The sequence below is a fragment of the Providencia sp. PROV130 genome, assembly GCF_028482225.1.
In the GTDB taxonomy this organism is placed as follows: Bacteria; Pseudomonadota; Gammaproteobacteria; order Enterobacterales; family Enterobacteriaceae; genus Providencia; species Providencia rettgeri.
Genome location: NZ_JAMPQC010000003.1, coordinates 460,687 through 518,357 on the forward strand (window position 1 = coordinate 460,687; position 57,671 = coordinate 518,357).

Annotated in this window: 51 protein-coding genes and 3 tRNA genes (2 of these 54 only partly in view); 26 read left to right on the top strand and 28 right to left on the bottom strand. The window is 39.7% G+C overall.

Annotated features, from left to right (window positions below; translation table 11 throughout):
- The 6 genes from arnD to PSF28_RS03390 all read left to right on the top strand — a co-directional run.
- On the top strand, positions 1-762 hold the 3' portion of the coding sequence (gene arnD, locus PSF28_RS03365) for a 4-deoxy-4-formamido-L-arabinose-phosphoundecaprenol deformylase (protein WP_210839231.1). 132 nt of this gene lie to the left of the window's left edge; only the last 762 of its 894 coding nucleotides appear in the window; its start codon lies off the left edge, out of view; the stop codon is at positions 760-762.
- Positions 763-769: 7 nt separating this feature from the next.
- A complete protein-coding gene (gene arnT / locus PSF28_RS03370; protein ID WP_210839229.1) occupies positions 770-2,428 on the top strand; it encodes a lipid IV(A) 4-amino-4-deoxy-L-arabinosyltransferase in 1,659 nt (552 codons plus the stop codon).
- Positions 2,425-2,772, top strand: a complete 348-nt coding sequence (gene arnE / locus PSF28_RS03375) for a 4-amino-4-deoxy-L-arabinose-phosphoundecaprenol flippase subunit ArnE (protein ID WP_004910381.1) — start codon at positions 2,425-2,427, stop codon at positions 2,770-2,772. The genes arnT and arnE overlap by 4 nt, the downstream gene beginning before the upstream one ends.
- Positions 2,769-3,176: a 4-amino-4-deoxy-L-arabinose-phosphoundecaprenol flippase subunit ArnF gene (gene arnF / locus PSF28_RS03380; RefSeq protein ID WP_210839227.1), complete on the top strand. Its 408-nt coding sequence runs from the start codon at positions 2,769-2,771 to the stop codon at positions 3,174-3,176. Before arnE ends, arnF begins: the two co-directional genes overlap by 4 nt.
- Positions 3,177-3,258: 82 nt before the next feature.
- Positions 3,259-3,747 (top strand): C40 family peptidase, encoded by a 489-nt coding sequence (locus PSF28_RS03385; protein WP_210839225.1) that lies wholly within the window; start codon positions 3,259-3,261, stop codon positions 3,745-3,747.
- Positions 3,748-3,810: 63 nt separating this feature from the next.
- Positions 3,811-4,827 carry a lipoate--protein ligase A gene (locus tag PSF28_RS03390; RefSeq protein WP_210839223.1) on the top strand — a complete coding sequence of 339 codons (1,017 nt, stop codon included), beginning with the start codon at positions 3,811-3,813 and terminating at the stop codon, positions 4,825-4,827.
- A 236-nt stretch (positions 4,828-5,063) separates the two neighbouring features.
- Here PSF28_RS03390 and PSF28_RS03395 read toward each other — a convergent pair whose 3' ends face one another.
- The 5 genes from PSF28_RS03395 to ppsR all read right to left on the bottom strand — a co-directional run bounded on the left by PSF28_RS03395 (position 5,064) and on the right by ppsR (position 11,778).
- Positions 5,064-5,435 (bottom strand): helix-turn-helix domain-containing protein, encoded by a 372-nt coding sequence (locus PSF28_RS03395; RefSeq protein ID WP_004910390.1) that lies wholly within the window; start codon positions 5,433-5,435, stop codon positions 5,064-5,066.
- 630 nt (positions 5,436-6,065) lie between these two features.
- Positions 6,066-7,094 (bottom strand): hemin-degrading factor, encoded by a 1,029-nt coding sequence (locus PSF28_RS03400; RefSeq protein ID WP_272684637.1) that lies wholly within the window; start codon positions 7,092-7,094, stop codon positions 6,066-6,068.
- Positions 7,095-7,199: 105 nt separating this feature from the next.
- Complete coding sequence (locus tag PSF28_RS03405; protein WP_210840150.1) at positions 7,200-9,374, bottom strand: TonB-dependent receptor domain-containing protein; 2,175 nt, start codon at positions 9,372-9,374, stop codon at positions 7,200-7,202.
- Between the two features lie 367 nt (positions 9,375-9,741).
- On the bottom strand, positions 9,742-10,791 hold the full coding sequence (locus PSF28_RS03410; protein ID WP_272684638.1) for a 3-deoxy-7-phosphoheptulonate synthase: 1,050 nt from the start codon (positions 10,789-10,791) through the stop codon (positions 9,742-9,744).
- Between the two features lie 123 nt (positions 10,792-10,914).
- On the bottom strand, positions 10,915-11,778 hold the full coding sequence (gene ppsR / locus PSF28_RS03415) for a posphoenolpyruvate synthetase regulatory kinase/phosphorylase PpsR (RefSeq protein ID WP_272665055.1): 864 nt from the start codon (positions 11,776-11,778) through the stop codon (positions 10,915-10,917).
- 262 nt (positions 11,779-12,040) lie between these two features.
- Between ppsR and ppsA the strand changes: the two genes are divergently transcribed.
- Positions 12,041-14,419, top strand: a complete 2,379-nt coding sequence (gene ppsA, locus PSF28_RS03420; RefSeq protein ID WP_210840152.1) for a phosphoenolpyruvate synthase — start codon at positions 12,041-12,043, stop codon at positions 14,417-14,419.
- Positions 14,420-15,132: 713 nt separating this feature from the next.
- On the opposite strand, the gene ydiK is transcribed toward ppsA, so the two are convergent.
- A complete protein-coding gene (gene ydiK / locus PSF28_RS03425; protein WP_210838279.1) occupies positions 15,133-16,248 on the bottom strand; it encodes an AI-2E family transporter YdiK in 1,116 nt (371 codons plus the stop codon).
- 256 nt (positions 16,249-16,504) lie between these two features.
- On the opposite strand from ydiK, the gene ydiJ reads away from it, so the two are divergent.
- From ydiJ to PSF28_RS03470, 9 genes are all read left to right on the top strand, one after another.
- Positions 16,505-19,558 (top strand): D-2-hydroxyglutarate dehydrogenase YdiJ, encoded by a 3,054-nt coding sequence (ydiJ, locus tag PSF28_RS03430; protein ID WP_272684639.1) that lies wholly within the window; start codon positions 16,505-16,507, stop codon positions 19,556-19,558.
- Complete coding sequence (menI, locus tag PSF28_RS03435) at positions 19,558-19,974, top strand: 1,4-dihydroxy-2-naphthoyl-CoA hydrolase (RefSeq protein ID WP_272684640.1); 417 nt, start codon at positions 19,558-19,560, stop codon at positions 19,972-19,974. Before ydiJ ends, menI begins: the two co-directional genes overlap by 1 nt.
- Positions 19,975-20,385: 411 nt before the next feature.
- The gene (sufA, locus tag PSF28_RS03440) at positions 20,386-20,754 is read left to right on the top strand and encodes a Fe-S cluster assembly scaffold SufA (protein WP_004910405.1); all 369 of its coding nucleotides are present in this window, start codon (positions 20,386-20,388) and stop codon (positions 20,752-20,754) included.
- A 16-nt stretch (positions 20,755-20,770) separates the two neighbouring features.
- Positions 20,771-22,270 carry a Fe-S cluster assembly protein SufB gene (gene sufB, locus PSF28_RS03445; RefSeq protein WP_004910407.1) on the top strand — a complete coding sequence of 500 codons (1,500 nt, stop codon included), beginning with the start codon at positions 20,771-20,773 and terminating at the stop codon, positions 22,268-22,270.
- Between the two features lie 45 nt (positions 22,271-22,315).
- Positions 22,316-23,062 (top strand): Fe-S cluster assembly ATPase SufC, encoded by a 747-nt coding sequence (sufC, locus tag PSF28_RS03450; protein ID WP_004263776.1) that lies wholly within the window; start codon positions 22,316-22,318, stop codon positions 23,060-23,062.
- Complete coding sequence (gene sufD / locus PSF28_RS03455; protein WP_272684641.1) at positions 23,037-24,344, top strand: Fe-S cluster assembly protein SufD; 1,308 nt, start codon at positions 23,037-23,039, stop codon at positions 24,342-24,344. The genes sufC and sufD overlap by 26 nt, the downstream gene beginning before the upstream one ends.
- A 5-nt stretch (positions 24,345-24,349) precedes the next feature.
- Positions 24,350-25,588, top strand: a complete 1,239-nt coding sequence (sufS, locus tag PSF28_RS03460) for a cysteine desulfurase SufS (protein WP_272684642.1) — start codon at positions 24,350-24,352, stop codon at positions 25,586-25,588.
- A 33-nt stretch (positions 25,589-25,621) separates the two neighbouring features.
- On the top strand, positions 25,622-26,038 hold the full coding sequence (gene sufE, locus PSF28_RS03465) for a cysteine desulfuration protein SufE (protein ID WP_210838289.1): 417 nt from the start codon (positions 25,622-25,624) through the stop codon (positions 26,036-26,038).
- Between the two features lie 391 nt (positions 26,039-26,429).
- Positions 26,430-27,494, top strand: coding sequence for a L,D-transpeptidase family protein (locus PSF28_RS03470; RefSeq protein ID WP_272684643.1), 1,065 nt, complete (start codon positions 26,430-26,432; stop codon positions 27,492-27,494).
- Between the two features lie 97 nt (positions 27,495-27,591).
- On the opposite strand, the gene PSF28_RS03475 is transcribed toward PSF28_RS03470, so the two are convergent.
- From PSF28_RS03475 to PSF28_RS03500, 6 genes are all read right to left on the bottom strand, one after another.
- Entirely contained in the window at positions 27,592-27,828 is a 237-nt protein-coding gene (locus PSF28_RS03475; protein WP_004263789.1) for a major outer membrane lipoprotein, read from the bottom strand.
- A gap of 416 nt (positions 27,829-28,244) precedes the next feature.
- On the bottom strand, positions 28,245-29,657 hold the full coding sequence (gene pykF, locus PSF28_RS03480) for a pyruvate kinase PykF (RefSeq protein ID WP_210838291.1): 1,413 nt from the start codon (positions 29,655-29,657) through the stop codon (positions 28,245-28,247).
- A 418-nt stretch (positions 29,658-30,075) separates the two neighbouring features.
- Positions 30,076-30,152: transfer RNA gene (locus PSF28_RS03485), tRNA-Val, on the bottom strand.
- A gap of 31 nt (positions 30,153-30,183) precedes the next feature.
- Positions 30,184-30,260 (bottom strand) — tRNA-Val (locus PSF28_RS03490).
- A gap of 30 nt (positions 30,261-30,290) precedes the next feature.
- Positions 30,291-30,367 (bottom strand) — tRNA-Val (locus PSF28_RS03495).
- 158 nt (positions 30,368-30,525) lie between these two features.
- Positions 30,526-31,899, bottom strand: a complete 1,374-nt coding sequence (locus PSF28_RS03500; protein ID WP_210838293.1) for an MATE family efflux transporter — start codon at positions 31,897-31,899, stop codon at positions 30,526-30,528.
- 276 nt (positions 31,900-32,175) lie between these two features.
- Here PSF28_RS03500 and PSF28_RS03505 point away from each other — a divergent pair, with 276 nt between their 5' ends.
- The gene (locus PSF28_RS03505; RefSeq protein ID WP_210838295.1) at positions 32,176-32,841 is read left to right on the top strand and encodes a riboflavin synthase subunit alpha; all 666 of its coding nucleotides are present in this window, start codon (positions 32,176-32,178) and stop codon (positions 32,839-32,841) included.
- A 213-nt stretch (positions 32,842-33,054) separates the two neighbouring features.
- Here PSF28_RS03505 and PSF28_RS03510 read toward each other — a convergent pair whose 3' ends face one another.
- The 3 genes from PSF28_RS03510 to punC form a co-directional block, all read right to left on the bottom strand.
- Positions 33,055-33,327 (bottom strand): putative quinol monooxygenase, encoded by a 273-nt coding sequence (locus PSF28_RS03510; protein WP_004263806.1) that lies wholly within the window; start codon positions 33,325-33,327, stop codon positions 33,055-33,057.
- A 24-nt stretch (positions 33,328-33,351) separates the two neighbouring features.
- Positions 33,352-34,110, bottom strand: a complete 759-nt coding sequence (locus PSF28_RS03515) for a helix-turn-helix transcriptional regulator (RefSeq protein ID WP_247605386.1) — start codon at positions 34,108-34,110, stop codon at positions 33,352-33,354.
- Positions 34,111-34,420: 310 nt separating this feature from the next.
- The gene (gene punC / locus PSF28_RS03520; RefSeq protein ID WP_210838297.1) at positions 34,421-35,647 is read right to left on the bottom strand and encodes a purine nucleoside transporter PunC; all 1,227 of its coding nucleotides are present in this window, start codon (positions 35,645-35,647) and stop codon (positions 34,421-34,423) included.
- 122 nt (positions 35,648-35,769) lie between these two features.
- Between punC and punR the strand changes: the two genes are divergently transcribed.
- Positions 35,770-36,675 (top strand): DNA-binding transcriptional activator PunR, encoded by a 906-nt coding sequence (punR, locus tag PSF28_RS03525; RefSeq protein ID WP_210838299.1) that lies wholly within the window; start codon positions 35,770-35,772, stop codon positions 36,673-36,675.
- 9 nt (positions 36,676-36,684) lie between these two features.
- Here the strand turns inward: punR and purR are convergent, their stop codons facing one another.
- Both purR and sodB read right to left on the bottom strand, forming a co-directional pair.
- The gene (gene purR / locus PSF28_RS03530) at positions 36,685-37,710 is read right to left on the bottom strand and encodes an HTH-type transcriptional repressor PurR (RefSeq protein ID WP_004910435.1); all 1,026 of its coding nucleotides are present in this window, start codon (positions 37,708-37,710) and stop codon (positions 36,685-36,687) included.
- Between the two features lie 440 nt (positions 37,711-38,150).
- Positions 38,151-38,729, bottom strand: a complete 579-nt coding sequence (gene sodB / locus PSF28_RS03535; RefSeq protein ID WP_210838301.1) for a superoxide dismutase [Fe] — start codon at positions 38,727-38,729, stop codon at positions 38,151-38,153.
- Between the two features lie 479 nt (positions 38,730-39,208).
- Here sodB and PSF28_RS03540 point away from each other — a divergent pair, with 479 nt between their 5' ends.
- Positions 39,209-39,556 (top strand): Grx4 family monothiol glutaredoxin, encoded by a 348-nt coding sequence (locus PSF28_RS03540; protein WP_210840424.1) that lies wholly within the window; start codon positions 39,209-39,211, stop codon positions 39,554-39,556.
- Between the two features lie 99 nt (positions 39,557-39,655).
- Here the strand turns inward: PSF28_RS03540 and rnt are convergent, their stop codons facing one another.
- Positions 39,656-40,300: a ribonuclease T gene (rnt, locus tag PSF28_RS03545; RefSeq protein WP_004910441.1), complete on the bottom strand. Its 645-nt coding sequence runs from the start codon at positions 40,298-40,300 to the stop codon at positions 39,656-39,658.
- Between the two features lie 127 nt (positions 40,301-40,427).
- Positions 40,428-40,835 (bottom strand): lactoylglutathione lyase, encoded by a 408-nt coding sequence (gene gloA, locus PSF28_RS03550; RefSeq protein WP_210840423.1) that lies wholly within the window; start codon positions 40,833-40,835, stop codon positions 40,428-40,430.
- Between the two features lie 167 nt (positions 40,836-41,002).
- Here gloA and PSF28_RS03555 point away from each other — a divergent pair, with 167 nt between their 5' ends.
- Both PSF28_RS03555 and slyA read left to right on the top strand, forming a co-directional pair.
- The gene (locus PSF28_RS03555) at positions 41,003-41,242 is read left to right on the top strand and encodes a DUF1289 domain-containing protein (RefSeq protein ID WP_272684644.1); all 240 of its coding nucleotides are present in this window, start codon (positions 41,003-41,005) and stop codon (positions 41,240-41,242) included.
- Between the two features lie 534 nt (positions 41,243-41,776).
- The gene (gene slyA / locus PSF28_RS03560) at positions 41,777-42,211 is read left to right on the top strand and encodes a transcriptional regulator SlyA (RefSeq protein ID WP_210840421.1); all 435 of its coding nucleotides are present in this window, start codon (positions 41,777-41,779) and stop codon (positions 42,209-42,211) included.
- A 454-nt stretch (positions 42,212-42,665) separates the two neighbouring features.
- On the opposite strand, the gene PSF28_RS03565 is transcribed toward slyA, so the two are convergent.
- Positions 42,666-43,133, bottom strand: coding sequence for a glycine zipper 2TM domain-containing protein (locus PSF28_RS03565; protein ID WP_004910448.1), 468 nt, complete (start codon positions 43,131-43,133; stop codon positions 42,666-42,668).
- A 534-nt stretch (positions 43,134-43,667) separates the two neighbouring features.
- On the opposite strand from PSF28_RS03565, the gene anmK reads away from it, so the two are divergent.
- The 4 genes from anmK (at position 43,668) to pdxY (ending at position 47,996) form a co-directional block, all read left to right on the top strand.
- Positions 43,668-44,789: an anhydro-N-acetylmuramic acid kinase gene (gene anmK / locus PSF28_RS03570; protein ID WP_210839664.1), complete on the top strand. Its 1,122-nt coding sequence runs from the start codon at positions 43,668-43,670 to the stop codon at positions 44,787-44,789.
- A gap of 20 nt (positions 44,790-44,809) precedes the next feature.
- Positions 44,810-45,463 carry a pyridoxamine 5'-phosphate oxidase gene (pdxH, locus tag PSF28_RS03575; protein ID WP_004910451.1) on the top strand — a complete coding sequence of 218 codons (654 nt, stop codon included), beginning with the start codon at positions 44,810-44,812 and terminating at the stop codon, positions 45,461-45,463.
- 161 nt (positions 45,464-45,624) lie between these two features.
- Positions 45,625-46,899, top strand: coding sequence for a tyrosine--tRNA ligase (gene tyrS / locus PSF28_RS03580; protein ID WP_210839665.1), 1,275 nt, complete (start codon positions 45,625-45,627; stop codon positions 46,897-46,899).
- Positions 46,900-47,132: 233 nt separating this feature from the next.
- Positions 47,133-47,996 carry a pyridoxal kinase PdxY gene (gene pdxY / locus PSF28_RS03585; protein ID WP_210839667.1) on the top strand — a complete coding sequence of 288 codons (864 nt, stop codon included), beginning with the start codon at positions 47,133-47,135 and terminating at the stop codon, positions 47,994-47,996.
- Between the two features lie 49 nt (positions 47,997-48,045).
- Here pdxY and gstA read toward each other — a convergent pair whose 3' ends face one another.
- The gene (gstA, locus tag PSF28_RS03590; RefSeq protein ID WP_272684656.1) at positions 48,046-48,651 is read right to left on the bottom strand and encodes a glutathione transferase GstA; all 606 of its coding nucleotides are present in this window, start codon (positions 48,649-48,651) and stop codon (positions 48,046-48,048) included.
- Positions 48,652-48,957: 306 nt separating this feature from the next.
- On the opposite strand from gstA, the gene PSF28_RS03595 reads away from it, so the two are divergent.
- On the top strand, positions 48,958-49,824 hold the full coding sequence (locus PSF28_RS03595) for a DUF817 domain-containing protein (protein WP_042851575.1): 867 nt from the start codon (positions 48,958-48,960) through the stop codon (positions 49,822-49,824).
- 58 nt (positions 49,825-49,882) lie between these two features.
- Here the strand turns inward: PSF28_RS03595 and sapF are convergent, their stop codons facing one another.
- From sapF to pspF, 7 genes are all read right to left on the bottom strand, one after another.
- Positions 49,883-50,686, bottom strand: a complete 804-nt coding sequence (sapF, locus tag PSF28_RS03600) for a putrescine export ABC transporter ATP-binding protein SapF (protein WP_004910462.1) — start codon at positions 50,684-50,686, stop codon at positions 49,883-49,885.
- On the bottom strand, positions 50,687-51,682 hold the full coding sequence (gene sapD / locus PSF28_RS03605; RefSeq protein ID WP_004910464.1) for a putrescine export ABC transporter ATP-binding protein SapD: 996 nt from the start codon (positions 51,680-51,682) through the stop codon (positions 50,687-50,689).
- Positions 51,682-52,572 (bottom strand): putrescine export ABC transporter permease SapC, encoded by an 891-nt coding sequence (gene sapC / locus PSF28_RS03610; protein ID WP_115167366.1) that lies wholly within the window; start codon positions 52,570-52,572, stop codon positions 51,682-51,684. The genes sapD and sapC overlap by 1 nt, the downstream gene beginning before the upstream one ends.
- Positions 52,559-53,524 (bottom strand): putrescine export ABC transporter permease SapB, encoded by a 966-nt coding sequence (gene sapB / locus PSF28_RS03615; protein WP_210839670.1) that lies wholly within the window; start codon positions 53,522-53,524, stop codon positions 52,559-52,561. The genes sapC and sapB overlap by 14 nt, the downstream gene beginning before the upstream one ends.
- On the bottom strand, positions 53,521-55,206 hold the full coding sequence (sapA, locus tag PSF28_RS03620; protein WP_272684645.1) for an ABC transporter substrate-binding protein SapA: 1,686 nt from the start codon (positions 55,204-55,206) through the stop codon (positions 53,521-53,523). Before sapA ends, sapB begins: the two co-directional genes overlap by 4 nt.
- Before the next feature lie 361 nt (positions 55,207-55,567).
- Positions 55,568-56,173, bottom strand: a complete 606-nt coding sequence (locus PSF28_RS03625) for a hypothetical protein (RefSeq protein ID WP_272684646.1) — start codon at positions 56,171-56,173, stop codon at positions 55,568-55,570.
- 492 nt (positions 56,174-56,665) lie between these two features.
- Positions 56,666-57,671, bottom strand: partial view of a phage shock protein operon transcriptional activator gene (gene pspF / locus PSF28_RS03630; RefSeq protein WP_210839440.1) — the 3' portion only. The gene runs 11 nt beyond the window's last position; 1,006 of the gene's 1,017 nt are visible here — the last part of the coding sequence; its start codon lies off the right edge, out of view; its stop codon occupies positions 56,666-56,668.

Consider the following 57,671-nt stretch of genomic DNA (forward strand, 5'->3'; position numbering starts at 1 on the left):
ATGGGGCGCCATTTATGGCGCCTTTTGCGTCCTAAATTTCTGTGGAAAATGCTTAGGTCGAACGCAGCATCCCTTTATGGGTTAGACATCTTATTAGCGGGCACAGCATGGCCGGGTAAAAAAATTGCTAAAGATTTAGGTTATTTGATGAAACAAACTTTGGATGCTGGTCATGAAGTAGGCTTGCATGCATGGGATCATCAAGGTTGGCAGGCTAAAGTTGCTAAATGGAGCAAACCACAATTGACCGAACAAGTTAAGTTAGGGGTGGATGCGCTGGAGCAAGCCATTGGGCATCGAGTGACGTGTTCTGCCGTTGCTGGTTGGCGAGGCGATGAGCGTGTGTTGGAAGTTAAACAAGCGTTTAACTTTGACTACAACAGTGATTGTCGTGGTAAATACCCATTTAGGCCAATTTTAGCTGATGGCTCACTCGGGACGGTTCAAATCCCTGTCACATTGCCGACTTACGATGAAGTCGTAGGGACAGTCGTGAGTGATGATGCATTTAATGATTTTATTCTTCAAGCAATTAAAGAAGATCAAGGCGTTCCAGTTTATACTATCCATACAGAAGTGGAAGGAATGTCCAAATCGGAACAATTTTCACAATTATTGGAACGAATTACACAAGAAGAAATCCAATTCTGTACATTGAGTGAATTACTGCCAGACGATTTGAATTCATTGCCAAAAGGGCGTGTGGTGAGGGCACCATTCCCCGGACGTGAAGGCTGGCTAGGCTGCCAAGAAGAGGAATAAGCAACCTATGTTGAATAACCGAGCGAGCAAAGTAGGAGCCTCTCTGCTGGCTCTTTTTTTTATCCTAACCTATTTGTTGCCGTTGAATAGTCGTTTACTTTGGCAACCAGATGAAACGCGATACGCGGAAATTAGCCGTGAGATGTTACAGCGTGGAGATTGGATTGTTCCTTACATGCTGGATGTACGCTATTTTGAAAAACCAGTGGCAGGTTACTGGATAAATAATATTAGCCAAATGATCTTTGGTGAAACGAATTTTGCTGTTCGTTTTGGTTCGGTTTTTTGTATTCTTCTCAGTGCATTACTTGTCTATCGTATGGCAAAGATGATGTGGCGTAATAACCACGTTGCCTATGTTGCAAGCCTCATTTATATCTCGATGTTCTTAGTGTTTTCTATCGGGACCTACAGTGTACTCGACCCAATGTTGTCTTTATGGATAGCGGCAAGTATGTTTTGTTGCTTGTGGGCAATGAAATCGAGGGAAGTAAAGTCCAAATTAGCGGCGTGGCTTTGTCTTGGGCTAGCTTGTGGCATGGCATTTATGACCAAAGGCTTTTTAGCCCTTGCTATTCCAGTGATTGTCATGCTGCCTATCACAATCTACCAAAAGCGGTTTCTTGAGTTACTCAAGTATGGGCCGCTTGCAATAATTTCTGCGGTTATTATTAGTTTGCCATGGGCTTTGGCAGTTGCAAAACAAGAGCCTGATTATTGGCATTATTTCTTTTGGATTGAACATATTAAGCGCTTCACGGCAGATGATGCTCAGCATATCGCACCGTTTTGGTATTATATTCCGATTATCATTCTTGGCGCTATTCCATGGGCAGGGCTGGTACCCGGTGCTATCATGAAAGGCTGGAAAGAGCGTAAATCTAGCCCTGATATGTTTTTCTTACTGTGCTGGTTTGTTGTTCCCGTCATCTTTTTTAGTATTTCTCGCGGTAAGCTACCAACGTATATGTTGCCATTTATGGCACCACTGGCATTGCTTATGGCGAAGTATGGGGTTGATTGCGTTCGCAGTGGTAAAATGAAGGCATTGAAAGCCAATGGAATTATTAATGTTGTATTAGGGATCGCTGCGGTTATAGCGGTAATTGTCGTGAGCACGGTGATCAAAAAGCCGTTATACGAACCTGATGAATGGTCAAAAATGGTGTTGGGTGTCGTTGCCTTTTCTATTTGGGCGATTATCGGTTATCTATGTACGGTGCTAAATGCAAAGTACTGGTTATGGGCAGCATCATGTTCTTTAGCAGTGAGTTTGTGTATTGGTAGTGCTCTGCCGAACAACACCATCGATTCTAAATTGCCTCAAAACTTTATTCATCAAAATCATGATTTACTGATGAATAGCAAATATTTGATGGCAAGTAATGTTGGGGTCGCAGCTGGCCTTGCGTGGGAAACTAAAAATTCCAATATCTATTTATACAATAGTAGTGGAGAGTTAAGTTATGGGTTGGAATACCCAGATAGCCAACATCGCTTAATAAAACCTGACCAGTTTGCACAATGGCTGACAAAAGCACGTAAAGAAGGGCAGGTAACAGTTGTCTTTTTATTAGGCCGTAAAGAAGGTTTACCAGATATTCCTAAGCCGGATGAAGTTATTAAAAATTCACGTATGGCGATTGTGGTTTATCATCAACAATGATTGCACAACTATTACTATTATTGCTGGTTAGCGTTTTAACCTGTATTGGGCAAGTGGCTCAAAAGCAAGCCGTCGTCAATTGGCAGAGTAATAAAACCAATAAAACAGCATCAGCCCTTCGATGGTTGGTGCTGGCGGTTTTCATGCTCGGGCTTGGCATGTTGTTTTGGTTGAAATTATTGGAAACCATGCCGCTGAGTATCGCGTATCCAATGCTAAGCATTAATTTTGTGTTAATTACGCTAATTGGTCAGTTTGTTTATAAAGAACAAACTGGGCTTAACCACTGGTTAGGGGTTGCTGCCATTATGTTTGGTATTTTGCTAATGAGTATCAGCGTATGAACAAGGGTTATTTATGGGTGATTGGCAGTGCGTTATTAGTCACAGTCGCTCAACTGAGCTTAAAAGCAGGGGTAGTTGAATTACCCTCATTCGCACTTGGCTGGCATTGGCTGCAATTTGATTGGTTACTCGCTAATATTACTAGTTTAGGAATTATTTTTTTAGGGTTAGTTTGTTATGCGTTATCGATGTTATGTTGGCTATTAGCATTAAAATACATAGCATTGAATAAAGCTTATCCGCTTATTAGCTTAAGCTATGTTTTTGTTTATTTATTAGCAATTTTCTTACCTTGGTTTAATGAGCCTGCTACGGGGTTAAAGGCCATTGGTATCGGTTTTATTTTATTAGGGGTATGGCTAATTAGCCGACCTAATAAATCATCAAGTGATAGAACAGAATAATTTCTTAGTTGCTTATATTATAGTCTTCACGCACTATGATATAAGCAAGTTATCGCAATTGGATAGATAAATAAGGTGCTTTATGGTTATCAAAATACAACACCTACCACTATTACTGTGTTTAGTTTTAATTGGTTGTTCATCGACATCCGTTAAAAGAACGCCACCACCGCCGCTAAAAACACAGTTATCTGATCCAATTATGACGATAGCGCAATTAAAAGATCAACTCGAGCAGTGGTATGGTACGCCTTATCATTATGGCGGCATGAATCAAAATGGTGTCGATTGTTCCGGTTTTGTCTATCGCACATTTAATGATCGCTTTGCCATTCAGTTGCCTCGTACAACGGTGGATCAAACTCAATTAGGCACACGGATTGATAAATCAGATTTGATGCCAGGGGATTTGGTGTTCTTTAAAACCGGTTCTGGAAAGAATGGGTTGCATGTGGGTATTTACGATACCGATAATACATTCATTCATGCATCAACGAGTAAAGGGGTGATCCGTTCATCAATGGATAACGTCTATTGGCGAAAAGTGTTTTGGCAGGCAAGACGCATCTAAATTCGCTATTTTCCTCAGTGATTATGCTATCTTAAGGGCAAGTTTTGTTTTAAGGATAGCCTAATGTCAACAGTACGTTTACTCATCTCTGAATCCTACGATCCTTGGTTTAACCTTGCGGTTGAAGAAACTATTTTCCGACAAATGCCAACTGACCAACGTGTTATGTTTCTCTGGCGAAATGCTGATACGGTGGTTATAGGGCGTGCACAAAACCCGTGGAAAGAATGTAATACTCGGAGAATGGAAGAAGATAATGTTCGTTTAGCACGTCGTAGTAGTGGTGGTGGGGCTGTTTTTCATGATTTAGGTAACACCTGTTTTACGTTTATGGCAGGAAAGCCGGAATATGACAAAACAGTTTCAACACATATTATTGTCGATGGATTGGCACTTGTCGGTATTAACGCACAAATCTCTGGTCGTAATGATTTAGTCTTAGAGACTGAAAGTGGTCCGCGAAAAATATCGGGTTCTGCATACCGAGAAACGAAGGATAGAGGTTTTCACCACGGAACTTTGCTAATTAATGCAGATTTAAGTCGCTTAGCAAACTATCTGAATCCAGATCCGAAAAAATTACAGGCAAAAGGGATTACGTCAGTGCGTTCTCGTGTGGCTAATTTATCTGAGCTTGTTCCCAATATTTCTCATGAAATTGTTTGCGAAGGAATAATTAAAAGCTTTTTTAATTACTTCGGTGAAACGGTCGCTGCCGAATATATTTCCCCTGAAAAACTACCTGATTTGCCAAATTTCGCAGAAACCTTTGCAAAACAAAGTAGTTGGGAGTGGAATTTTGGGCAAGCTCCAGCTTTTTCTCACTATTCAGATGCCCGCTTTCCTTGGGGAGGAATTGAGTTTCATTTTGATATCGAAAAGGGTGTGATAAACCGCTGTCAGTTTTTTACGGATAGTCTAGACCCATCCCCTTTAGAGTGGTTGAGTGAGCAATTGACAGGTAAAGCGTATCAGGTAGAAACAGTACGTGCATTGAGCAAAGAGATGGTTGTGAAATGGCCGCAGCTGCAGGAACAGTTGGCTGATTTGGAAAACTGGTTAGTCCATGAATTAAGTTAAAAAAAGAGCCGACATAGTCGGCTCAGACTGCGGATAAACATTTATGTTTAGCTGCGGTCTAATAGGTTATTGAAAATAAAAGAGAAAAATCAATTTTTTGATTTTCGACTGATAACACAAAGCGAGAAAAATCACACTTTTATCTTGCTTTGCCAACAACCTTGAGCCGACATAGTCGGCTCAGACATAGACTTCAATATTACAACTAACTAATAGGAAGGGATGTTTTAAAATAATTAGTTATGGCAACTACAGGTCATAAAATTTTTGCATTCAGGCAATTCACCTGATTGGCGAAATTTTGCAGGTGTTGTATCAAAGTGCTTTTTAAAGATACGGGTAAATGTCGCCTGTGAGCTAAAGCCATATTGCAATGCGATGTCAAGAATAGGTAAGTTACCTTCACGTAATGATTTAGCTGCTTCTAATAAACGACGTTTACGGACGTATTCGCCAAGCGTGCAACCTTTCATTTCTTTGAAAACACGCTGTAAATGCCATTTCGAATAACCGCTTTTATCGGCAATTGTGTCGATTTTGATGCCTTCATTGCGTTGCAACTGACTTTCAAGCCATTTAACAATATCGTTGACTACACTTTCTGACATATTTACCTCCTACTCAAGTAGGCTATTGTTCATTAATAACTAATAATAACTCACGAAATTAGGGTCTATTCTTCCTGTTTTTCCGATATATCGATAGGCTAAACGTGCGGTTTTTTAATGAGAATAACTATCAGTACAATAGATGTTGATAAAATTAACATTTTAAACATTCATTATTGTATGTTTAAAATTGTTTTAATTCAAGTGATTATGTTATTTGTTTGGTTTTGTTAGGTGAGTTGAAGGCATTTTTTTTATTATATTCAAAAAAATTGTTCAATCCATTCGAAATTATTAACCAAGTAAATAATTGAAAAATTATTGTTCCATTTGTAATCGTTTTTATATAACAATAAACAGGAAATTCCGAAGTAATTGTGATGGTGAAAAATATCTGTAATGACAGTATTTGTAGTGGCAATAACTAATATAAGCTGCAAGTAAAACATTTTGCTTGGGTGGTGGAAGATTATTCTATTTCTATATCAAAAAGTGGCTTATATAGTTGTCATGAATTGATAGGGGCAGAGGGCTCAATAGTAAATTTCATCTCTAATTTAATCACAATATTTGCGTAAATAGCATTCAGAAATTTACCACTAGAACCCCAATGATTTTTTAAAACTATTACTATATGCGAGATATAGAGAGAATTTGTTTACTCCATTCTATTTGTTCTGGTGTACCTTCTATACGTTGCCCATACATTTGAATAAGTTGATTACCTTGATTATCAAAGACCTCTAAACTAGTTACAAACCCATCTTTAGTCGGTTTTCGAGTCACCCAGCATTCGGATATACCATTTTCAATGAAATGCAATTGAAAGTTATGACCAGAAATATTGAGCGAATTATTTTTTGTTAACTCTTTTATTTTGCCAGTAAAAATCTGAACACAGCCACGATTTCCGACAAAAAGCATCACCTCATTTTGTGCTTGGTATGCAAGAGAAAGCAGATCAGATAAGGCGGTGGTAGGAACTTGCCATGCTAATTCTTGGCTAACTGCGCGAAAAACTTGCTGGCGACTTAAATTATGTTTTTGTAAAATCCCAAAAAACTGGTGCACATTAGTCATATCTCGCCATTGTTGTTCTAGCTCAGTGGCTAATTCTGGATTAATTTCTTGTGTTGAGAATGGGAGAATTTCTTTTGGTGCAATGGGTAAGTTATCCAGCGTAGCATAGCGTTCAACAATAGCCTGCCACTCAGCCATATCGGTTTTATCTGTAGCATAAACCTGATGCAATGCGTCCCCATGCTTATCAAAAAATTGCATACTATGGCGTAGCCCTGTTGAGGTTTCTTCAACCAGGGCAAAAGTGGAATCCCATTGTGTAAAAAACATGCGTAAATCGAGTGCTTTAGGATTTAAAAATAGCCCGCCATGGTGACTAAACCGTGGGTTACTATACTCACCGGTTTGAATACTGGAGGCATAGCTATTACGTGTTATTCCCTTCGCTTGGCCGATAGAGACTAAATTTTGCAAGATATCTGCCGGTTTTCCCGATAATCGAAGAACTTTCTCATTTCCTACACGGCAATGAACTAGTTGTGCTTCTGAAACCTGAAGTAAGGCAGCGATTTTGTGAGGGCATAAGTCAGAATGTGATTTTTGAATTTGTTGGTAATCATTGTAGAGGTTTGAGTTCACAAATTTTTCCTTGAAAAATTAAGATTGACGGGGGAAAGTCATCAACTGATTTGTTTTATTTTAAATGCTAGTCAAACCAGTTGATAACATGCGATTTTTAATGCGTTACCATGAGTAATTTACGTTAAGGTGGAAATTTCGACCTTCCTGAGGAACACCCATTGAAGAAACATATTGTTTATCGAATGCGTTCTTCATTGTTAGTGTAGAGCTGAGGCCTTTAATAAATTGGTCGGCTTGATAGTTGAGGTAAAAATCATGCAGGCTATAACCCGCGTGTTGAATAACCTCTTTGTGGTAGCGGTCTAAGCCTTTATCCGATTTATGGTGTGATAATTGGTATTTTACATTACCTTCAAATGCAGTTTTTCCCGTAAATTCACCGATCCAGCCGATATTGACTCCTGTTTCAAGTACGGGAGCATTGAAGCGAGCAACTAGGGTTTCAGGACGTATTGATGAAAGAGAGTAATGTGAGCCATCTTCGTTACCTTGGGTTAGGTTGTGACTGAGGTTAAGCTCAAACCATTGTGTTTTGTAATGGATAAAGCTATCAAATCCGCGAATAGTGGCAGAAGGTATATTTACAAAATAAAGTTCTTTCGGAAAATGCTCGGTTCTAAATTTTCTTATGTTAAATTCTTTTGGGTATTCACCTTCAAGAGCAATGTGGTTTTTGGCTTTTGTATAGAAATAAGTTGAACCAAAATGTAGAGAGTCTCTCGCTATTAGCAGATCATCGAAACTAAGTTTTAACCCAACCTCTACAGTGTTATTGACTTCCGGTAGTAATTCTGGGGAAGGGCGGAAGTCTGATTTCATCCCGATGAAGGGGATCGTGAAATGATTTGAATTGTTATACAGCTCGCTCATGCGTGGGGTGCGGTAACTTTCCGAATAAGAAGAAAAAATATTTACCCAATGTTGGGGAGTGGCACTGACAGCGAAACGTGACGACCAATTAGTATGCATATTTTTAGCGATGTGCGCGCTATCTGTTTGATATTGTGTAAAACGAATACCTGCTGAGAAAGTAATAGGTAAGTGTTGTAATGTCATGTCATTGACTAGCCAACCTGAGGTATTAGTCAATGACGCTGTCGGGTAGCTAATCGCATATTGGTTTGATTTTTGTTGTTGTGCGTAATACTCAACCCCACTTTGGATATGATGATTTGCCCAGCGATACATTGGAATGGTGAAGCTATTGGCGAATTTAGTTCCATAGGTGTATTGATTTCGCTTTTCTGTGCCGTACTCTTTGGGTTTTGTGGTGACCTTGACCTTGTCAGTTTGGTCTAGAGATAAATCAGTATAGTAAATATCCCACTCAGCCTGCCAGTTAACGTTATTTTTAGGGGTAAAGTATTGGTTTATCGCGACATCAAATTGGCGGCTGCTTCTTTCATGTGGTGTATTTGGGTAACGCTCTTTGATTGTCGGTTTAGCGGGTTGTTTTACTCCTAAACTTTCATTGCGATAATCTTTTAACTGAATTGCAAAAAGGTAAGAGGGAGTCGCTGCCCATGTGGTTTTTAGCATCCAATTCTGAATATTTTCATGATTATCGATATGTGTAAAATCAGGTGAGCTAATCAAATTTTTCTTGCGCTGGCTGTAACTGATTAGGGTATCAATGGAGTTAAGTCGACTGAATAGCGTACTTCCCATATAGTAGCTATGGTCATTGTGATCAATACCGCTAAAAACACGCCCACCTAGATTTTGGTTGGGCTTCAAAATATCAGTAGCATTTAATGTTTTGAAAGAGATTACCCCTGCCAAAGCGCCACCGCCATGGTGTATCGAAGAGGATCCTTTATGGATGTACACCTTTTTTACTAAAGTTGGGTCAATAAATGTTGCATCATATAGGCCGGAATTAAAGTCCTGAGTGATATTATCAACGGTGACTTTTACACCTCGGGAATCATAGCCCCGCATTTGAATACCCTGCCCATAAGTACTATTGGAACCAGAGACAAACACCCCAGGTTGGCCTTTTAATAAATCAAGGGCGGATGTGGCGGCTTGCTGCTCGGGTGATTGTGCATCAATAACCTCAACATTCTCTGCAACAGCAATTTTTTCTAAGTCATAAGGCGTGGTAGAAACATGAATAATGTCCCGAGAATCCGTTTTTGACACTGCTTTTGCGGGTGATAAATTTTCAGCTAAGGCTGTGTTGCTAAACCCTGTCATTACAACGGTGGCTGCAATCGCGGAGAGTGATATTTTATGTTCTTGATGAGGTGATGTAGGCATTGATTTAAACAGCATAGGAAATCCTTTCCTTTAGTTTCAAAATTTGCTGGCTGCCTGGATAAAATCTCTGGGTGGCATGCAATAAGTGTTCGCGTAGTGTATTTATTTGTTAGAACTATTTAGCACTGTAATGTTGTAGCGGATAGTCGGGCTGGGCTACAGGAAACCTAACGCATAAATTAGTTCGTAGTGAGAATTATTATCGTTAGAGTGGGGTGGGGTCAAGATTTTTTGGATTAAAATTCTATTTTATTTGATTAGTTGGATTATTATATCGTTTTAATTATATTTAAATAATAATTATTTTTGTTTTAAATATAAAAAGCCCTTTAGTTTTGTTCACTAAAGGGCTTGTAATAGAAGAATTTTGGAATTATTGGGTTTATTTAAAGCGTGATTCAACAGCTTGAGCAAGAATTTCAATAAGTTGCTCGGTATCTTCCCAGCCAAGGCATGGGTCGGTAATTGATTGACCATAAACCAAAGGTTGGCCAGAAACCACTTTTTGCGTACCTTCAACCAAGAAGCTTTCTGCCATTACACCACTGATAGCGGTAGAACCATCTTTTATTTGTTCAGCGATGTCTCGAGCAACTTCGAGTTGGCGACGGTGAATTTTTTGGCAATTACCATGGCTGAAATCGACCACTAAATGCTCTGGTAATTCAAATTTACGTAGTTTGTCACAAGCTGCGGCTAAGTCACCGGCAGTGTAATTAGGTTGTTTACCCCCACGCATAATGATATGACCATGTGGATTACCACTAGTTTGGTAAATGGTCATTTGCCCGTTTTTATCTGGTGATAAAAACATATGCTGTGCCTTTGCAGCTCTTATTGCATCAATGGCAATATTAATATTACCGTCTGTGCCATTTTTGAAACCAACAGGACAAGACAATGCGGATGCCATTTCACGGTGAATTTGGCTTTCTGTTGTGCGAGCGCCTATTGCACCCCAACTAATCAGATCTGCAATATATTGCCCGGTGACCATATCAAGGAATTCGGTTGCCGTAGCTAACCCTAATCGGTTAACTTCAATTAATAATTTACGAGCTAACCGGATACCGGTATTAACTTGGCAAGAATTATCAAGGTTTGGGTCAGAAATTAACCCTTTCCAACCCACGACAGTGCGTGGTTTCTCAAAGTAAGTTCGCATGACGATTTCTAAACGGTCTTGATGATGCTCTCTTAATGCGTTTAATTTTTTAGCGTATTCAATAGCCGCATCGATGTCATGAATCGAACAAGGGCCAACAATAACCAGCAAACGCGGGTCTTGACCGGATAATATTTGTTCTATGCGTTTGCGTGACGCTGTCACGTTTTCAGCGACTTTTTGGGAAATAGGAAACTCATCAGCGAGAGTTTGTGGGGTAATTAAGCTATCCACTCTCGCAGTACGTAATTCATCAGTTTTGTGCATTTTCTTTCTCAAAGAACTTTAATAGGCGTATGCCCTATAAGTGATTAAGATCACAATAAACGAATGTGGCGTAATTTCAACCTCCAACTTAGCTGGAATGAATATTTTTTTTATTTGTATTCATTAAAAGATTCGTCTTTGTAAGCCCATGGTATCAATCACTTTTGCGGAAATTTCTTCAACAGAGTAGTTAGTTGTATTTAAGTAATTGATTTTATTTTGTCTAAATAAAGCTTCAACTTCAGCTATCTCAATACGACATTGCCTTATGGAAGCATAGCGGCTATTTTCACGGCGCTCTTCACGGATGGCAGCTAACCGTTCAGGGCTGATAGTTAAACCGAACAATTTATGCGTATATGGGCGTAATGCGGCTGGTAACTGTAAGTTATCCATATCGTCAGCCGTAAATGGGTAGTTTGCAGCTTGGATACCAAATTGCATCGCTAAATAGAGGCTTGTTGGTGTTTTACCACAACGTGAAACCCCTATCAGTATCACTTGGGCTTGGTCTAGGTTTCGTAACGAAATCCCATCGTCGTGAGCCAGTGTGTATTCAATGGCAGCAATACGTGCATCATATTGATTCATATTCTGCATAGATAAACCATGGGTTCGGTTAAGTTTGGGCTCAGGTTCTAGGCCGACTTCTTTTTGAATCGGGGCGACTAAGCTCTGGACGATATCTTGGCAGAACCCGGCACTTTGAGTAATGATTTGCTTTACTTCGGGGGAGATAATCGAATAGAAAACCAAAGGGCGCAACTGCGTTTCATGGAAGATAATATCAATTTTTTGTTTAATTTCCTGCGCGCGAGCTTCGCTTGTGACAAACGGCAGAGTATAAGAAATAAATGACAGAGGAAATTGAGAAAGTACGGCGTGTCCCAAAGTTTCAGCGGTGATCGCTGTTCCATCAGAAATAAAAAAAACAGTGCGTTGAACTTGGCTTGCCATATTATTCATTGCTCCTAATTCGGTCATCATTATTTGTCTCTTATTGTATTTATCACTGGATATTGGGAGATATTATCTTTGTTTAAAGTTTAAAAATTAGTTTATAGGGGGAACTATAGCCATTTTTTGAACGATTTATAGAACAAAAAAGTTTTCTTCAGTGATGGAACGATTCACCTGTCCATCTTCTCTTAGCGTCTGTGCTAGTCTATTTCACGAGGCGAATTTTCGCCAACGAGATTTTTTACGATTTGTACTCTGTCACTAAATTGCTATAAAAGGATCGCTTTCAATGTCCACAAATGGCCTCACTCCGTGTAATGTACTTTGGTATAACCAATTAGGGATGAATGATGTTGACCGTGTTGGGGGCAAAAATGCTTCTCTCGGTGAAATGATCACTAACTTATCTGATCTGGGAGTATCCGTACCTAACGGTTTCGCGACAACCGCACAGGCGTTTAATGATTTTCTGGAGCAGAGCGGTGTAAATCAGCGCATTTATAACCTGCTAGATGAAACGGATATTGATGATGTGAACCAACTGGCTGTAGCAGGTGCTCAGATCCGTCAATGGGTGATTGATACACCACTGACGAAGGAGTTGGAACAAGATATTCGTGATGCATTTGCGCAACTGTCAGAAGGTGAAGCGGAAGCCTCATTTGCTGTCCGTTCATCGGCAACTGCTGAGGATATGCCTGACGCTTCGTTTGCAGGGCAACAGGAAACATTCCTTAACGTTCAAGGGATAGACGCAGTCTTAGTTGCGATTAAACACGTTTTTGCTTCACTATTTAATGACCGTGCGATTTCATATCGCGTTCACCAAGGTTATGATCACCGCGGCGTAGCACTTTCTGCGGGTGTTCAACGCATGGTACGTTCAGATTTAGCCTCATCGGGTGTCATGTTTACGATTGATACTGAATCGGGCTTCGATCAAGTTGTATTTATCACCTCTGCGTATGGTTTAGGTGAGATGGTGGTACAAGGCGCTGTGAACCCTGACGAGTTTTATGTTCACAAACCAACGTTAACCAATAACCGTCCTGCGATTGTACGTCGTACACTGGGCTCAAAAAAATTACAAATGGTGTATGCCAACAGTAAAGAGCACGGAAAACAAGTACAAATCGAAGATGTGCCAGAGGCTCTACGCAATCGTTTCTCTTTGGCTGATCACGAAGTTGAAGAGCTTGCACGCCAAGCTTTACAGATTGAAAAACACTACGGTCGCCCAATGGATATTGAATGGGCAAAAGACGGTCATAATGGACGTTTGTATATAGTTCAAGCCAGACCAGAAACTGTTCGTTCTAATCAACAAGTGATGGAGCGTTATCAATTAAAACAACAAGGACAAGTTTTAGTTGAAGGACGTGCAATTGGTCATCGAATTGGCTCAGGGGCTGTTAAAGTTATTCATAACTTGAGTGAAATGGATAGAATTCAGGTGGGAGATGTACTTGTTACCGATATGACCGACCCTGATTGGGAGCCTATCATGAAAAAAGCGGCTGCGATTGTTACCAATCGTGGTGGGCGCACCTGCCATGCTGCGATTATCGCTCGTGAGTTAGGGATTCCAGCCGTTGTCGGTTGCGGTGATGCGACTGACCGCTTGCAAGAAGGCCAAGAGGTGACTATTTCTTGTTCTGAAGGTGATACAGGCTTTGTATATGAAGGTAAACTAGCGTTTGAGATTCATAGCTCTGAAGTGAGTGATATGCCAAGCCTAGATGTCAAAATTATGATGAACGTGGGTAACCCTGACCGTGCATTTGATTTTGCTTGTTTACCTAATGAAGGCGTGGGTTTAGCTAGGCTTGAATTTATCATCAATCGTATGATTGGTGTTCACCCAAGAGCGTTGCTGGAATTTGATAAGCAATCTCCTGAGCTACAAGCAGAAATTCGCCAAATGATGGCGGGTTATGATGACCCGATTGAATTTTATGTCGGTAAATTAACCGAAGGAATTTCGACGTTAGCCGCAGCCTTCTGGCCAAAACGCGTTATTGTCCGTTTATCTGACTTCAAGTCAAACGAATATGCCAACTTAGTCGGTGGGGATATTTATGAACCTGAAGAAGAAAACCCAATGTTAGGTTTCCGTGGTGCAGGGCGCTATGTGTCTGATAGCTTCCGTGCCTGTTTTGCATTGGAATGTGAAGCGGTTAAACGTGTTCGCAATACCATGGGCCTAACAAATGTTGAAATCATGATCCCATTCGTTCGCACGGTTGCACAGGCGGAAGCCGTAGTTGCAGAATTGGCTAAACATGATTTGAAACGTGGTGAAAATGGCTTAAAAGTTATTATGATGTGCGAAATTCCATCAAATGCTTTACTGGCTGATCAATTCCTCGAACATTTTGACGGTTTCTCTATCGGTTCGAATGATATGACTCAGTTAACGTTAGGTCTTGATAGGGACTCGGGGGTTGTTTCTGAATTATTCGATGAACGAAACGATGCCGTGAAAGCGATGCTATCCATGGCAATACAGGCTGCGAAACGCCAAAATAAATATGTAGGCATTTGTGGGCAAGGGCCATCCGATCATCAAGATTTTGCTCAATGGTTGGTTGATGAAGGTATTGATAGTTTATCTTTAAACCCTGACACCGTCGTGCAAACATGGCTAACGATAGCTGAAAATCAATAACTATTTAGTTTTTTAATTATCAAGGCTGAATGTGAATAACATTCAGCCTTTGTGTTTACTTAATCAAAACTACCTATTATAGAAATTGATAAATTCTATAATAGGTAGTTTGATATTAAATAGTTTTGAATAAGTGGTTGTGTAATGCTTTTTAGGCATAAACAACCAATAAGTCTTATATAATTACCCTTATTATGTGTATTAAATTTAACAGGCAAATATATGCTAAATAAGAGTAACGCAAGTTAATTAATTATATAACGCTAAAGGAGTATCATAACGAATAATAATGACAAAAATTGATGTTAATCAATAATTATAAAGTGATGTTCTGATTATGACATGAATAGTATTCATATTAAATAAAGATAAAAAAAAAGCCTATCATGGGCTGACAGGCAAAGACTACACACAGCAATTCAGTTTTAATAAAGCAACGCCTAAAAGGGGAAGGGTGCGGCTTCTTAGATTCATATGATTCAATAATTGAATATTAAACTATTCATATTATACAATCATTAAGAACACTCTCAATATTAATATTACTCATTGTTACTTAAAGAGAATTAATTCAATAGATTTATGTTAACATAAATTAGACTAAATACTAACGTTAGAATGTTAAATATTGTTTCTAAATATTAATGGAGCTGGATTTATTAAGTTCGCAGGCATGTATAGCTTAAACATACCTGCGACTAATTGGCGGTATACTACTTTTTAATCGAAAACTCTTCCTCTAGAAACTTTTCAGTTTCTGTTAAGTCTTCATTCGGAACAGCGACTTCGTTCATCCAAGCTTTTAATAAGCTGTAAGAAACGGCTAATACAACCGGGCCGATAAACAAACCAATCATACCAAATGATAAAATTCCCCCAATAACACCAACAAGGATTAGAACCATGGGTAAGTCTGCGCCCATTTTAATTAGCCATGGGCGAAGAACGCCATCCATAGTAGCGACAACTGCAGCCCAAATGGCCAAGATGATCCCCCAGGTCGTATCTCCTGTCCAAAACAGCCATAACACGGAAGGGATCATGATTAATAAAGGTCCTAATTGAGCCACACAACAAATAAACAATAGAACAGTCAAGATTGCTGCATAACCGATGCCAGAAAGGGCGAGGCCAATACCACCGACGATGGCTTGAATTAGTGCAGTCACGACAACACCTAACGCAACGGCTCGAATAGATTGCGCTGCTAATACGACAGCTGCATCTCCACGGATCCCTGCCAGACGCACAGCAAAATGGCGGATACCAACCATGACTGATTCGCCTTTAAGATAGAGTAAACCACTAAACAGCAGCATTAACATTAAGTGAAAAACAAATCTTCCTGCGCTAATGGCTTGAGTGGCAAACCACCCTGCAGCTTGGCCAAAGTAGGGTTGAATTTTGGCCAGTAAAGCATTACCCCCACTGGCAACTAAGCTATGCCATGCGTAGTAAATTTTTTCACCTACCATCGGGATAGTATTTAGCCATTCTAAATCAGGCAGTGTTAGGCTTGATGGTGATTTAGCTAAATCAATAAGTGGAGTACTGTTTTCAATAATACTGCCAATTAGGATACCTAATGGGATAACGAATAATAGTAATATAAGAAGAACCATCACTAATGCAGCTAACCAGCGCTTGCGCCATAAGCGAACTTCTAGTCTTAATAATAGTGGCCAAGTTGCAATTACCATCATTCCCGCCCATACAAAGCCAAGAATAAATGGATTAAGTACCCAAAAACAGGCTGCTATCATTAAAACGATGGATAATAGGCCGAAAATAAGTTTGGGAAGATCCAAGCGTTTTTGCGATTTTTCCATTAATGATTGATCCTTTGTAAATGAAAATTCTGCGTGTGTAGCAAATTTTTAGGTGAAAATAACGTAATTATTTTTCACGGTTAAAAAAAACAATATTGTGATATGGTTCATGATGACAATGTCATCAGCGGCTGTGCTGTCTTTACAGGCTGTGAAGGTAACTCATCATAGACCTCAGACACTATTGTGCAACTTAAAATAAAGATAGTACATAACGAGTAATGCGAACACTAAACAACAAGAGTCATCGTTAATAATGATCCCGCGTATATCAGAAGCTCCTCATCTTAGTCATTTAGTTATTGAGTTCTTGCATGAGCTACAAGAACACGGTTTTACTGGGGATAACGGCACCAGCTATGCTGAGCGTTTATCCATGGCGACAGACAATAGTATTTACCAACTATTACCCCAAGCGGTTGTGTTTCCGCGTTCGAGTGCAGATGTACAAATAATCACTCGGCTTGCGGGGCAAACGAAATTTCGTGAGCTTAGCTTTACCCCACGGGGAGGGGGAACGGGAACTAATGGGCAATCCTTAACCGAAGGGATTGTTGTGGATATGTCCCGTTATATGAATCGAATTTTAGAAATAAACCCAGAGCAAGGTTGGGTTAAGGTTGAGGCGGGGGTCATCAAAGACCAATTAAATCAATTCCTCAAACCTTATGGCTATTTCTTTTCACCAGAGCTATCTACCAGTAACCGAGCAACACTAGGTGGAATGATCAACACTGACGCATCAGGTCAAGGCTCATTAGTATATGGTAAAACCTCTGATCACGTGTTAGGCGTCAAAGCTATGGTCATAGGGGGAGAATGCTTAGATACGCGTGCTATGCCTATTGAACTCGCCCAAACGATTGCGTCAGAAGATTCTACAGTAGGGCACATTTATAAAACGGTGCTAGAACGCTGTTTAAAGCAACGCTCTTTAATTGAAGAAAAATTTCCCAAATTAAATCGTTTTCTGACAGGCTATGATTTACGTCATGTGTTTAATGATGAGTTAACAGAATTTGACCTTACTCGTATTCTCACTGGTTCAGAGGGCTCCCTTGCCTTTATCACTGAAGCAACATTGGATATTACACCACTCCCTAAAGTCCGTCGTTTAGTGAATGTGAAATATGACTCATTTGAGTCTGCACTGCGTAATGCTCCCTTTATGGTGCAAGCTAAAGCGCTATCAGTTGAAACTGTGGATTCAAAAGTGCTTAATCTGGCAAAAGAAGACATCGTTTGGCATTCCGTCAAAGCCTTAATTACGGATGTGCCAAACAAAGAGATGTTAGGGTTAAACATCGTTGAATTTAGTGGCGATGATGAAAATGAAATCAATCAATTGACTGAAAGCTTGTGCCAACGCTTAGATGAATTAATGGCGGATAATCAAGCTGGGGTGATTGGCTATCAAACTTGCCATGATCTTGAAGATATTACGCGTATTTATAACATGCGTAAAAAAGCCGTGGGGCTGTTGGGCAACAGTAAAGGTGCGGCGAAGCCAATTCCATTTGTTGAGGATACCTGCGTTCCTCCTGAGCATCTTGCTGATTATATAGTGGAATTCCGTGCGTTATTAGACAGTCATAAATTGAATTATGGTATGTTTGGTCATGTGGATGCCGGGGTATTACATGTTCGTCCAGCGCTTGATATGTGCGATCCACAGCAAGAAGTATTGATGAAACAAATTTCTGATGAAATTGTTGCGTTAACTGCTAAGTACGGTGGGTTGTTGTGGGGAGAGCACGGGAAAGGTTTCCGTGCGCAATATAGCCCTGAATTTTTTGGTGATGTGCTATACGGTGAGTTGCGTAATATCAAAGCGGCATTTGACCCTGATAACCGCTTGAATCCGGGCAAAATTTGCCCACCTGCGGGGCTGGATGCACCGATGAAGCAGGTTGATGGCATCAAACGAGGAACGTATGACCGACAAATACCCGTCCAAATGCGCCAAGAATTCCGTGGTGCAATGGAATGTAATGGTAATGGGCTGTGTTTCAATTTTGATGTGAAGAGCCCGATGTGCCCGTCGATGAAGGTGAGTGGCCAACGAATTCATTCTCCAAAAGGCCGGGCGACACTTGTCCGTGAGTGGCTAAGGCTATTAGCTGAACAAGGCGTTACACCAGAACACCTTGAAAAAGGCATTACGCAAGACCAACCGTCATTGCGTGGGCTGATAGAAAAAACACGTAACACTTGGCGTGCTAAACAAGGTGATTATGACTTTTCTCATGAAGTGAAGGCCTCAATGGCTGGTTGTCTTGCCTGTAAAGCTTGCTCAACGCAATGCCCAATTAAAATTGATGTCCCATCATTTAGAGCAAAATTTTTAGCGTTGTATCATGGGCGTTATTTGCGTCCTATTCGGGACCATATTGTTGCAAACGTTGAAGCAAGTGCGCCATTATTTTCCAAACTACCTGGCGTATTTAATTTCTTCTTGCGTCAACCAGTGGTGCAAAAATTGAGCCAGCACACCATTGGTATGGTCGATTTACCGTTATTTTCTCAACCAACGTTAAAACAAGAACTTTCAGGCCATGCTGCGGTTTCTCTCACGCTTGAACAACTTGAAAGTATGACTGCTTCACAGCGTGAAAACTATGTGCTGGTGGTCCAAGATCCTTTCACGAGTTATTACGATGCCAAAGTGGTGGCAGATTTTGTCCATTTAATTGAGAAATTAGGTCTTAAACCTGTGTTGCTACCGTTCTCGCCGAATGGAAAAGCACAACACATCAAAGGCTTTTTAGCGAAGTTTGCTAAAACGGCTCGTAAGACGGCAGATTTTTTAAACCGAGTGGCAAAATTGCAGTTGCCAATGGTTGGTGTTGACCCCGCATTGGTACTTTGTTATCGCGATGAATACCATGAAATTTTGGGCAAAGACCACTGCCAATTTACTGTGATGTTGGCGCATGAATGGTTAATGACATTGCCTGCGCCACACAATGTGCAAACCGCATCGACCCAGCCGTGGTATTTTTTCGGTCATTGTACTGAATCAACGGCTTTACCTAATAGTGCGAATCAATGGGCTGTGTTATTTGCACGCTTTGGGCAAACATTAAATAATGTTAGTGTTGGCTGTTGTGGTATGGCTGGGACTTATGGACACGAAGTCGCCAACCTTGAAAATTCAAAAGGAATTTATAACTTATCGTGGAAAGGCGCGATGTCTTCTTTGCCAAAAGAACGCTGCTTAAGTTCAGGTTATTCTTGCCGTAGCCAAGTAAAACGAATGGAAAATGTATCGATAAAACATCCGATTCAAGCGCTGCTGGAGATAGTTTAATGATTTGGAAACGTCAATTTAATTTGCAACAACTCACTGAAATGTCAAAAATCTGCATGTTAGGGCATCTCGGCATTGAAATCACGGCAATTGGAGATGATTATTTAGAGGGGATAATGCCTGTTGATCATCGCACCAAACAGCCTTTTGGGTTATTGCATGGCGGTGCTTCTGTTGTATTAGCTGAATCCTTAGGTTCAATTGCGGGTTATATGTGCTCGGAAGGAGAACAAAAGGTGGTCGGGTTAGAAATCAATGCCAATCATGTTCGTGCGGCTCGTTCAGGAGTTGTTAAAGGCATATGTAAACCTATTCACTTAGGGCGTCGTCAGCAAGTATGGAATATTGAGATTTTCAATGAGCAAGGCAAATTGTGTTGTACTTCTCGCCTGACAACCGCTGTATTATTTGAATGATAACCACTTTAACTGTATGGGTTTTTTGGCTGGAGATAGGCCAGAAAACCCGATAAAACCCTTTGCTTTGTATGGCTTTATGCCCATTCTTTCTATAAATTCATTTTTTATCAAGTTAATTAAGTTGTATAATAAATGCACCTTTATTAATTTGTGTCATTTAAGTGTATTATTTAGTACAAATTTAAATAAAAAACACAACTCTACTTATTTGTTGTTTATCAATTGGTTAAGCTTGTTTTCTTGTTGTTTTGTTTGCTTTTTGATCTGAATGCGAGCAAAAAAAGTGCTAAAATAGCTATAACCTCTTAAAACAAATGGTTGAAGTCAATTAGCTAATCATTACCATAGGGTAGGCAGAGTTAATCTCCTGATAACAGGCTGAAAAGCCATAAGAAATGTGGGGTCAATATGACTGACGGTGTAGAGACATTTTCATTTGATGAAAACAATTGGCAGGGAGTTAGCCTGACACAAAGCGCTGCAAAACAAATCAAAAAATTGATGGTGCAAAACCCAAATACAAAAGGGCTTTCACTCGGCGTAAAACAGTCTGGCTGCGCAGGTTTCGGTTATGTGTTTGAAATGATCGAAAACCCAACAGACCAACACCTGTTATTTGAACTCGATGGTGCACACCTTTATGTGCCAAAAGAAGCAATGCCATTTATTGATGGTACAGTCGTTGATTTTGTCCAAGAAGGGCTGAATCAAATTTTCAAATTTAATAACCCGAAAGCCCAACATGCCTGTGGGTGTGGTGAAAGCTTCGGCGTTTAACATGTGAAGTCAGATTATGTCACAGAGCAATGTAGAAGTTGGCGATGATGTTCAAAGCTGGCTTGATGACCAGCGTTATAAAGAAGGCTTCTTTACCGAAGTCGCAACGGATGAAATGGCGAAAGGCATCAACGAAGATGTTATTCGCGCAATTTCAGCTAAACGTAATGAGCCTGAGTGGATGCTCCAATTCCGTCTTGATGCCTTTAATCACTGGAAAGGCATGGAAGAACCTCATTGGCTTAAAGCAAATTACCCAAATCTCGATTACCAAGACTACAGCTATTATTCTGCGCCATCTTGTGGCTCATGTGATGATACCTGTGGTTCGCAATCTGGTGCTACACAAGGCACTGGTGTGGCGGAAACCAATAATTATTTAACGGCTGAAGTTGAAGAAGCCTTTAACCAATTAGGTGTTCCTGTACGTGAAGGGAAGGCCGTTGCGGTTGACGCCATTTTTGACTCGGTCTCAGTATCTACAACTTACCGTGATGACTTAGCGAAACATGGTGTTATTTTTTGTTCGTTCAGTGAGGCTATTCAAGAGTACCCTGAACTGGTACAGAAATACCTCGGGTCAGTCGTTTCGAGCCATGATAACTTTTTTGCTGCATTAAATGCGGCAGTGGCTTCAGATGGTACCTTTGTGTATGTACCAAAAGGCGTACACTGCCCAATGGAGCTATCAACGTATTTTAGGATCAACGCAGCCAAAACCGGCCAGTTTGAGCGCACGATTTTAATTGCTGATGAAGGTAGTTATGTGAGCTATATCGAAGGGTGTTCCGCACCTGTTCGTGATAGTTATCAGCTCCATGCAGCGGTTGTTGAAGTTATTATTCATAAAGATGCCGAAGTTAAATATTCGACTGTCCAAAACTGGTTCTCCGGTGGAGATAGCGAAGCCGGTGGGATCCTAAACTTTGTGACTAAACGCGCATTGTGTGAAGGTGAAAATTCAAAAATGTCATGGACACAGTCAGAAACTGGCTCTGCCATCACATGGAAATACCCAAGCGTTATCCTTAAAGGGGACAACTCTGTCGGTGAATTTTACTCCGTTGCATTAACGAACGGTAATCAACAAGCGGATACCGGAACGAAAATGATCCATATCGGGAAAAACACTCGTTCAACGATCATTTCTAAGGGGATTTCTGCAGGTAAAAGCCAAAACAGTTATCGCGGTTTAGTGAAAATTCTACCGAGTGCACATAACGCTCGTAACTTTACCCAATGTGACTCTATGTTAATAGGTACCCAATGTGGTGCACATACATTCCCATATGTGGAAGTTAAGAATAATACGGCACAACTCGAACATGAAGCGACAACCTCACGTATTGGGGAAGACCAGTTATTTTACTGTTTACAACGTGGTATCAGCGAAGACGATGCAATTTCAATGATTGTAAATGGTTTCTGCAAAGATGTGTTCTCGGAGCTTCCATTGGAGTTTGCTGTAGAAGCACAAAAATTACTGGCGATCAGCTTAGAGCACAGCGTTGGCTGATCCTAACCGAGTTTATTTGCGCTAAAGCGCTAAAGGCATGTAAATATGTTAAGTGTTAAAGATTTACACGTGAGTGTAGAAGGTAATGAGATTTTAAAAGGGTTATCTCTGGAGGTAAAACCAGGGGAAGTTCACGCTATCATGGGGCCAAATGGCTCTGGTAAAAGTACATTATCCGCCACACTTGCTGGCCGCGAAGAGTATGAAATTGATAGCGGTGAAGTGACGTTTAAAGGAAAAGACCTATTTGAACTAGATCCAGAAGAGCGTGCAGGGGAAGGCGTTTTTCTTGCATTCCAATACCCTGTTGAAATTCCAGGCGTCAGCAACCAATTTTTCTTACAAACGGCAGTGAATGCAGTTAGAGAATATCGTCAGCAAGAAGCATTAGATCGTTTCGATTTCCAAGATTTTATTGAAGACAAAATCAAATTATTAGAAATGCCAGAAGATTTACTTGCGCGTTCTGTCAACGTAGGTTTCTCCGGTGGCGAGAAAAAACGTAATGATATCTTGCAGATGGCGGCTTTAGAACCGCAATTGTGTATTCTCGATGAAACTGACTCTGGTTTAGATATCGACGCGCTGAAAATTGTGGCAAATGGTGTGAATTCATTACGTTCGCCTGAGCGTTCTTTTATCATCGTAACCCACTATCAGCGTATTTTAGATTATGTGAAGCCTGACTTTGTCCATGTGTTATATCAAGGGAAAATCATCAAATCAGGTGATTTCAGTTTAGCGAAAAAACTGGAGGAGCAGGGTTATGGCTGGCTTATTGACCAACAGTGAAAGAGCTCAAAAACGTGCAGAAGTTGCGAAGCTTAACGAGCAAGCAATGTCACGTTTTTCTGAATTATTTGAACAACGACATGGTGCAAATTCTCAACATGCTAAAACCCATTGGGAAATAGCAAAACAAGTTGGTTTACCTGTGTTTCGCCATGAAGATTGGCACTATACTCCACTAAATACTGTACTTGAGACTCAGTATCGTTTTAGTGATGGTGATGTTGTAGCACAAGACTGCGAAGCACTGGCTCTGCCAATTGACGCATATCGCCTTGTTTTAATCGATGGGCGTTATAGTTCCACATTAAGCTCTATTGATATGGGGCCATTCCAAGTGGCTTTGCTTGATAATCAAGACTTGCTTCCTTCACCTGTAAATAGCGAGATTTTCTTGCATTTAACAGAAAGCTTGGCGGTACAACCGTTAGTCGTCCACCTTGCAGCAAATAAAATAGCAGAAAAGCCACTGTATTTGCTTAATATTTCAACAGGTGGTGGCGATAAACAGGCCACTAATATTAGCCAGTATCGGTATCATTTTACGTTAGATGCAAATAGTAAAGCCCAAGTTATTGAGCATTATGTCAGTTTGAATGAGCAAACACACATGACTGGCAGCCGTTTAACAGTTGAAGTCGGTGATAACGCAGACTTTAGTCACTTTAAGTTAAATGTTGAAAATGGCCAGGCTCAGCATTTTGCTCACAATGATATTGTTATTGGGCGCGATAGCCGTGTGAAAAGTACCAGTTTTTTACTTGGCGCATTATTAACACGAAACCATACCAGTGCTCGCCTTGACGGTGAAAATACTGAGTTTGAACTCAACAGTATACTGCTCCCTAAAGGCAATGAAATTGCAGATACTCGTACGTATTTAGAGCACAATAAAGGCTACTGCAATAGTCGTCAATTACACAAAGTGATTGCGATGGATAGCAGTAAAGCTGTCTTTAATGGCATGATCAAAGTCGCACCTAACGCATTAAAAACAGATGGCCAAATGACTAACAACACGTTGTTGTTAGGTGAAAAAGCAGAAATTGATACTAAACCTCAGCTTGAAATTTATGCAGATGACGTAAAGTGTGGTCACGGTGCAACGGTCGGTCGTATTGATGACGAACAACTGTTTTATCTACGCTCAAGAGGAATTGAAGGTAAAGCAGCAAAACATATGATTATTATCGCATTTGCTGCAGAACTTACAGAATCTATTGAATCGGAAGAGTTAAAACACGCTGTGATGGCAAACATCCGCCAGCGCTTAGCGGAGGTTTAATATCCATGCTATTCAATGTCGCTTCAGTAAGGCAGGATTTTCCTGCCTTATCACAGTCAGTCAATAATCATCCGTTGGTTTATTTAGATAGCGCCGCAAGTGCACAAAAGCCTTTGCAAGTTATTGAAAAAGAAAGTGAGTTTACGTTACATCAGTATGCCGCAGTTCACCGCGGCATACATACTCTCAGTGCAAATGCGACGACAATGATGGAGGAGGCTCGCCAAAAAGCCGCCGCTTTCATTCACGCAGCTTCAAATGAAGAAATCGTGTTTGTTAAAGGCACAACGGAAGGTATTAACCTTGTTGCAAATAGTTTTGGTCGAAAGTATTTCCATGAAGGGGACAATATTGTCATCACTGAAATGGAGCACCATGCGAATATTGTACCTTGGTATATGTTAGCGGAAGAAATTGGTTTTGAAATTCGAGTTATCCCAATTTCTGACGATGGTAGACTGCAATTAGATGTATTAAATGATGTCATTGATTCGCGTACGCGATTATTGAGCTTTACACATATCTCTAATGTATTGGGAACAGTTAATCTAGTACAAGATATCATTAAACAAGCGCGAGCAATTGCGGCATCAAAAGGCGGAGAGATCGCAGTATTGGTCGATGGTGCGCAAGGTGCAATGCATCAGCAGGTTGATGTGCAAGCCTTAGACTGTGATTTCTATGTGTTTTCAGGGCATAAGCTATATGGCCCGACAGGTATTGGTATCCTTTATGGCAAAAAAGCTATTTTGGATATGATGCCACCATGGGAGGGCGGTGGGGCAATGATCCGCCAAGTCAGCCTGACCAAAGGGATCACTTTTGCCGATGCGCCATGGCGCTTTGAAGCGGGAACACCGAACGTTAGCGCAATTATTGGGTTAGGGGCGGCATTCGATTATTTAAATGCATTTAATTTACCTGATGCATTTGCTCATGAAGCTGAAGTAATGGCATATGCCTCTAAGAAATTGCAAGAGATACCATCAGTTATTTTATATGGCAATGACCAACGGAAAGGCGTTTTGGCGTTTAATCTAGGCCAGCACCATGCCTATGATGTGGGTTCTTTTCTCGATAGATATGGTATTGCTATCCGTACTGGTCATCACTGTGCTTTACCATTAATGGAACATTATCACGTTCCTGCTATGTGCCGTGCTTCTGTGGGGATATACACCACGAAAGAAGAAATCGATTCTTTATACAATGCGTTACAGCGCATTAAAAAATTGTTAGGCTAAGCACATAAGAAATATATGGTAAAGGAACTGAGCATGCCCGCATTACCCGATGAAAATAAGTTATTACGTAATTTCTCCCGTTGTCAAGACTGGGAGGAACGCTATCTCTATATGATAGAGCTAGGGGGACGTTTACCTGAACTCTCTGAGGTACAACGAGGCGATAATAATTTAATCGCAGGGTGCCAAAGCCAAGTGTGGATTGATATGCAAAAACAAGCAGACGGTACAATTACGTTTGCTGGTGACAGCGATGCAGCAATCGTTAAAGGGTTAGTTGCTATTGTGATTATCCTTTTTCAAGGCAAAACGGCGCAACAAATACTCGCACTCGATGTGAAGTCATTTTTTGAACAACTCGCATTGGAGCAACATTTAACACCTTCGCGAACTCAAGGTTTAAATGCGATGATCCGTACAATTTTATCGCGTGCGGCACAATTAGTATAATCCTACCGAGGGAGCGTTATGCTCCCTTGAGGTTGTTGACAAAGCGGGATAAAAGCGTGGTTTTTCCCGCTTTGTGTTATCAGCCGAAAATCAATAAATTGATTTTCCTAATTTATTTTCAAAACCTATCAGACTTGCTGCCAAACAGAATAGGTTTGTCAGCAAGTCTGGAGGGAGTTTTATACTCCCTTACTTATATTTTACTTCTTGGTTATTATTTTTTATCCGACCAATCCATTCAGGTCATTGCATTTGACTATCATAAAAAGACTACCTCCTTATTAATACTTAATAAAAATATTTAATTAGTATTAAAGATATGAAGGATAGTTGCTATTATGAACAATAATCATTGAATTATTGTAAGAACACTATTTTCCTTGGAGTAGGTATGAAAAGAGTTTTGACGGTGGCAAGTTTATTTGTCATGAGCGCCTTATTGGCTCCAGCTCAAGCAAAAGAATATCCATTACCTGACAGTAACACTCGTCTTATCGGGGAAAATTACACGTATATCGTCCCCAATGATGGGAGACCATTGGAGGCCATTGCAAGTGAGCACCAAATCGGCCTACTCGGTATGCTTGAAGCAAACCCAGGAACAGACCCGTACCTTCCTGAAGCGGGTAAAGAACTCATCATTCCAGCGCAAATGTTGTTACCATCAACACCAAGAACGGGAATTGTGATTAATCTGGCGGAGTTGCGTTTATATTATTACCCTGCGAACAGTGAAGAAGTGATTGTTTATCCTATTGGTATCGGCCAGTTAGGTCGCGACACACCTGAAATGGTGACTTCAGTAAGTCAGTCAATTAAAGATCCTACATGGACACCAACGGAGAATATCCGCAAAAATTACGCGAAAGAAGGTATAACGCTTCCTGCGGTAGTCCCGGCAGGGCCTGAAAATCCAATGGGCTTGTATGCATTGCGACTCGCATATGGGCGTGGTGAATATCTCATTCATGGTACTAATGCAGATTTTGGTATTGGTATGCGAGTGAGCTCCGGTTGTATTCGTTTACGTCCTGATGATATTGAAGCATTATTTAAGACAGTACCAAAGGGGACTCGTGTCCAAGTTATTGATCAGCCTGTCAAATACTCCAAAGAAACTGATGGCAGTTATTACATTGAGGTGCATCAGCCATTGTCACGAACAAGCGGTGATGACCCACAAACCATGCCAATCAAGCTGTCTGACGATTTCAAGCGTTTTCTAGAAAATGAAGGGATTGATAAGGCTTTAGTGGAAAAAGAGCTAGCAAGGCGTTCTGGTATGCCTGTGCGTGTAAATAATGATCAGAGTAATGGTATCCCTGAAGATGAAACACAACACCAAGGTTTAGTACCTATTGAGCCATTCTCGATTTCACAGCCAGAACCCATCTATGACGGTAAAGTTGGGGCCTTGCTACCTGCGAAATACCGCTCTTCTGTTGTAACTCAATAACCCTGACAAAATAATAAGGGCCTATTTTCATAGGCCCTCATAAATGCTACTAGCTTCAAAGAAGGATCTTTAAGACTAGATTATCGCCAAATCGAACTTATTTTTTGTAAGTACGAACTTGGTTATCCAGACGTTGGTTAGCACGTGCTGCTTCTTCTTGAGCTGTCTGTACGTCAGAGCGCAGAGACTGAACGTCGTTGCTCAGTTGATCAACTTTACCATTCAGAGTTTGCACATCTGAAGAGAGTTTTTGCACTTCAGTGCTGTTAGAACAACCCGCTAGTAATGCTGAAGCTAATACGATAGAGCCCAGTACAATTTTAGTACGAATCATTATTTTACCCTCTAGATTGATTTATCTTGAAAATATAAAAAAGCAAGTCACCAAACAATAGAGCTAAGCTTGTTATCTTAAAGCTTGCTATATCCCTTTAAAACAACCTAATGAAAATTAGGGTATGGCACTTACTATGTCTTATGCTAGTACTAAATATGAAGTTTTGCTAGAAATACTTTATATTTAGTACTAGGAAAAAGAAGAAAAATTTAAATTAAGATCAATGAAGGTTGTTATTTGACCAATTTAAGTGGGGTTTATGATATTACACTTAAAATGCAATAAGATATTTACTAGAGAAAAGTAAATAAAGGGATAGTTACATCAAGGCAGCACTAAATGTTAAATCTAAATAAAAAGGCCGATAGCTAAAATAATCACTATCGGCCTTTTAGAAGACAATTAAAGACTAATTAAAGTACGTGAACTGAAGATGTATTGGTTGTTCCGCTTTGTACTAATGCGCCAGAGACCATTACAACCGCATCACCAGAAACAGCTAAGCCACTTTCTAGAGCTGCACGTTTACCTTCACGATAAAAGTCATCTGTAGAAGTAAAACCACCAACTATCATTGGGATAACACCTTTAACTAACAGTAACTGGCGTGCAGTTTCTTCATTGGTAGTTAACGCTAAGATTGGTGCAGTAGGGAAATACTTACGGACAGACTTAGCCGATTTACCGCCATAAGTTGCAACAACGATTAATGGGACATCTAATTTTTCAGACATTTCCACCGCACCACGACATACAGCCTCAGTGACACGTAGGCGTTGGCTTGGTTTTTGGTTATCGATGCGAGTTTGCATTACACGGTCTGTACGCTCACAGATAGTTGCCATAATGGTAACAGCTTCTACCGGGTATTTACCTTTAGCACTTTCACCAGACAACATAACCGCATCAGTGCCATCTAAAATAGCATTGGCAACGTCCCCCGCTTCTGCGCGAGTAGGGCGTGGGTTTTTGATCATTGAATCAAGCATCTGGGTTGCTGTTATCACGACTTTACGTGCTGCAACACATTTTTCAATCATCATTTTTTGTGCAAAAATAACTTCTTCAACTGGGATTTCAACGCCTAAATCACCACGAGCGACCATGATGCCGTCAGAGGCTTCCAAAATCTCATCAAAGTTATTTAAACCTTCTTGGTTTTCAATTTTAGAAATAATTTGGATGTTTTCGCCACCGTGTTTTTTCAGGTGAGCTCGAATTTCTTCAACATCTGAGCGCTTACGAATGAATGAAGCAGCAACAAAATCAACACGTTGTTGGCAACCAAATACTAAGTCTTCTTTATCTTTTTCAGCTAACGCTGGAAGGCCAATTGAAACGCCTGGTAGGTTAACCCCTTTTTTCTCACCGAGGTCACCGTTATTTAAAACTTCACAAACAACTTCAGTTGCAGTGACATTAGTCACTTTCATGCCAATTAAGCCATCATCAACTAATACGGTATTGCCAACTTTTAAATCTGAAGTTAAACCTGCATAGGTTACTGCAACTTTATCTTTATTACCTACCACAGAGGTATCGGTAGTAAATGTAAAAGTTTGGCCAGCAACGAGAGAAACGTCGTTACCACCTTCCAATTTCATGGTGCGGATTTCAGGACCTTTAGTATCTAGCAAAATAGCGGCTTGCTTACCCGTATTTGCACAAACAGCGCGAAGGTTTTTGATACGTTGACCGTGTTCTTCGTAGTCACCGTGAGAGAAATTGAGGCGCATGACGTTCATGCCAGCATCAAGGAGTTGGGTCAGTTTTTCTTCTGATTCGGTTTTTGGACCGATAGTACAAACAATTTTGGTTTTTTTCATGGCAGTCTATCTAATGTTATAAAGGAAATCGGTATTGCCGCCGATGCTTAGTACATTTAATAAGTCGTGCGCATGGTGAACTTTGTTGCGCAACTCATTTATAAGAATAGGCGACAGTCTGGTGTTTAATGCATTTTATACTTAAATTTGTCACATTTTGATTCTTATTATAGTGTAGATGACAAATTCAATTAAAGCTAACGTATTGATTTGCTATTGTTGAAACCTTTCAGCCAGCGTGAGTATTATAGACAACAAAAAACTGTGAGACAAATCAAATTTTACTAAATTAAAAGAAGAAAGCGTTCAGATCAAAAATTCAGTTGAAATTAGGTCTCTTAATTTGTTGCGCAACAAATTAAGGGAATAATAATAGACAATCAAGCGAAATTTTAGTGGAGTAGGGCGATAAATTAAATGGTGCGTCCGAGTAGACTCGAACTACCGACCCCCACCATGTCAAGGTGGTGCTCTAACCAACTGAGCTACGGACGCACTGAGAGACTTGATTTGTGTTAATTTGAAATGGTGCGTCCGAGTAGACTCGAACTACCGACCCCCACCATGTCAAGGTGGTGCTCTAACCAACTGAGCTACGGACGCACTGAAAATTAACATTGTGTTCACTAGAAATGGTGCGTCCGAGTAGACTCGAACTACCGACCCCCACCATGTCAAGGTGGTGCTCTAACCAACTGAGCTACGGACGCATCTAAAAGTTATCTAGGTGACAACGGGGATGAATATTAACGTTATGAAGTTCATCTGGCAAGGGGAAAATGTATTTTCGTGATAGTTTGCTCGTATTTAAAACTATCTGGTGCGAAATACATCTTCTCCCATAATAAAAAGCTTAAAAAACCGTCGATTAGCGCGCTGAACGAAGTAAAACAACATCCTCTGTTTGCTTATGGATCCACATAATTCGTGTTGCCATTCCTATTGCAGCCGCACTCAACCCAATAATAAAGCCAATCCAGAAGCCTTTAGGCCCCATCGCCGGTGCAATGATATCAGTTAACGCTAAGATATAACCGGAAGGTAAGCCAAGTAACCAATATGCAGTGAAGGTAATAAAGAAAATAGAACGCGTATCTTTATAGCCACGTAAAATACCCGCACCAATAACTTGCACAGAGTCTGATAGCTGATAAATAGCGGCGTATAACATTAAACTGCTGGCTAAAACAACCACCTCAGGGTTTTTGTTATACATCATTGCAATCGGCTCACGGAAGGCGGCAGTGAGAACAGCCGTAAAACAAGCGACCATTAAGCCAACAGCAATGCCAGTATAAGATGAAACTTTAGCAGCTTCAGTTGATTTCTGTCCCAAGTTATAACCTACGCGAATGGTTGCAGCTATTCCTAATGATAATGGGAACATAAACATCACGGAGCTGAAATTCAATGCAACTTGGTGACCCGCTACAGCGACAACACCTAATGGAGCGACTAGCAGTGCAACGACAGCAAATAAAGTGACTTCAAAGAAAAGTGCCAAACCAATTGGCGTACCTAACACAATAATTCGCTTTAAGATTAATGGATTTGGCGATGTGAAAGAGAGTGTAGGGCGAATATCACGCTGCGCAGTAGCACGTTTCACATACCATCTCATCATCAGACACATAGCCCAATACACTGATGCAGTGGCGACACCGCAACCAACACCACCTAAAGCAGGGGCACCAAAGTGACCATAGATAAAGATATAGTTAATGGGAATATTAATCATTAAGCCGAGAAAACCAATCACCATCCCCGGTTTGGTTTTTGAAAGCCCTTCACATTGGCTACGATATACTTGATAAAATAAGTAGCCTGGGGCACCCCACATAATAGCATGTAAAAAACGGACAGATTTATCCGCCAATTCTTTATCAATATGGGGCATATTACTAATAATCAGCTGACTATTATAAAGAAGGCACATAATAGCTAAGGCTAAAAGTAGCGCTAACCACAGGCCTTGTTGAATTTGGTCACCAATTAAGTTACGACGACCTGACCCATTCATTTGTGCAACGATTGGGGTTAATGCCATTAAAATTCCTTGGCCAAAAAGAATAGCTGGCAGCCAGATAGAAAAACCAACTGCAACTGCGGACATCTCAATTTCACTAACGCTTCCAGCCATAACCGTATCCACAAACCCCATCGCAGTTTGTGAAAATTGAGCTAAAACGATAGGAATACCAAGTGCCAACAAGCTACGCGCTTCTGTAAAATATTTCTGCACGCATACACCTTTGTAATAAAAGCAAGTAAGAGGAAAAAAATTAGAAAAATAAATGGGTTACTAAAAACCCTTTGATTACTAAAAACCGCCCATTCTATCCCTTTTCTAAATAGATTCCAATAATGATATGGTAACAAACTATAAAAGAGCATTTTCAAACCGAATATATTACTGAATATAAGGTTTATTATCGTGTTGTTTACCACTCAAATAGGATAGATCTCTAAAAATTCTGATGTAAACTGAGTCTATTAATCCACTACACTGAGAATCATTATGTTTACAGGCATTGTTCAAGCGACTGCTCCTATTATTGAAATTACAGAAAGAGCCAACTTTAGAACTCATGTAATGAAGTTTACCCCAGAATTGCTGAAAGGTTTAGAAACAGGGGCTTCCGTTGCGCATAATGGTTGTTGTTTAACGGTAACAAAAATTGATGGCGAAAGAGTCAGTTTTGATCTAATTAAAGAAACCCTGAGATTAACTAATTTGGGGGAATTGCAAGAAGGTGATGTTGTTAATATCGAACGTGCTGCAAAATACGGCGACGAAATTGGTGGGCATGTTGTTTCTGGTCATATTATAACAACCGCTGAAATTAGCAAAATCTTCACATCTGAAGATAACCACCAAATTTGGTTGTCAATTCATGATAAACCATTAATGAAATACATTTTGCATAAAGGCTTTGTAGCGATTGATGGCATTAGTTTAACGGTCGGTGACGTGATCAATAATCGTTTTTGTGTGCATCTCATTCCTGAAACATTAGAGAGAACAACACTAGGTAAAAAACGTTTGGGTGATAAAATAAATATTGAGATAGATCCACAAACTCAGGCGATTGTTGATACTGTTGAGCGTGTTTTAAATCAAAAAGAACAAGAAAGATTATTACAACAAGCAGAAGAGTTGGCTGACGTAGCGAAAACAGAGTAAATAGGCATACAAAGTAATAATTGTGTTATGTGCTTTAAAGATCAATAGCGGCATAAACAGTGAGGTAGGCTATAGCAATAGTGGTTTATGCTATAGCCTGAATGAAACATGTTCAATCTTTGTTTATTGAATGTAGGTTATGGAGTTCTATTAAATAAAGATGATTAAAATTCTCAAAAATGACAACTCGCTCTAGCTTTCATTATTAATAGATCATTTTTCACTGAAATTGACAGAAAAGCTGGCGTTATCACGTTCAATTGCTTCAACTAATCGCCTGAAATGAGGGCTATTTTTATGCATCTCTAATGCCTGAGTGTCTTCCCATTCCTCGAAAACAATGTAACCATTCTCTTTAGCCATAAGATCATATTGAATGCATCCTTTCTCTCGGCGGCTTAGTTTTGCTAAGTCACGAACGATTTCTTTCGTTAAATACCCATCCGTCCTTTCTGTAGTAATTTGGGCATACACAACAATACTCATTCCGTTCTCCTTATGTATTAAGAACTATCTTAATGGGTACTTAGTTTTTGTATTGTAAAAAAGCGAATAACTCGATTTTAAAAATGCCGACGGCGTCATAGTAAAGTATCTTTTAAAATCACGGTAAAAGTGGGATTGATCATAATAGCCTGTTTCAAACCAACGGTAGGTGTCTTGTTCTACTACCATACTTTTTAAAACATGTTCTAAGCGACAATTGATCTGGTACCTTTTTGGCGTAATACCGTATTCTTTTAGAAACTCTTTTTGAATGACACGGACATGTAAACCTGTCTCTTCGGCAATTTCTGTAATTTTTTTAGTTGGGTTACGATATAGCAACTCTAAGATTTCATCTATGAAATGAGGTTTTTTCTTGGCTTTTGTCTTATTAAAACACTCTAACAGCTCTCTAAATGAAGAATTAGCTAAAGCTTCAAACCAGCGGTCTTCCCATATGCCACTTAGTGCGATGGGTTTATCCGTATAATTGAGTGTACTTTCAGGTAGTAAAAAACGTAAGGCATCATGACGAATACGTAATACCATGACTTTAGAATGATTGGGGCTAGCCGTAAATGTATTGACCCTAGGAATAATAAGTTGGTATGAGTCTGCGACTGAGTCGCTCTCAGTTGTCATGCAAAAAGCATCTGATGAAACCCAGATTTCAGCACCAGTTCCAGGGAAAATTTTGATTGCCTCTGTAAACTCTTTGATTATCAAAATAGAACTAACAAAGGATTTTAATTCATCTGGTGGATAATACTGTTTTAACATCATTCTTGAGCACTCATTATTTAATGTCACAATGATAACGTTTTTTAACAAGAAAAATAACCAAGAAATATCTATATCTTAGTAGATGACAAAATAAAAGCCTGATTTTTTAGTGAAATCCGCTTTGAATAAAGAAAATTGATGAGAAATATTAGGGTTTGCGCGTTAAGAATAATGGGTTATATAGCAAAATACTTAATAAGTATTACCGTATCCTCACAAGTGCTATACACTGAAGAAAGGTTTTCTTGAATTCACTAGAATAAAAACCATGCCGATAAGACTCGGCATGATTGATTCAGTAAACTACACTTTATGAATTCGCTTGGCAATCGACTTGCTTAACAGCTTGATTATTTTTGCTGGCACAACGTTGCATAAAATAGCCAATGGCCATTGGGATAATTGTGACTGCCATAACTCCGGTTGTTGCCAACAATGGGTCGAAGGTCAAGGTAGAAACAAGTAGGCTTGCTAAAAAACATAACCCTAATTGTAAGGCATTTTGTAAGGCAGCTGCTTTACCGCTCGCACTAGGAAATGTATTTAGTGCTTTAGATACTGCAATTGGGTAAGAGGCTCCATTCATTGCTGCCATAAAGCAGAATGGGATCAAGATCATGGTTAATGATGGTGTGGTATAGATAGCCATGATGAATAAAATGGACATGCTTACCGCGTAACCAAGAAGTAACAATGGAAATATTGTTTCTGCTCGGATTTTTGCTAATAAAATACGGCAGCCATATCCACCAATAATGAAGGCTAACGTTTGTGGAATATAACTCAAGCCAATATCAGCAGGATTGAAGCCCATATTGCGTAAAATAAAGGGAGAACCTGTTAGCCAAGCGAAGAAGCCCGCACTACAGGATGCATAAACTAGTACGTTGCCGCTGAAAACAGGGGAACTGAGTAAGTTTGAGAAAGAAATCTTAGCTTGTGGTTGGCTGTCATCAGTTATTGTTTTAACTGAAACATTTTTCAAAAAGAGCGTTGGCAATAAAAGTAATATGCCCACCGCCATTAGGATCAGGAAAATTGCTTCCCATGTTTGGTGCTCAAGAACCCATGCACCTAATAATGGTGCTAAAGCAGGGGATAGCGCGACTAGCGGCATAATAGAAGCAAAAACTTTTTGAGTATTTGCTTCATCATAGCGGTCGATAACTAGTGCTTGCCATAAAACAGCCGCAGAGCAGACTCCAACCGCCTGTAAAAAACGAAGTGTTAATAGCTGTGTTGCGGTTTCTACCCAATAAATAGCTAAGCTACTTAAAATGAAAATAGTTAAGCCCACAATGAGAACAGGCTTACGGCCAAGTTTGTCTGATAATGGCCCCCATAATAGCTGAGCAAAGGCAAAACCAGCTAAAAAGATACTGAGAGAAGCACTGATCGCGCCTTCGGATGTATGCAGGGTGTCTTGCATAGCACCAAATGCAGGTAAATACATATCAATGGCTAAAAACCCCAGCATGCTAAGTCCTGCAAGGTACACCATAAATCCAGGGGAATTTTTTTTCACAGTATTCGACATAATTATTACTTATCTGATATTTAAAAAAATGTTAATGATAACGCCATTGTATAGGCTATTTTTTTAGGTTGTGAAACGGTAATATTTGGATCTTGCTATCAAAATTTTTGAAAGGAGAGGTTATGTGGTCTGCGCATGCACTCGAAGTGATTGATGCAGTTGCTCGAACTGGAAGTTTTAGTGGTGCTGCTGAAGAATTGCACCGTGTACCTTCTGCAATCAGCTATACCGTTAAGCAAGTTGAAGAATGGCTTGCGGTTCCTCTATTTGAGCGCCGACATCGTGATGTTGTGCTAACAGAAGCTGGGGCAATATTTATTAAGGAGAGCCGTTCTGTTATCAAAAAAATGACAGATACTCGTCACCAGTGTCAGCAGGTTGCGAATGGCTGGCGTGGTCAATTTAGTATTGCTGTTGATTGTATTGTCAAACCACAACGAACAGAACAGCTAATTCTTGATTTTTATCGTCATTTTCCTGATATCGAACTCTTTATTCATCCAGAAGTGTTTAATGGGGTGTGGGATGCACTTGCTGATGGGCGCGTAGATGTTGCGATTGGTGCGACTCGAGCATCTCCAATTGGAGAAAGGTATAGTTTCCGTGATATGGGTTTTATGTCGTGGATGTGTGTTGCAAGCCCGGAGCACCCATTAACCAGAATAGGTGAAAAACTGACCGATGACCAAATGAGAGAGTACCCTAGTTTGTGCCTTGAAGATACCTCACGTAACCTACCCAAACGTGATACTTGGGCTCTTGATAACCAGCGCCGGCTTGTTGTACCGTACTGGGAAAATGGCTTAGCTTGTTTAGTTAACGGGTTATGTGTTGGGATGGTACCTGAGCATCGAGCGGCTCCGCTTTGCGAAAAAGGCCAATTAGTTGAACTATCATTAGCGCAGCCTTTTCCACCCAGTCCTTGCTGTTTAACTTGGGTGGAAAATAATACATCACCAGCGCTCAGCTGGTTGTTAGATTACCTTGGCGATAACGAAACGCTTAACGCAGAGTGGCTTTCAACCTAGTTATTCGTACTACCGACGGTAATCTATAAATGGACCATCCGCAACAGAACGACGTTCTACAAGGCGAGGGTGGACTTCGATTGTTTGAGCATCTTCGCGCTTATTGACGATACGATCGAGCAGCATTGTGAAGGCCATTTGGCCTAAACGCTCTTTGGGTTGGTGGATTGTGGTCAATGCCGGTGTAAAATAGCGTGCATTTCGCACATTATCATAGCCAATGATTGAAATGTCTTGTGGAACACGTAATCCCATTTCATCAGCGGCACAAATTGCTCCCATTGCCATGATATCACCACCACAAAATACAGCGGTAGGGCGCTGCTTATGGCTTAAAATTTGCGTCATTGCTTTATAGCCAGACTCAGGTTCGAAATCCCCCTGAACTATCCATTCTTCTTTTAGTGTAATCTTGGCCTCTTCCATTGCTTTTTTGAAGCCAGTTAAACGCCCAATACCTGTATTTCTTTCAAGTGAACCGGGGATCACACCAATATCGCGGTGCCCACGGTCAATTAAATAGCGGCCTGCTAGGTATCCACCATGGAACGAGTTATCAATAATACTATCGGTAAAATCGCCACGGGAAGTTCCCCAGTCCATCACTACCATTGGGATATTGCGGTAATCTTCTAGCATACCAATTAAGGTGTCCGGGTACTCGGAACACATCACAAGTAAGCCATCAACACGCTTTTGTGCTAGCATCTGTAAATACGCTTTTTGTTTTCCCAAATTGTTATGAGAATTACAAAGAATCAGCGTATAGCCTTTTTCATAACAGCTATTTTCAACAGATTCGATCACCTCAGCGAAGTAAGGCGCTTCACTGGAAGTTGCTAACAACCCAATCGACTTTGTATGGTTAACTTTTAAACTACGGGCAACCGCACTTGGCGAATAATTGAGCTCTTTAATTGCAGCCCAAACCGCAGCCTTAGTGTCATCAGCTACAAAGCGCGTTTTATTAATTACATGGGATACGGTTGTGGTGGATACGCCAGCGCGCTTCGCCACATCTTTAATCGTTGCCATGGGGGAAAAAAACTCCTGACCAATAACCGGTCTCTATAAGAATTCTTGTTAAAAAATTACCTGCATATTGATGCATTGAGCCTTTGCTGGCAATAATTTAGCGATTTGTTGTCGATTTTGTCTGATCTAGCGCAAAAACGAAAGAAATAATTGATGTTATAACATGTGATATAGACACTAGTTTTACTTTTTTGGATATGTATACTTAATAACCTTTATTATTTCATGGTTATTTATTAATTCAATTACATTAGAATGAGAGGAACTCATGGATACAGATGTTAAATATGGATTGCTTGCTGCTCTGGGCTCATTAGCATTAATTATATTTCTCGCTGCGCATATTTTCTGATTTTATTTCAGCCTTGAGTAGAGTGAATTTAAAAGGGCGAGTATATCTCGCCCTTGCTGTATCTGAACTTAGCAACATGCAGAAATTGTTATGCTAAATTTTCTTCCACAAATTTCCAGTTAACCAGTGCCCAGAAGTTTTCTAAATATTTAGGGCGAGCGTTACGGTAATCGATATAGTAAGCGTGCTCCCAAATATCAACAGTTAACACGGGCTTATCATCACCAGAAATAGGTGTTGCTGCGTTAGATGTATTTACTATAGCAAGGCTACCATCCGCTTTTTTCACCAGCCATGTCCAACCTGCACCAAAGTTTTTGGTTGCTGCATCAGTAAATTGAGCTTTAAATTCAGCGAAAGAACCGAATGATTTATTGATTGCATCAGCAACTTTACCTGTTGGTTCACCACCTGCATTTGGCGCTAAGCAATTCCAATAGAAAGTGTGGTTCCAAACTTGTGCTGCGTTGTTAAAAACTCCGGCTTCAGAAGTTTTGATAATTTCTTCTAAAGATTTTCCTTCAAAGTCAGTGCCTTTGATTAGGTTATTTAAGTTAACAACGTACGTGTTATGGTGCTTACCATAGTGATATTCTAAGGTTTCAGTAGAGATATAAGGTTCTAAAGCATCTTTTGCATACGGTAAAGCGGGTAGTTCAAATGACATTTCGTACTCCTTGATTGCTTTTATATCAAAATACTTAGGGTGTTTGCTCTTAAAATGAGCGAAATAGTCGGTTACTGCTTATCATTAGAGTTTCGCCTATTGGCGATATGATATTTAATATATTAATGATAACACGTTAAACCTTACAAAGGTAAAGGTAATAGCGTTACACAGATGTTAACAAATAAATTGGGGAATTACACATATAAATCATGTGGATATTGCGAATGGATAACCAAAATTTATAAAATATTCATTTTTAACTAGAAATAGCTGCTTGTTTGACTTAGGTAAAGAGAAGATAGAAAAGATGCCTTTTTGCTTTTTGGAATGCTATAGTAATGCCCCTATAAAACTGGCATATTGTATGAAACAATTCAGTTTCTTATTATACCAGTCAATGTATTCTGTTAAGTTGCGGTAGACTCTCAGTTACTGGCTGACTGCAAACCTGCATCTTTGTTTTAAGGAAGTTAAAAATGACAACTATTGAAAGAATTGAGCGCCAAATTAAAGAAAACCCAATTTTATTATATATGAAAGGCTCTCCTAAACTTCCGAGCTGTGGTTTTTCTGCTCAAGCAGTACAAGCTCTGTCTTCTTGTGGTGAGCGTTTTGCCTATGTTGATATCTTACAAAACCCAGATATTCGCGCTGAATTGCCAAAATACGCAAACTGGCCGACTTTTCCACAATTATGGGTGGATGGTGAGCTAGTTGGTGGCTGTGATATCATCATGGAAATGTTCCAGCGTGGTGAGCTCCAGTCTTTAATCAAAGAAACTGCGGATAAATATCGTTCTGCAGATGAAGCTAGCACAGACTAAATTAAGCCATAAATTAAAGATATAAAAACCGTATTTGATGTAAAGCAAAAATGCTTTCGTCAAATACGGTTTTTTCTGTCATGGTGATTGACTAAAAAATTATTGACTGTCTTCAATAATTGGCCACCCACCCAATTTTTTCCACTTATTAACGATTTCACAAAATAGCAAAGCCGTGCGATTAGTATCATACAGTGCACCATGAGCTTGTTTGCCATCGAATGGGATACCCGCAGAAACACAAGCTTTTGCCAGAATTGTTTGACCAAATACAAGGCCACTGAGTGCCGCAGTATCGAAGGTTGCAAATGGATGGAAAGGATTACGTTTTAAACCTGCTCGTTCGGCCGCATTCATCACAAAGCTGTGATCAAAATTAGCATTATGGGCGACAATAATTGCGCGATTACAATCTGTGTTTTTCATGCCTTTGCGAATGACTTTAAATATCGCATGAAGGGCGTCATATTCGCTAACAGCACCGCGTAGAGGGTTTGTTGGATCAATTCCTGTGAAGGCAAGAGCGGACGGTTCAAGGTTCGCCCCTTCAAAAGGTTCTACATGAAAATGTAATGTTTCATCCATGGAGAGCCAGCCGTCTTTATCCATTTTTAAGGTGATGGCAGCAATTTCTAACAGGCCGTCAGTTTTTGCATTAAACCCACCTGTTTCAACATCAATAACGACAGGATAGTATCCCCTGAAGCGGTTCACTAGGGCATTTGGATTGTTTTTTTCAGACATTAGGACTTTCGATTTTAGTTTTCTGGTTGGGTGACATTATGCCAAAACCAGTAAAAATTTGCAGGTAAACGGTGATAAAAGTTTAGATGCTAAGTTAGGCACCTAAACCTCTAAATTATATCGCGAATTAATGGCCTAAGCCTTTACTTGCGCTTTTGTTTTCGATAAGTTCAATTTTATAGCCATCTGGATCTTCCACAAATGCAATCACAGTGCTTCCACCCTTAACAGGGCCCGCTTCACGTGTGACGTTTCCACCAGCGTTACGGATATCATCGCACGTTTTTGCAACATCATCGACGCCTAAGGCGATATGACCATATGCATTGCCCATATCGTATTGGTCAACACCCCAGTTATAGGTCAACTCTATTACGGCGCCTTCACTTTCATCGCTGTAACCAACAAATGCGAGAGAGTATTTATACTCTGTGTTTTCACTCGTTCTTAATAAGCGCATGCCTAACACTTTAGTGTAAAAATCAATAGAACGCTGCATATCAGTAACACGTAACATAGTATGGAGTAAGCGCATTTTTAAACCTCTTAGAATCAGCCTGAATCGATTTACCTATTAATATAACGTGCTTAAATTAATAAATACAATGATTACAGTTTGTTTTTTGAACAAATAATGGTAATACTCATTTTTAGGAGTATATCACAGATTTAATGTGATTTTTTCTTTTGAAGGGGAAACTTATGGCCGAACAACTTGAATTTTTTGAGATCCCCAGCCCTTGCCGTGGTATTTGTCAAAGTAATGAGCAAGGTTATTGTCGAGGTTGTTACCGCACTCGTGATGAACGCTTTAATTGGCTAAAATTCTCTGATACTGAAAAACGAAATGTACTTCGTTTATGTCGCCAACGCTATTTAAGAATATTAAATAAAAAACCAGATCAAGAAAAAATCATCGATAAGCAACAACAACTCTTTTAATCCCCAGCTTCTTAAATTTCATTAGGAATAAAACAAATGTTTTAATTTTAAAGTGAATTAATTCAATTGAAATTAATGATAAGCTATTTATTTCTTGGTTTATATTTCAATGAAATTTTATTTATTAAAAATTGGTATAGGTTAAATCAAAATGACTGTAATTAACATGATTTTAAGATTAACTATATTCACTTGTTTTTTAAAGATTTATTTGTCATTGTTTTTTTTATTGTTATTCATGACTACTATAAGAGGTAAAATAGATAGATCAAAAAGGAGAGTGCGGCTATTCTTATTAATAAGATAATTGATAGGTTATCTTATTAATCCTAGATTGAGATAATGGATGAGTTTACGAAGTATTAATGGGAGTTATACCGCATAATAAACCAGCCATTATAACTAGAAATAGGTATTTAATAGCTAATGTATAAATAAAAAGTTGTAAATATAAAAGGAAATTAATATATAATTCAAAAATAATATGAAGACGGTATGTTTTTTAGACATTATAATTATATAAAGGAGGGTAAATTGGAATCACAAATTGGGACAGAATTATCACGTGTTGTTCGCATGTGGAGAGCATTAATCGACTATCGTTTGAAGCCTCTTAAACTTACACAGACACATTGGGTTACATTGCATAATATAAGTCAACTACCACCTGAACAATCTCAAATACAGTTAGCGAAAGCGATTGGTATTGAACAGCCTTCATTAGTAAGAACTCTTGATCAGTTAGAGGAAAAAAAGCTTATTTCTAGGCATATTTGCACAAATGATAGGAGAGCTAAAAGAATAAAATTAACTGAAGAATCTGAACCTTTTATTAAAACTGTAGATCAAGTTATAAATAATACGCGGCTAGAAATATTGAACAACATTAGCCAAGATGAGCTTTATCAGTTGTCACAATTACTTCTGAAGCTTGAAAAGAATATTTTAAGACTACAAAATGATTCTTGATGTAAAAATAATATGACTAGCTAATAAATGATATGCTAATTATTAAATTCGCAATTAAAATAATTGGATTATGCAATTTTTATAGGGTGATAATAGAATGAATAATTATACTCGGTTATTGTTCTTGTTGAATGATTGCTGTGAAATATAATTAAATTTGTAAATTGTATGTCTCGACGTTGCTTTTGTCTTTTTAATTTTTAGTTAGCTAATTCATTGGTGTGTATTAATTAATAACAAACAATTGATTAGAGGGGATAAGCTAAAATAAGTTTATTGGTTTGAAAGCAAGGCATTTATGTGTAAACAAGGAATTACATTATTTAAAAGCCATGCATGATAAATATAAAATATGATTATAAAACATAAAGTTATTATATTATTCAGCAATATTTTTATAAGAAATGCTCACCGGCAATAGCCGGTGAGCATACCTAATTTAGTAACCGTAAGATTATCGAGGAGATACAGTAACGGTATTTCCGCTATTCGCAATCATAACGCGTTGACCATTACGGAAAGTGTTTGGGTCTTGTTTTTGAACTACAACAATGTTTTTGCCGCTATCGAGGCGGATTTCTAATTGAACACCTTGGCTTCTATTTAATGCGCCTTGGGCTTCTTGGCCTGCTAAGCCACCAGCGATAGCACCCGCAGCAGTTGCTAATGTGTTACCTGTCCCACCACCGATAGTGTTACCTAATAACCCACCAAGTACTGCACCACCAATGGCACCAATTACGTTGCCGTCTTCACCAGCTTGAATAGTCACAGGGCGAGCATTCAGAACAGTACCATAAGTCACAGTCTGTACCTGTTTCGCATCCTTGGCTGAAATAGTATCACCAGAAAGCGTACTGGTATTGACACAGCCTGATAAAGCTGCAACTGCTACAACACCTACAAAAACTTTCTTAAGCATAAGAACTCCTATGAGATTTGCTGTCTGTGGCACTAACATAGCATCGTATATTTGTTTTCACCATAAACACAACAAGTATCAAAATAATGGTATTAAAAAGCGATGGTTAGATTACCGATATTGATTTAAATAGAGTGTAAACACTAGGTAAAATATCTCAAATTCGCGATTATTTCATTCAATAAGGCACTCTTTGTTAAATATTCATATAGGGTAGTCAGCTTATGAGCATCTTTTCGCACCAGTTGCCAAACAGAAATAAGGTGTTAAAACTTTAGCTGAGGTACAGAACCGTAATGCCGAGCTGATAAATGTATTATGTACCATTATATTGGAAATGAAAATTTCAGGTATTACAAAACGTCTTTTTTACTTGGGTTGTCTAGCAATTTTGAGTTTTAAAGCATTTATTTATTATTCCTGCGAAGCGCGCCGAGAAATTGCATCGAATTGTTGACAAAATTTGTCATCAAAGCACAATCTTTTGTAGTCGAGCGTTGTAAAGTTAATGTGCACTCTGAAGGAACAAGAATAATGATGAAATCAGGTCGTTACATAGGGGTTATGTCAGGAACTAGCCTAGATGGTGTTGATGTCGTTCTTGCTGCAATTAGTGACAAATTTGTCGCAGAGCAATCCAGTTTGAGTGTTGCATTTCCTATTGAATTAAAAAAAAGAATTTTAGATATATGCCAAGGACAAGTAACAACGTTATCAGAGGTTGGTAAAATTGATAGAGAGCTAGGCTCTTTATATGCAAATGCAATAAACCAGCTTCTTATTCAAACAGGGCTAACATCCGAAGATATCATTGCCATTGGTTGCCATGGTCAAACTGTTTGGCATGAGCCTGATGGTGAGCAGCCTTTTACTATGCAATTAGGTGATAACAACCGTATTGCGGCTTTAACGGGGATCACGACAGTAGGTGATTTTCGACGAAGAGATATGGCTTATGGGGGGCAGGGAGCACCTTTAGTTCCTGCATTTCACTTAGCTGTTTTAGGGCATTCTACAGAAAAACGAATTGTACTGAATATTGGTGGAATAGCTAATGTGACAGCTTTGTTACCTGGTGCTTATGTTAAAGGTTATGACACTGGACCTGGCAATATGTTAATGGATACCTGGAGTTGGCGTATTAAGCAAAAGGCATTTGATAAAGATGGTGAATGGGCCAGTCGTGGTCAAGTTGACCATGCATTACTAAAAGCGATGCTAAGTGACCCATACTTTAGGCGTTCATCACCGAAAAGTACGGGGCGAGAGTATTTCAACACACAATGGTTAGAACAGCATTTGGCTGACTTTCCTTCAATTTCAGTTGATGATGTGCAAGCAACACTGTGCGAATTGACAGCCGCCTCTATTGCAGAGCAAGTGTTACTATGTGGCGGTTGTGAGCGCTTGATAGTTTGCGGTGGCGGAGCAAAGAATACCTTTCTAATGCAACGGATGGCTGCCTTACTACCTGGGATTGAAGTGGCGCCAAGTGATAAATTTGGACTAAGTGGGGATGACATGGAAGCCTTGGCATTTGCATGGTTAGCTGCTCGAACCATTTCTGGGCTTTCAGGGAATCTGGCTTCTGTAACTGGTGCAAGCCAAGAAACTGTGCTTGGGGCGATATACCCTAAAAATAGCAATAAAAAATAATTGTGGTTAAGGATGCAAAAATGAACGAACTAGGTGAGATTGATCTCGCAGCAGTACGTCGAGAATACACAAAAGGTGGGTTAAGACGCCATGATTTAACACCAAACCCATTGACCCTTTTCGAACTATGGATGAAACAGGCATGTGAAGCTCGTTTGAGTGACCCAACAGCCATGTGTGTTGCTACGGTGGATGAAACCGGGCAACCCTACCAGCGTATCGTACTATTAAAACATTTTGATGATAAAGGCCTTGTATTTTATACCAATTTAGGTAGCCGAAAAGCGCAGCATTTAGAAAAAAATAATAAAATTAGCCTGCATTTTCCATGGTATCCATTAGAGCGCCAAGTCAATTTCATAGGCGTTGCCGAACGTTTAAACCCTATTGAAGTAATTAAATATTTTCATAGTCGGCCAAAAGATAGCCAAATTGCAGCATGGGCATCAGCGCAATCTTCTAAAATTTCTGCACGTGGTATTTTAGAAGGGAAATTCTTAGAACTAAAACAAAAGTTTAAGAATGGTGACGTCCCACTGCCTAGTTTTTGGGGGGGATATCGAGTGGTATTTGATAGTGTTGAATTTTGGCAAGGTGGTGCACACCGTTTGCATGACCGTTTTTTATACCAGCGAGAAGAGAGTGGCTGGAAAATTGACAGATTAGCCCCTTAGGATCATGTTTTTTAGCTGGCACTTAATTGATATGCGCTTTATGCTATAGCTTCATTTAAGAAAACTGACAAATTACACTGGTGAGTTTTTGACAAATCTCTCAAACTTACTGGTCATTTAAACCAAAATAGATAGACAAAATACAACAGATGGAGTCATTGATGTCTAGCAATAACCTGATTAAACAATTGCAAGAGCGGGGCCTCGTTGCCCAGGTAACGGATGAGGATGCGTTAGCAGAGAGACTGGCGCAGGGCCCTATCTCTCTCTATTGTGGCTTCGATCCTACCGCTGATAGCTTGCATTTGGGACATCTGGTTCCTTTGCTGTGTTTAAAACGATTCCAACTAGCCGGGCACAAGCCTGTGGCGTTGGTCGGTGGTGCAACGGGTCTTATTGGAGACCCAAGTTTTAAAGCTACTGAGCGTAAATTAAACACCACAGAAACCGTTCAAGAGTGGGTAGAGAAAATTCGTAACCAAGTTTCACCATTTTTAAGTTTTGATTGCGGTGATAACAGTGCACGCCTTGCTAACAACTATGATTGGTTTGGCAAAATGGATGTACTGACTTTCTTACGTGATATTGGTAAACATTTTTCTGTTAACCAAATGATTAACCGAGAGTCAGTTAAACAACGCTTAAATCGTGATGACGTTGGTATCTCTTTTACTGAGTTTGCTTATAACCTTTTACAAGGTTATGACTTTGCAAATATGAACAAAGAGATGGGAGTAGAACTGCAAATTGGTGGTTCTGACCAATGGGGTAATATCACTTCTGGTATCGATTTAACTCGTCGCCTACACCAAAACCAAGTATTTGGCATGACGGTACCTCTGATTACTAAAGCAGACGGCACAAAATTCGGTAAAACTGAGGGTGGTGCAGTTTGGTTAGACTCCAAGAAAACTAGCCAATATAAATTCTACCAGTTCTGGATCAACACGGCAGATGCCGATGTTTATCGCTTCTTAAAATTCTTCACATTCATGGAAATTGATGAAATTAACGCACTGGAAGAAGAAGATAAAAACAGCGGTAAAGCGCCTCGGGCTCAATATGTATTGGCAGAATTAGTCACTAAGCTGGTACATGGTGAAGAAGGGCTAGCTGCTGCAAAACGTATTACTGAAAGCTTATTCTCTGGTGCCGTATCTGATTTAACTGAAGCTGATTTTGAACAATTAGCTCAAGATGGTATTCCTTGTATTACCTTAGAAGCAGGTGCTGATTTACAGCAAGCTTTAGTAGATTCAGAGTTAACGCCTTCTCGTGGGCAAGCAAGAACGGCAATTAGTTCTAACGCGGTATCTATTAATGGCCAGAAACAAACAGAGCCAATGTATGTATTCTCTGATGCAGACCGCCTGTTTGGGCGTTATACATTGATCCGTCGGGGTAAGAAAAACGACTGTTTAATTAATTGGAAATAGCTCTGACTAACCTTTGTAATATCAGCCCGGGATCTTCCGGGCTGTACTCGTCATAATTCAAATTGTATCGGTGTTGACTGCGCTAGGCGCTCCGAATTGCATGCTGATGTATGCCCTCGGTTCATTTTCTTATGTCACCTATATATGACTTGGATTATTTGGAGTGTATTCATATTTGCAATGGGTAATCACTGATTTCTCTTCATTCGACATAACAATTTTTTGGGTTCTCAATGAAAAGCGTATTATCAATTCAATCCCATGTTGTTTTCGGCCATGCAGGAAACAGTGCTGCTGCATTTCCTATGTGCCGAATGGGCGTAGATGTGTGGCCACTCAATACCGTACAATTTTCGAATCATACACAGTACTCACAATGGACTGGAAGTGTTTTTCCAGCGCAGCACTTAACCGACATCGTTGATGGCTTAGCTAAAATCCATAAATTAGAAAGTTGTGATGCTGTATTAAGTGGCTATATCGGGTCTGCAGAGCAAGGAAATGATATTCTTGCTATCGTGCAAAGAGTAAAAGCAGTAAACCCTCAAGCCCTGTATTTTTGTGACCCAGTAATGGGACATCCTGAGAAAGGTTGCATTGTTGCTCCTGGAGTTGCTGAATTCCTTTGTGAGCGTGCGCTGGCTGCTAGTGATGTTATTGCACCAAATTTACTAGAACTAGAAACCTTAACGGGTAGAACCATTAAAAATGTTGAAGAGGCCACGCAAGCTGCACGTGAATTGTGCCACAAAGGGCCTAAAATAGTGCTTGTTAAGCATTTAAGTCGTGCGGGATATCGTGCTGATCGTTTTGAGATGATTTTGGTTACTGCGGAACACAGCTGGCATGTTAGTCGCCCATTAGTTGATTTTGGTGAAAAACAACCCGTTGGTGTTGGTGATTTGACCAGTGGTTTAATGTTGGTTAACTTATTGAAAGGTGAGCCTTTAGATAAGGGATTAGAACACGTTGCAGCTGCGGTATATGAAGTGATGATAAAAACTAAAGAAATGGGAGAATACGAATTACAACTCGTTGCTGCTCAAGACAAAATGGTTAATCCAGAACATAATTTCTGTGCAACACAATTAAATTGATTTGTATTATCAAAGATAGCGCTCTACTGAAAGAGCGCTATTTTACAGATTAGATTAGGCCTTCCGCTTTTAATGCGTCTTGAACATTAGGGCGTTTGGCGATTTTAGCACTGTAATCTTGCAGGTGGGTCAAGCTAGTCAAATCAAGCCCAACGTGTTTTGCCCAATTACTAACCGTAAATAAATAGGCATCAGCGACACTAAAAGTATCTCCAGCAAAGAAAGCTTGTTTAGCGAGCACGCTATCAACATACTCAAACTTATTAAACAATACTTTACGAACAGTATCTTTATACTCTTCTGGTGTCCCTGGAGTGAATAAAGGTGAGAAAGTTTTATGTAGCTCTGTTGAAATAAAATTCAAGGCTTCTAGTTGGTGATAACGCTTCATCGAACCAGGTAGTGCTATCAGGTTACGATCCGGTTTTTGATCCGCAATATATTGAACAATAACAGCACCTTCAGTGAGTTGTTCGCCATTATCTAGCACTAAGGTTGGTACCTGTCCTTTTGGGTTTATTGCTAAAAAGTCTTCACCTTTCTCAGTCTTTTTTTCTTTTATATTCACTCGCTCAATACTGAAATCTAAACCAGTTTCACGCAGAATGATATGGGGAGAAAGTGAGCAAGCACCGGGAGCGTAATATAATTTCATCATAAAACTCCTAAATTGTTGGATTGGCATTCATATAGCAAATAAACACATATCATTTAAGTATATCATTACTTTTTGTTAACGAATTGCCATCAGGTGCGAGTTAAAAAATAAAACTTAAAATCGGATGGAAAATATCGTTAATATTAATAGGTAGTGTAAACCCAGCGCTTAAAACTATAAAAAATAAAAATGCATAAATCTAAGATAGTTACCTTATGTAGGGGATAACTATTTTGTTAAACTCATCGCCTTGTCTTATGAAAGAAAACAAACCAAATAATAAAAAATTAGGTGAGCGAATAAATGACCAGTTTGTGTCAAAAATTGAATGTGTTAGGGAAATTAGACCAAATTTTAATGGCTCATCAGCCGAATAATAGCCATGGCATTAAACGGTTTCTATTAGAGTTTTGGTTTTTCGGTTTAATTAATGCTCGTTCTTGTTTATTCGCAGGTTTTTTCTTTCTGGCGCTATTTTTGGTACCAGCTAAAGGGCTAATTGGTATCCCTCGCTATGACTTGTTATTGATTTTTGCAGTTGCCTTTCAAGCCTTGTTAGTGTGGTCAAAACTGGAAACCTGGGATGAGTTAAAGGCTATTTGTGTTTTCCATTTAGTTGGTTTTATGATGGAGTTGTTTAAAACGTCAGCAACGATTGGATCATGGCAATATCCAGATGAAGCTTACACTAAGCTTTGGGGGGTTCCTTTATTTACTGGATTTATGTATGCCGCTGTAGGGAGCTATATCATTCAATCTTGGCGATTTTTTAAAGTAAGAATTGAACACTATCCACCCTATTGGATGGCAACATTAGTTGCATTAGCTATTTATATTAATTTTTTTAGTCATCATTATATTGATGATTATCGCTGGTATTTAGCTGCATTTATTATGGGGTTGTATGCCCGTAGTGTGGTTTTTTATACTCCGCTAGATAAAGAGCGAAAAATGCCATTATTGCTCGCATTTATGCTAATTGGCTTTTTTATTTGGTTGGCTGAGAATTTTGGGACATTTTTTGGTGTTTGGCAATATCCAAACCAGATTGGAGCTTGGTCAATGGTACATGCAGGTAAGTGGGGGGCATGGTCACTTTTGGTGATTGTCACATTTACGATAGTTGTTCACCTTAAACATATTAAGGCTAATGTCACGATATCACGTTAAATAACGAGTTTAATTCATTGTCTGTGAGGAATTTTACCCACAGACAATGGAGAAGCCATTATAAGTCTTGCCGCCAAGCATCAATCGACAGGGGCTCACCAAAGTGGCTTTCAATTAGTCGTCGGGTAACGTCATGAAGAGGGGCGGCTAAAACTTCTGCTGTATTACCACGTTCGACAACTTCACCTTTATCCATCACAAGCATTTTATCACTGACGTGTTTCATCATCCCTAAGTGCTGGGTAACATAGATAAATGCAATATCTTGTTTTGCTTGCAAATCTAGCATTAAGTTGATGATCTGTGACCGCATGGACATGTCTAACGAAGCTAGCGCTTCATCCGCAATGATAATTTCGGGTTGTAGAATAAGCGCTCTTGCCAGTGCAATACGCTGTTTTTGCCCCGATGCTAACATATGTGGGTAATATTCAGCGTGGTCAGCAAGTAACCCGACTTGGCGAAGCGTTTGAATAATGCGCCTTTCACGTTCTATGCCAGTTAAGTCAGTGTTTAATTTTAAAGGGAGTTCAAGCGTTTGACCAATACGCTGCCTTGGATTTAGGGACGTACTTGGGTCTTGGAAAATCATGCGAATACGCTGGCAACGGTAGCTATAATCGCCAAAATTAAGGGGTTGTCCGTGTATAAAAATATCGCCGCTGGTGGGTTCTACAACGCCGGATAACATTCGCGCAAGCGTTGATTTTCCTGAGCCATTGGCGCCAATAATGGCTAATGTTTGGCCTGCCTGTAAGTTAAAGCTAACAGGCTTAACAGCTTGTAATTCGTGCCGATGAAATAGACCCTCACGAAAACGGAAAGTTTTGGTGAGATTACGGACTTCAAGTAAAGTTTCCATTTAAGATTGTTCCTCGGTGTTTAGCGGATAATGGCAAGCAACGAGGTGGCCTTTAATATTGCGCAGTTGAGGCGCGTTGATGCAAGTACGTTGTGCATAAGGACAACGGGGGCCAAGGCGGCAACCAATAGGCAAATGTTCAAGAGACGGAATTGCACCGGGTAACGTATTTAACCGCCCTTTATGGGGAAGAGGGCTTTCAAAATCTGGGATTGAACGGATTAATGCTTGGGTATAAGGGTGGCGTGGCCGCTGTAGGATATCTTCTGGTGTTGCGCTCTCAACCGTTTGCCCACAATAGAGTACGTTGATGCGGTCAACAAGTTTTGACATCATTTCCATATCATGGCTAATGAGCAAAATTCCCATATTATTGTTTTGGTTTAATTTATCTAGTAGACGGAAAATTTGCGCTTGAGTGGTAGACTCCATCGCATTGGTGGGTTCGTCGGCGATTAATAACCGTGGTTGGTTAGCTATCGCAATTGCAATCATGACTTTTTGACATTCACCATCGGTGAGTTCATAAGGGTAACTGCGCATGATATCTTTATGATCTTTTATCCCCACACGGTGTAACAGTTCTATTGCACGGCGTTTACGCCAATTAAAACGTTGCCACCAGCGGCCTTTATATGTCCATCCAGGAATCGATTGGATAAGCTGTTTGCCTATATCAGCGGCTGGGTCGAGGCAAGATTGTGGCTCTTGAAATATCATGGAGATGTTATGGCCAATTAACTTGCGACGTTTACGTGGGCTGAGTTTTAGTAAGTCAATGTCTTGAAAGCGAAAACGGTCGGCTTTCACACGAATGTTGTCTTTCGTTACGCCACAGATAGCTTTTGCAATAAGGCTTTTTCCAGAACCTGATTCGCCGACTAAACCTCGGATTTCCCCTTCAGATAATGTCATTGATACGCGATCAACAGCTTTGACTGGGCCATTGGCAGTCATAAATTCGATAGTTAAATTGCGGATGTCTAGCAGTGGCATTATTCAACTCCCGCATTGATGGCACGGTGTAGCCCATCACCTAAAAGGTTAACAAAAAGCACGCTTATCATGATAGCAACACCGGGTAAGATAACCGTCCAGGGAGCAACGTAGATAAGCTCTAAAGTATCTCCTAGCATGGCACCCCATTCAGAAGATGGAAGTTGTGCACCTAAATCAAGAAAACCTAAAGCGGCAATATCTAAAATGGCAATTGAAAGTGCCCGAGTTAGTTCAGTGACGAGAATAGGGGTGATGTTTGGCAGTACGGTATACCATAAAATAAAAATGTTTGAAGCGCCATCTAGGCGTGCGGCAACGATGTATTCTTTATCTAACTCATCATGTACAGCAACATAGATGGTTCTTACCATTCGCGGAATTAATGCAAGGCAAATAGCGAGCATCGCATTTTCTAAACTAGCGCCCATAAAAGCGACGACAATAATAGCGAGTAATAAGGATGGGATTGAAAGCAGTGTATCGAGTATGTGGTTAAAAATTGCAGATTTTAACCCGCGAGTCATTCCTGCTAGGCAGCCGAGAACTAATCCAATTAGTGTTGCAATCAGTGTGACTAAAATAGCCGCACCAAATGTTGATTTAGTGCCAATTAATAGCCGGCTCAGAATATCGCGGCCAAGGTCGTCAGTCCCAAAGAAGAATGCAACATCACCATAATGTGACCAAGACGGTGGTGTTAGTTGGTAACCTAAAAATTGTTGATCTAGTGCATAAGGTGCTAAATAAGAGCCAACAAAGCATAAAATTAATAAAACTAATACACCAAAAAAACCCACCATAGAAACCACATCTGATGAGAAGATATTCCATACCACTCGTGTTGGGGATGGCATTTTTTGTTCACGATAAAAATTATCTGAGGACATACCAATCCTTATGTTTTAGTGGGTCCATCATGGCGCCTAAAATATCAGACAACACATTTACAGTAATCACTAGTGCGCCAATTAGCATCACGCCAGCGGATATTGCGGAGTAATCTTCTTGGCGGATAGCTGTAACTAACCAACGGCCAAGTCCTGGCCAGTTAAAAACGAGTTCAGTTACCATGGTCAGTGTCAGCATAGTAGAAAACTGTAGCCCAAGCTTAGGAATAATGGGGGGAATAGCATTATGAAAAATATGACGACGGATGATTTTTATTCGTGACAACCCTCGAATAGCGGCTGCTTTGATATAATTTTCACTGGCGACTTCTTCGGTGCTATTACGTACCAACCGAATAACCTCGGTTGTTGGTGCGAGCGCCAAAGTCAGAACAGGTAATACCATGTGTTCAAGTACATTAATAATCATATCTTTACGATAGGGTGAATCCGAAAGCCATGCATCTACCAAGGCAAAGCCAGTTACTGTTTTTAAATTGTATAATAGGTCAATTCGACCCGATACAGGCAGCCACCCTAAATGTAATGAGAAAAAGAGGGTTAAAACGAGTGCGAGTACAAATACAGGGACAGAAAATCCTAATAAAGCAAAAACACTGATAGCAATATCCGCTGGTTTATTACGCCAAAAAGCAGCAATAATCCCGAGTGGAATACCTGTCGTTAAAGCAAAAATAAACGCTAAAATGCATAACTCCATGGTGGCAGGGAATGTGTCTCTTAATTGTTCAGTGATGGGTTCCCCGTTGATACTTGAAACGCCAAAATCAAAATGGAGTAAGCCTTCAAAATAAAAAATATAGGCATCGATAAGTGATGCGCCACCCAGTGGTGCATTAGGCGTAAAATAGCTTAAGCTAAAGCTGACTAGTGATAGAAAGAATACCGTGACTAATAAAAGCAAAAAACGACGCAGTGAATAAATTATCATGGTTGCTGCCTCTGTTTTTTCGGAGAAACTTTTTCAGCCTGTTCCATTTCCCGATACACACCGGCAAATGAGGTATTACCAAACGCACTGATCATTAGCCCTTTTATATCATAGCGATAGGCCTGTAAACGTAAAGAGTAGGCAAGGGGTAAGACAGGTAAATCTTCCCCTAAAATTTGTTGTGCCTGATGGTAATAATCTATACGTGCGGCTAATTGCTGTGTCAATAGTGCCTTATGTAAGATTTCATCAAAAGCGGGGTTACACCAATGGCTTAAATTGGTTTGGGAACCAATTGCCGCACAACTTAGTAGCGGGCGGAAAAAACTATCTGGGTCATTACTGTCAGTTGTCCAACCTGCTAATGTCATATCATGGGTTCTATCCATTAATTGGTTTTCTTGGAAGCGGCCTTCAACAGAACGGATATTCATAACAATACCAACCTGTGCCAAGTCTGCTTGGATAAGCTCAGCCATTTTTAGTGGACTAGGGTTATATGATTGCGAAGCGATAGGCACCCATAAATCCAGTTTTAGATTTTCTAACCCCATCTCTTTGAGCATTTGTTTGGAAAGTTCGGGGTTATAGTCAGTGATCTTTGCTTGATTATCATAAGCCCATGAAGCTCTTGGTAAAATAGATGCAGCTGTTTCTGCTGTACCGTAATAAATTGATTGCATTAGACGTTCATTATTAATTGCATAAGCAATTGCTTGACGTACTTTTAGTTTATCTAATGGTGGTTTACTGGTATTAAATGCGAGGTAGGCAATATTCATCCCAGAACGCATAGAAATTCGCAAACGTGGGTCATCTCGTAATACTTTTAATTGGCTTGCTGCAGGGTAGGCTAAAACATCACATTCTCCTGTGAGTAATTTCGAAATGCGACCAGTTCCTCCGGCCCCCATATCAACAACCACTTCTTCCATACGCGGCAAACCCTTCCAGTAATTGTCATTTCTGAGAAGTCTAACGAATTGCCCAGCTTGGTAGTCATCTAAATGAAATGGCCCCGTACCCACAGGTCGCCAATCAATCAGCTCTTGGCGATTGATACTTGAAAGGTAATCAGCGTACTCGGATGAAAGGACAGGAGCATAGTGTGTTGCTAGGTGCCATAAAAAAGATGCATCAGGTGAATTCAAACGGAACTCCACCGTATGGCTATTAATTTTACGTATGCTTTGGACACTATTGGCAAATTGTAAACTATCGAAATAAGGGTAACGTCCCCCATTGATATAATGATAAGGATGGTTGACTTCAAACATGCGAGAAAAACTGAACACAACATCATCAGCATTCATATTGCGCGTTGGTGTGTACCAAGCTGTGTTTTGAAACTTTACATCTTTACGCAGGTATAAGCGGTAGGTTGCGCCGTTATCGAGGACTTCCCAGTTAGCAGCCAGTTCTGGAACCAAACGATAGGTAAATGGATCAACATCTAATAGGCGATCATAAATTTGAGCACCGAGAGGATCGACAATTAGCCCGCTACTGACTAGTTGTGGATTAAATGTCGTAACGATCCCATTTACACAGTAAATAAAACCTTTTTGGCGTATATCTGCAGGAACCTCGTTAGCCACAATATCGGTAAAGCGCTCTTGGTTATTAAGCGCTTGTGCAGACACAGAAATGATAAATAAAAACCAAAGAGTTAATAGGCGCATACCACTGACATCGTTAACTAGAATTGACCTATTGTAGCCTAAAAATGGGGGGACAGGGTATAAGCAAAATTTAGCCTAAAAAAGCATGAAAATTAAGCTAAAAAGGAAGTTATTAATATAATGCTTAACTTAAATTATTAAATTAATCATTGAAGTATGTCTTAATGAGAAAATATCTCATTAAAAAGCTTTACAAATGGCACTGATAACGATTATCATTCGTTTTGTCAATTAAGCCAAGTGCTTATGTAGACAAGGCATGACATTGCTCACATTGCTTCCAGTGTTTTATTTAATAGCCAGCTTGGGTGCTGGCTTTTTTTTTTGTATCAACAAACTCGTTTAGCTTCATTTCTCGTTATTACTCTAAACCCACATAGTGTAGGTCTTCATCGGTCACTTTACCTTGGAGTGTACATAAGAAACGAACCACTCCTCTTTGTTCATCCTTTTCAATAATCAGCATTTTTTCAGCTGCATTTGGGGCCAAGTTATAGTCTTGCGTTGCGTATTCGTTAAACACCCATTGGCCTTGCAAATTGTGGCGGATCATGGGTGAGTAGATATAAGTATTTCCCACCTTTAGAATAGCAATTCTTGATGAAGTATAACGGATAACCTCTTCAAAGCTTTGAGTGGTTTCAAATCCCCAAAAATAGTATTGGCCACGTAAGCCTAAATAGGTGAAGTCATCATATTTATCGAAATTACTATGACTAACAAAAAAACGATTAAAAGTCACAATTCCAGTAGGTGAAAAATTGAGATTAACAGAAACTTGTTCACCATCATATAATTTCATGTTTTTCAATGCATTAGATGCATCATTTAAAGCGGGATACTCTTTCATTTTCTCGAAAAAAGTCGCATCACAGTAAGAGAATGTTCTCATTAATGATTCTGCGCTGACTGTAGGAGATAAGCCGAGAAGAAAAAAGGTCATAGCAAGTATATTTATATTCTTCATAATAGGCTCCTCATATAATAAATATCATATTAATAGAGATATCATATAAATATATTTCGCACAGTAGTTAAATATGACAAGGTGTAAAAATAATTTAATTAGTTAACATTAATATGATTAAAATAGACGTAGTTATGATTATATAATTAACTAAATGTGCTAAAATAAATCATTATTTATGTGTGATAATTAGTACAAGTAACTAGCTATAATTTTTTTATTATTTTCAAATTTTTAATTTAGAAAGTAAAATCTCCGTTACCTATTGTTTTTATTTAGTTATTTATTTTAGTTAAATAATTTTATTTTAATTTTACTCTGTCGATAATATATTTTAACAGTGAAGGGAGTAAATGATTTTTGAAACCAAAATATAAGATTGGAAATATTTAGCAATAAATACAAACCGAATTTTTTAAACCTGAATTTTTAATGTTTAAGTATAATGCAGTAGTTCAAACAATAAATTCGGATTATTTGAACTACGTGTTATTAACTCTCAATATTTATTTGATGTTTTTTTATTAAGCCTCGTAGTTGGTCATAACTTAATGATAACCGTTGTGCGGCTTTACGTTGATTAAAATGACTATCCGTTAGTGCTTGTTCCAATAGCGCTTTTTCGGATTGTTGTTGCCACTGACGTAAATCACATGGTAATGAAGGCAAAATTGTATTCTGTTGTTGGGTATGTGGCATGGGGAGTGAACTTGGTGATTCATGTAGCTCAGCAAGTTTTTCGCCAAATGGGTCAAAAATAATATTATCAACGGGGTCAGCACAGTTTCCATGGCGGTATATCGAGCGCTCAATAACATTTTTTAATTCGCGTACATTACCTGGCCATGGGTAGTGTTGCAGAGCCTGTTGGGCATGTAATGTAAAACCTGTAAAGTGTGAACGTTTTAATTCGCCACACATTAAAATGGCAAAATGTTCTGCTAACAATAAGATATCAGGCTGTCGTTCACGCAGTGGGGGGAGGCGAATAACATCAAAAGCCAGCCTATCTAAGAGGTCAGCTCGAAAGCGGCCCTGTTTGGCAAGTTCAGGTAAATTGGCATTTGTAGCACAGATTAAACGCACATCCACGTGTAATGCTTGGCTTCCACCGACTCGTTCAAGTTCACCATATTCAATGACTCGCAGCAGTTTTTCTTGAACTGACATTGGTGCAGTGGCGAGCTCATCAAGAAAAAGAGAACCTTTGTCTGCTCGTTCAAAGCGCCCTTGATGGCGTTTTTGGGCGCCTGTAAAAGAACCTGCTTCATGTCCAAATAATTCAGAATCCAGTAAATTCTCATTGAGTCCGCTGCAATTGAGAGAGATAAAAGCTTCTTGCCAGCGCGGGGAGAGGTAATGGAGTCTATCTGCAATAAGTTCTTTACCCGTACCGCGTTCGCCGATAACCAAAACAGGCTTATTGAGCTGAGCGAGTTCAGAAGCTTGTTCGAGTACATCGAGAAAATTACTTGAAACGCCAAGAATAGGTTCGTTG

Excerpts from the sequence above, each read along its gene's own strand:
- sapA (WP_272684645.1), bottom strand. The coding sequence starts at position 55,206 with ATGCGCCTATTAACTCTTTGGTTTTTATTTATCATTTCTGTGTCTGCA.
- ppsA (WP_210840152.1), top strand. The coding sequence starts at position 12,041 with ATGTCCACAAATGGCCTCACTCCGTGTAATGTACTTTGGTATAACCAA.
- punC (WP_210838297.1), bottom strand. The coding sequence starts at position 35,647 with ATGTCGAATACTGTGAAAAAAAATTCCCCTGGATTTATGGTGTACCTT.
- ydiJ (WP_272684639.1), top strand. The coding sequence starts at position 16,505 with ATGATCCCGCGTATATCAGAAGCTCCTCATCTTAGTCATTTAGTTATT.
- sodB (WP_210838301.1), bottom strand. The coding sequence starts at position 38,729 with ATGTCATTTGAACTACCCGCTTTACCGTATGCAAAAGATGCTTTAGAA.
- sapF (WP_004910462.1), bottom strand. The coding sequence starts at position 50,686 with ATGGAAACTTTACTTGAAGTCCGTAATCTCACCAAAACTTTCCGTTTT.
- PSF28_RS03395 (WP_004910390.1), bottom strand. The coding sequence starts at position 5,435 with ATGTCAGAAAGTGTAGTCAACGATATTGTTAAATGGCTTGAAAGTCAG.
- gloA (WP_210840423.1), bottom strand. The coding sequence starts at position 40,835 with ATGCGCTTACTCCATACTATGTTACGTGTTACTGATATGCAGCGTTCT.
- sufA (WP_004910405.1), top strand. The coding sequence starts at position 20,386 with ATGACTGACGGTGTAGAGACATTTTCATTTGATGAAAACAATTGGCAG.
- arnE (WP_004910381.1), top strand. The coding sequence starts at position 2,425 with ATGATTGCACAACTATTACTATTATTGCTGGTTAGCGTTTTAACCTGT.
- sufB (WP_004910407.1), top strand. The coding sequence starts at position 20,771 with ATGTCACAGAGCAATGTAGAAGTTGGCGATGATGTTCAAAGCTGGCTT.
- gstA (WP_272684656.1), bottom strand. The coding sequence starts at position 48,651 with ATGAAATTATATTACGCTCCCGGTGCTTGCTCACTTTCTCCCCATATC.
- sufE (WP_210838289.1), top strand. The coding sequence starts at position 25,622 with ATGCCCGCATTACCCGATGAAAATAAGTTATTACGTAATTTCTCCCGT.
- punR (WP_210838299.1), top strand. The coding sequence starts at position 35,770 with ATGTGGTCTGCGCATGCACTCGAAGTGATTGATGCAGTTGCTCGAACT.
- sufC (WP_004263776.1), top strand. The coding sequence starts at position 22,316 with ATGTTAAGTGTTAAAGATTTACACGTGAGTGTAGAAGGTAATGAGATT.
- PSF28_RS03475 (WP_004263789.1), bottom strand. The coding sequence starts at position 27,828 with ATGATTCGTACTAAAATTGTACTGGGCTCTATCGTATTAGCTTCAGCA.
- arnF (WP_210839227.1), top strand. The coding sequence starts at position 2,769 with ATGAACAAGGGTTATTTATGGGTGATTGGCAGTGCGTTATTAGTCACA.
- sapB (WP_210839670.1), bottom strand. The coding sequence starts at position 53,524 with ATGATAATTTATTCACTGCGTCGTTTTTTGCTTTTATTAGTCACGGTA.
- tyrS (WP_210839665.1), top strand. The coding sequence starts at position 45,625 with ATGTCTAGCAATAACCTGATTAAACAATTGCAAGAGCGGGGCCTCGTT.
- PSF28_RS03405 (WP_210840150.1), bottom strand. The coding sequence starts at position 9,374 with ATGCTGTTTAAATCAATGCCTACATCACCTCATCAAGAACATAAAATA.
- PSF28_RS03385 (WP_210839225.1), top strand. The coding sequence starts at position 3,259 with ATGGTTATCAAAATACAACACCTACCACTATTACTGTGTTTAGTTTTA.
- PSF28_RS03390 (WP_210839223.1), top strand. The coding sequence starts at position 3,811 with ATGTCAACAGTACGTTTACTCATCTCTGAATCCTACGATCCTTGGTTT.
- ydiK (WP_210838279.1), bottom strand. The coding sequence starts at position 16,248 with ATGGAAAAATCGCAAAAACGCTTGGATCTTCCCAAACTTATTTTCGGC.
- pdxH (WP_004910451.1), top strand. The coding sequence starts at position 44,810 with ATGAACGAACTAGGTGAGATTGATCTCGCAGCAGTACGTCGAGAATAC.
- sapD (WP_004910464.1), bottom strand. The coding sequence starts at position 51,682 with ATGCCACTGCTAGACATCCGCAATTTAACTATCGAATTTATGACTGCC.
- PSF28_RS03510 (WP_004263806.1), bottom strand. The coding sequence starts at position 33,327 with ATGAGTATTGTTGTGTATGCCCAAATTACTACAGAAAGGACGGATGGG.
- rnt (WP_004910441.1), bottom strand. The coding sequence starts at position 40,300 with ATGTCTGAAAAAAACAATCCAAATGCCCTAGTGAACCGCTTCAGGGGA.
- PSF28_RS03595 (WP_042851575.1), top strand. The coding sequence starts at position 48,958 with ATGACCAGTTTGTGTCAAAAATTGAATGTGTTAGGGAAATTAGACCAA.
- sufS (WP_272684642.1), top strand. The coding sequence starts at position 24,350 with ATGCTATTCAATGTCGCTTCAGTAAGGCAGGATTTTCCTGCCTTATCA.
- PSF28_RS03565 (WP_004910448.1), bottom strand. The coding sequence starts at position 43,133 with ATGCTTAAGAAAGTTTTTGTAGGTGTTGTAGCAGTTGCAGCTTTATCA.
- arnT (WP_210839229.1), top strand. The coding sequence starts at position 770 with ATGTTGAATAACCGAGCGAGCAAAGTAGGAGCCTCTCTGCTGGCTCTT.
- anmK (WP_210839664.1), top strand. The coding sequence starts at position 43,668 with ATGATGAAATCAGGTCGTTACATAGGGGTTATGTCAGGAACTAGCCTA.
- PSF28_RS03625 (WP_272684646.1), bottom strand. The coding sequence starts at position 56,173 with ATGAAGAATATAAATATACTTGCTATGACCTTTTTTCTTCTCGGCTTA.
- sapC (WP_115167366.1), bottom strand. The coding sequence starts at position 52,572 with ATGTCCTCAGATAATTTTTATCGTGAACAAAAAATGCCATCCCCAACA.
- PSF28_RS03410 (WP_272684638.1), bottom strand. The coding sequence starts at position 10,791 with ATGCACAAAACTGATGAATTACGTACTGCGAGAGTGGATAGCTTAATT.
- ppsR (WP_272665055.1), bottom strand. The coding sequence starts at position 11,778 with ATGATGACCGAATTAGGAGCAATGAATAATATGGCAAGCCAAGTTCAA.
- pykF (WP_210838291.1), bottom strand. The coding sequence starts at position 29,657 with ATGAAAAAAACCAAAATTGTTTGTACTATCGGTCCAAAAACCGAATCA.
- PSF28_RS03505 (WP_210838295.1), top strand. The coding sequence starts at position 32,176 with ATGTTTACAGGCATTGTTCAAGCGACTGCTCCTATTATTGAAATTACA.
- PSF28_RS03515 (WP_247605386.1), bottom strand. The coding sequence starts at position 34,110 with ATGATGTTAAAACAGTATTATCCACCAGATGAATTAAAATCCTTTGTT.
- menI (WP_272684640.1), top strand. The coding sequence starts at position 19,558 with ATGATTTGGAAACGTCAATTTAATTTGCAACAACTCACTGAAATGTCA.
- purR (WP_004910435.1), bottom strand. The coding sequence starts at position 37,710 with ATGGCAACGATTAAAGATGTGGCGAAGCGCGCTGGCGTATCCACCACA.
- sufD (WP_272684641.1), top strand. The coding sequence starts at position 23,037 with ATGGCTGGCTTATTGACCAACAGTGAAAGAGCTCAAAAACGTGCAGAA.
- PSF28_RS03470 (WP_272684643.1), top strand. The coding sequence starts at position 26,430 with ATGAAAAGAGTTTTGACGGTGGCAAGTTTATTTGTCATGAGCGCCTTA.
- PSF28_RS03540 (WP_210840424.1), top strand. The coding sequence starts at position 39,209 with ATGACAACTATTGAAAGAATTGAGCGCCAAATTAAAGAAAACCCAATT.
- pdxY (WP_210839667.1), top strand. The coding sequence starts at position 47,133 with ATGAAAAGCGTATTATCAATTCAATCCCATGTTGTTTTCGGCCATGCA.
- PSF28_RS03555 (WP_272684644.1), top strand. The coding sequence starts at position 41,003 with ATGGCCGAACAACTTGAATTTTTTGAGATCCCCAGCCCTTGCCGTGGT.